This is a genomic window from Oceaniradius stylonematis (assembly GCF_965223445.1).
In the GTDB taxonomy this organism is placed as follows: Bacteria; Pseudomonadota; Alphaproteobacteria; order Rhizobiales; family Rhizobiaceae; genus Roseitalea; species Roseitalea stylonematis.
This window is the reverse complement of record NZ_OZ244994.1, coordinates 2,899,984-2,957,654: the sequence shown is the minus strand read 5'-3', so window position 1 is coordinate 2,957,654 and position 57,671 is coordinate 2,899,984. Positions and strand designations below refer to the sequence as shown.

The window sequence follows — 57,671 nt, the reverse complement described above, 5'->3', positions numbered from 1 at the left end:
GGATGGTGCCAACCAGGCTCCGCCATCCTGAACGTAAAAGCTGCGGACGGCGCAGGAGGAGCAAATGGCCGATCACGGCTCTCATGTCGAACGGGTGACGACGCAGGCGCTTTCGGCGTCGGCCGTGGCGCGCTCAAGCGTCGCCGCATCCTGGTTCCGGTCGATGGTGACGCATGGGCTCGATCCAGCCAACGACAAAAGGGTTCGCCGGCTCGACGGCGCTTCGCTCAAGCAAGTCCGGGCCGAGAACAGCACATTTCTTTCCATCGCCGAGTCCGAACTCGACCGGCTGTTTCGGCTGGTCGGCGCCGGAGGCTGTGGGCTCTATCTGACCGATCGGGCCGGCGTGGTGATCGACCATCGCTGCCAGGCGGGCGACGAGGTCGACTTTCGAACCGTGGGGCTGGTGCCAGGGGCGATCTGTTCGGAAGAGATCGAGGGAACCAACGGAATGGGGACCTGCCTTGCCGAGCTGCGCCCCGTAATCATTGACCGGGAGGAACACTTCTTCGCCCGCAGCACCGGCATAAGCTGCATTGGCGCGCCCATTTTCGGGGCGCTTGGAGAGGTTGTCGGCGCGCTCGATATCAGCACAGCGCGGGCCGATCATACCCGCGCAACCAATCTCCTGCTGGCCGATGTGCTCGTGCAGACCGCACGACGGATCGAGACAATGTACTTCCACGCCCGTTTTCCCGAAGCGCGCATCGTGGTCGCGGACATGGCTCAGGGCAATGGCGCGACGCTGCTTGCCGTCGACAATGACGATCTGGTCGTGGGAGCGACCCGGGCGGCGCGGCTTGCGTTCGGCCTTGACCTGGAAGGCCCGGTCGCGACGCATCCTGCGGCCGATCTTCTGGGCAGGCCGGGTGGCCGCGATATCGCGCAGGTCCAGCGCTCGGCCATTCTCCGGGCGCTGGCGCGATCGTCAGGCAATGTTTCGGCCGCCGCGCGACAACTCGGAATCGGGCGCGCCACGCTCTACAGGCGGATGAAAGAGCTGAACATCGACAGATAGCGCGCGCAATTGTCTCAATGCGAGACAGGTCCATGGCGTGATCTTCCTGGCGCGGTAGGCGCGGGCGCATCGGCCTGTCAGATTTCCCGAAAAAGTGGCCACGCCACGATACGGGAGGAACTGATGGACTATTCCATGCTCATTGGCGGGCGTCTTGTCTCCGGCGACAACATGCTCGATGTCATAAACCCCGCAACGGAGGAGCCGTTCGCGCGCGTACCCCGCGCGAGCCGCGCCCAGCTCGACGAAGCCGTGGCGGCCGCCACGCAGGCCCAGAAGGCCTGGGAGGCCACGCCGATGGCAGATCGCCGGGCCAGGGTCGAGGCGTTGTCGGCGGCAATCGCCGACAATGAATCGGCGCTTGCGCGCCTGATAACGCTGGAACAGGGCAAACCGCTACCCGAGGCGGTCGGCGAAGTGCAATGGAGCGTCGGTTACTTGGCTCATACCGCCACTCTGCAACTGCCCGATCGGGTTATTCAGGACGACGACGAGTTCTTCATCGAGACCCGGCACAAGCCCCTCGGCGTCGTCGGCGGCATCATCGCCTGGAACTTCCCGCTGCTTTTGTGCTGCTGGAAGATCGGCCCGGCACTCATGGCAGGAAACGCGATCGTGCTGAAGCCCGCCCCGACAACACCGGTTGCCGCGCTGAAGCTGGCGGAGATCTGCGCCGACATCTTCCCGCCGGGCCTGGTCAACATCATAACCGGCGACGACGATCTGGGTCCGCAAATGTCCAGTCATCCGGGCATTTCAAAGATCGGCTTCACCGGTTCGTCGGAGACGGGCAAGCGGATCATGGCGGCGGCAGCCAACTCGATGAAGCGCGTCACCCTGGAAATGGGCGGCAACGACCCGTCCATCATCATGCCCGATGTCGATGTTCGAGCCACCGCCGAGAAGGTGTTCGGCGGTGCGTTTCTGAATGCCGGTCAGGTCTGCCTGGCCGTCAAGCGCGCCTATGTGCACGAGGACATTTATGACGAATTCTGCGGCGCTCTGTCCGAGATCGCCGGGCAGGCCGTGGTGGGCGACGGTCTGCAGCAGGGCACGACCATCGGACCGATCCAGAACAAGAAGCAGTTCGAGAAGGTGAAGGACTATCTCGAAGACGCAAGGAGGAGCGGCACCGTCATCGCCGGCGGGCGCACCCGCGACGGCAAGGGTTACTTCGTCGAGCCGACGATCGTGCGCGATGTGACCGACGGCCAGAGGATCGTGGATGAGGAGCAGTTCGGCCCGATCCTGCCTGTCATATCCTTCAGCGACGTCGACGATGTCGTGACCCGCGCAAATGCGTCCGACTATGGCCTGGGCGGTGCCGTCCACTCCGCCGATGTCGAGGCCGCCACCGATATCGCCGGACGGATCGAAACCGGAACGGTCTGGGTCAACCAGCAGCTCAATATCGGACCCCATATTCCCATGGCCGGGTTCAAGGGCTCCGGCCTTGGTGTTGAGCAGTCTGTCGAAGGGCTGGCGGAATACACCCAAATGCAGGTGATCAACGTCGCCCGCGCACAAGCCTGAACGGCACCGCGACGGGCCGGGCGCGCAGCCGCCCGGTTCAGCCGGCATCTGGTGCGGGCATGGGAGGAAAGGACATCAAGGTGGCAGACCGCACGCCAATTGAGGGCATGGCCCACGTGCGCGGCCCGTCCGCGCCGCCGCTTCTCGAACTGACAATACCGGAACTTCTGGCCGGCACGGCTGCCGAACATGGCCACCGGGAGGCCGCCATTTTCCATGCCGAAGGCGTGCGCTGGACCTATGCCGAATTCGCGCGCCGGGTCGACAGGCTTGCCGGCGGACTGCTGCGGCTGGGTGTGCGAAAGGGCGACCGTGTCGGCATCTGGTCACCGAACAACAGCGCCTGGCTGCTGACCCAGTTCGCCACTGCGCGGATCGGCGCCATCCTGGTCTGCGTCAATCCGGCCTATCGCCCCTACGAGCTGGAATATGCGCTCAACAAGGTCGGGTGCAGCACGCTCATCACCGCACCTCGCTTCAAGACGTCCGACTACGTCGCGATGCTCAACGAACTCGCCCCCGAACTGGCTACCTCCGAGCCGGGCAAACTGTCGGCCGCCGGCCTGCCGGAACTCAAAAGGGTCGTCGCCATTGGCGGGACAACGCCGGCCGGCATGTTCGGCTTTGATGCCGTCTGCGGCATGGGTGACGACACCGCGCAAGCCGACCTTGACCAGATCGGCGCCGGCATCCGCAATACCGACCCGATCAACATCCAGTTCACGTCGGGAACCACGGGACGGCCCAAAGGCGCCTGCCTCAGCCATCGCAACATCGTCAACAACGCCGCCAACGTCACGTCCACGCTCGGCCTTGGCGCCGACGACCGGTTATGCATTCCGGTGCCGTTCTACCATTGCTTCGGCATGGTCATGGGCACGCTGGGATGCGTCACCAAGGGCGCGGCAATGGTTGTTCCGGGCGAAGGCTTCGACCCCGAGGAAACCCTGGCGACCATCTCGGCCGAGCGCTGCACGGCGCTTTACGGCGTGCCGACCATGTTCGTCGCCGAGCTCGGCGTGCCCGATCTCGACCGGTACGATCTGAGCCATCTGCGCACGGGCATCATGGCCGGCGCCTCGTGCCCGATCGAGGTGATGAAGCAGGTTCAGTCGAAGATGAACATGGAACAGGTGACGATCGCCTACGGCATGACGGAGACCTCGCCCGTCTCGTTCCAGTCCGACACCGACGATCCCATCGACAAGCGCGTCAGCACGGTCGGGCGAATCCACCCCCATGTGGAATGCAAGGTCATCGATGCCGACGGCCGCACGGTGCAGCCCGGCGTGCAGGGCGAGCTTCTCACGCGCGGATACTCGGTCATGCAGGGCTACTGGGATGATGACGATCGCACGGCCGAGGTCCTCATCGACGGGTGGATGCACACCGGCGATCTGGCGACGATCGATGCCGAGGGCTACTGCCGCATAACCGGTAGGGTCAAGGACATGATCCTGCGCGGCGGCGAAAACGTCTACCCGAGCGAGGTCGAGGCGTTTTTGTACACCCATCCGGACATTGCCCAGGCACAGGTCTTCGGCATTCCCGATCCGCACCTGGGAGAGCTGGTCTGCGCATGGGTCGTCCCGCGTGCGGGCGCGATGCTCTCCGAGGAGGATGTGGGCGCCTTTTGCCGCCAGTCCATCGCCCATTTCAAGGTGCCGGCCCATGTCCGGATCAAGGCCACGCTGCCCATGACCGTAACCGGAAAACCCCAGAAGTTCATCATGCGCCAGCAAATGGTGGAGGAACTGGAACCGGCCGACCCGGGATAGAGCTCCGGAACCCGGGCGAACCGGGGCCGGGGACAATAAGGAGGAGGAAGACATGCTGCGATATTCACTTGTAGGGGCGGTCCTGATGGCGGCCACCCCGGCTTTGGCGCAAACCATCACGGAGGATGAGGTGCGCGCCGCCGTGGGCGCGATCGATACCGAGGCGATCATCGCCAATGACGCCCACGACCGGAACTGGCTGAATTACGGACTGAACTACGCCGAAACCCGGTACTCCCAGCTCGACGCCATCGACACGGAAAATGTCGGCGAACTGGGCCTGCAATGGTCCTACAGCCTTAATTCGGACCGCGGCGTGCAATCCACGCCCATCGTCGTCGATGGCGTGATGTATGTGACGGCCTCATGGTCGATCGTCCATGCGCTCGATGCGGTGACCGGAGAGCCGCTCTGGGTCTATGATCCCGAGGTCCCGGGCGACTTCGGCAAGCGCGGCTGCTGCGATGTGGTGAACCGTGGTGTCGCCGTCTATGACGGCAAGGTCTATGTCGGCGCCTTCGACGGCTATCTGCACGCCATCGATGCGGCGACCGGTGAGCGGGTCTGGCGGGTCGACACGATCGAAAACCGCGACATGTCCTACACCATCACCGGCGCGCCAAGGGTGATCAACGGCAAGGTGATCATCGGCAATGGCGGCGCCGAATTCGGCGTGCGCGGCTATATCACCGCCTATGATGCGGAAACCGGCGAGGAAAACTGGCGGTGGTACACCGTGCCGGGCGATCCGTCCGAGCCGTTCGAGAACGAGGCCATGGAGATGGCCGCCGAAACCTGGGACCCGTCGGCCAATTATTGGGAAGCCGGCGGCGGCGGTACGGTCTGGGATGCCATGGCCTACGACCCCGACCTGAACCTGCTTTACATCGGCACCGGCAATGGCAGCCCCTGGAACCAGCATCTGAGGAGCCCGGCGGGCGGCGACAACCTGTTCCTGGCGTCGATCGTCGCACTGAACCCCGACACGGGCGAATATGTCTGGCATTACCAGAACACGCCCGGCGACACCTGGGACTACACCTCGACCCAGCACATCATCCTGGCCGATCTTGAGATCGGCGGCGAGATGCGCCAGGTCCTCATGCAGGCTCCCAAGAACGGCTTCTTCTACGTGATCGATCGGGTCACCGGCGAGTTCATTTCGGCCGAGCCGTTCGTGGAAACGACCTGGGCGACGGCCTATGGCGAAGATGGCCGGCCGATCGAAAACCCCGCCGCGCGGTCCAAGGACGAACCCTTCGAAACCGTGCCGTCGGCCTATGGCGCACATAACTGGCACCCGATGAGCTACAATCCGGACACCGGTCTGGTCTACATTCCGGCCCAGGGCGTACCGCTGGTGCAGGCCACCGATCCCAACTGGGAACTCAATAGCCACCGGCCGATGTCGACCATGTCGGGTGTCGGCTGGAACCTTGGCTATCTGTTCAACGTCGTGGCACCCGAAGCGACCCCGTTCGGTCATCTTCTGGCTTGGGACCCGGTCGAGCAGCGCGAGGTCTGGCGCGCCGAATATGTCAGCCCATGGAACGGCGGCACGCTGACCACGGCCGGAAACCTGGTGTTCCAGGGCACCGCCGATGGCCGCTTCATCGCCTACAATGCCACCGATGGCGCCCTCCTTTGGCAGGTCCCGGTGACCTCGGGCGTCGTGGCCGCCCCCAACACCTGGGAGCATGAAGGCGAGCAGTATGTCACGATTGCCGTCGGATGGGGCGGCGTCTACGGCCTGATGCAGCGGGCGACCGACCGCGTGGGCGCCGGCAGGGTCTTCACCTTCCGCGTCGGCGCCGATGCGCAGATGCCGGAGGCGGAGATGTCCATGCGCACCGAACTGGTCTCCGGCGTGCCCTATGACCCCGAGCACATTTCGGCGGGGCTTGCGACATATGTCTCCAACTGCCTGTTCTGTCACGGCGTGCCGGGCGTCAACAATGGCGGAGCGATTCCCAATCTGGGATATTCCGACGCCGGCACGCTGATGGATGCTGAAGCCTGGGTCCTGGAGGGCATAGGTGTCGACCGGGGAATGCCAAGCTTCGCGGACAAGCTGACGGCCGAAGACGTTGCCAACCTTGTGGCGTTCATCCAGGGAACGGCTGACTCGCTGCAGCCTCAGTAGGCCGGCGGCATCGCGACAGTGGCCGGGCGATCTCCCCTGCCCGGCCGCCCAGCGGCAGAGCGGCCTTTCAGAGCGAATGGATGGCGTCCAGAATGGCGGCCTCGCTCGCTTTCGTGTCCGCCGTTCCGCCCAGATCGCGGGTGCGGGACTGCGGCCTCTCCAGCGATATCTCGATCGCCTCCTCGAGTGCTCTTGCCGCCTGTACCTCGCCGAGATGGTCAAGCATCAGCGCGGCCGTCCATACGGCGGCGACGGGATTGGCAATGCCCTGTCCTGCGATATCGGGCGCCGAACCGTGGACAGGCTCGAACATCGATGGATAGGCGCCCTCGGGATTGATGTTGGCGGCGGGCGCGATGCCGATCGACCCGGCCACCGCCGGTCCCAGATCGGACAGGATGTCTCCGAACAGGTTGGAGCCGACGACGACATCGAACCAGTCGGGGTGCTGAACGAAGTGCGCGGTGAGAATGTCGATGTGATATTGCGCTGTTTCAACGTCGGGGAAGCGTTTCTTCGCCGCTTCGAAGCGCTCGTCCCAGAACGGCATGGTGTGTACGATGCCGTTTGACTTCGTGGCCGACGCGACGTGCTTGCGCTTGCGTCCGCGTGCGAGGGTGAACGCGTAGTCCATGATGCGGTCGACGCCGCGGCGGGTGAAGACCGCTTCCTGCACCGCAACCTCGTCCGCCGTGCCGCGATAGAGCCGGCCGCCGATCTCCGAATATTCGCCCTCGACATTCTCGCGCACCACGATGAAATCGATCTCCTCGGGCCTCCGGTTGGCGAGCGGTGACGAAACACCGCGCAACAGGCGCACGGGACGCACATTGGCATACTGGTCCAGTTCGCGGCGCAGCGGGATGAGAAGCCCCCACAGCGACACGTGGTCCGGCACCCCCCGCCAGCCTACCGCGCCCAGATAGATCGCGTCATGCGCCTTGACCTGCTCGATGCCGTCTTCGGGCATCATGCGGCCGGTCTTCTCATATCGCTCGCACGACCAGTCGAAACGGGTCCACTCAAGCGCAAAACCGTGCTTTGCGGCAACCGCCTCGGCGGCGCGCTGGCCGACCGGAATCACCTCCTTGCCGATCCCGTCTCCGGGGATCGTGGCAATGGAGTACCGCTTATGCTGCGCCATGGACGCTTTCCTCGCTCATGAAACTGATCAGGTGGTCGGCCACCATGTCGGGGCATTCCTCGGCCAGATAGTGACCGCCGGGGATCGCCTGGCCGCGTACGTCTTTCGCCCTTCTCCGCCACAGCGCCAGGCAATCGAAGTGCTGCTCTATCACGCCGTTGGTGCCCCACAGCGCGAGTAGCGGGCACTCAAGCTTGCGCCCGTCATCGGCATTGTCATGGTCGATGTCGATGGTTGCCGCGGCGCGATAATCCTCGCAGCTCGCGCGCACTGTCTCCGGATCGCCGAAACAGCTCAGATAATCGTCCAGCGCCGCCTGGGTGAACGGCGCCATGCCCGCGCTGCCGCTTCCGCACTTCTTTCGCCAATAGGCATCGGTGTCGGCAAGGATCATGCGTTCCGGAAACGGTGCGGGCTGGATCAGGAAGTACCAGTGCCAGTAGGCGCGGGCAAAGCCATCACTGGTGTTGGCATACATTTCCCGTGTCGGCGCGATGTCGAGCACCGCCAGGCGTTCCACCCGGTCCCCGTGATCCGCCGCCAACCGGTGGGCGACACGGCCGCCACGATCGTGCCCGGCGACGCAAAACCGACCGTGTCCCAGCCGGTCCATGAGCGACACCATGTCGTTTGCCATGGACCGTTTCGAATAGGTCGAATGATCCGCCACGCTGGGCGGCTTGGACGACTTGCCGTAGCCGCGAAGGTCGGCGGCAACCACGGTGAACCGGCGCGCAAGCACGGGCGCAACCTTGTGCCACATCACATGGGTCTGGGGATAACCGTGCAGCAGGAGCACGGCCGGACCCGAGCCGCCGGCGACACCGCGCAATACCACATCGCCGACCTGGGTTTGAAACTGCGTGAAACCGTCGAACATGGTGAGATAAGGCGGCCCCGGTTCGTTCAAGTCCAATCCGTATGATTATTAATTTTCGCCGATCAATCCGGCTCGAGCACGCAACGCACGAACTCGTGCACGACGTCCATGGGGTCGTTCTGCCGCCAGGCGATATGAACATCAACGCTCGGGCCGCCATCGGCCAAAGGCAGGTAGACGACATCGTCCCGCTTGAACTGGCTCACCCACTCCGGCACCAGTGAAATGCCAAGCCCCGCCGCTACCATCGAGATGATCATGTGGCGTTCATTGGCCTCCTGGCGAATGTTGGGCTCGACGCCGTGCCCGCGCAGATAGTCATGGATGACGTCGAACAGGATGGGCCGGTGCGAGCGCGAGGGGATAACCAGCGGTTCCCCGCCGAGTTCGCCCGCGGCGACCGCTTTTTCTCCAGCGAGCGCATGGTCGGAGGGCAGAACCGCGACCACCGGCTCGGTAAAAACGAATGCCGATGCGAGATGGTCCTGCTTTGGCCGGATGCGCACGAAGCCGATGTCCAGCGAGCGGTTGGCCAGATCATGCAGGGCGGGCGCCGACAGCAGCTCGAAGATCTTCAGCTCGACCGCGGAGTTTCGATTGCGAAAGCGCCGGACGATGCGCGGCAGCAATCCTGCTGTTGCCGAATCGACCCCGCCGATTTTCAGAAGATCATGCTCTCCGGCCATCGCCCGCGCCGCCGCGACCGCCGCCTCGGCCTGCGCGATGGCGGCCTTGGCCTCGGGCAGGAACGCCTCGCCGGCCCGCGTAAGCGAAACCCGCCGGGTCGTGCGCTCGAAGAGCTTCAGGCCCAGTTCGGCTTCCAGATGCTTGATCTGGGCGGACAGGGCGGGCTGAGCCATGTGCAGGCGCTCGGCGGCCCTGCCGAAATGCAGTTCCTCGGCGACGGCGACGAATATCCGCGCTTGCTTGAACTCCATGGGCCCTCCTCTCCCCGACGGCCATCAATAATATTTATAATTGATTTCTTCTCAATCGCCTTTCCGCCTTCGCGTAGCGTTTTGCCACGGCTTTCGCCGAAATCAGTGATGGGAGGAAATCATGATTGCACGAAGAAGCCTTATTGCGCTGACCGCGCTTGGCCTGGCCGCGGCGGTCGCGCCGGCCCAGGCCGACTATCCCGAACGCCCGGTCACCTACATCATTCCCTACAATCCGGGCGGCGAATCCGATGTGACCGCACGGTTTCAGGAGCAGCACTTCAAGGGCATCACCGGTCAGGATGTCGTGATCCAGTACAAGCCGGGCGCGGGCGGGGCGACGGCATGGGCGCAGCTGAACGGCTTCGAGCCCGACGGCTACACCATCATGAACGTCAACTTCCCGCACGCCATCCTGCAGCCGGCGATGAAGGATGTCGGCTACCAGACCGAGGATGTCGCGCCGGCCTACATCTTCCACTACACGCCCGACGCGATCGTCGTGCGGGCCGACAGCCCCTACCAGACGCTGCAGGATCTCATCGACGACGCGACCGCCAATCCCGGCACCGTGACGTTCGGCGGTTCTGGTACAAACTCCGCCAACCATCTGGCGGCCGTGCGCTTCGACCAGATGACCGGCGCCAAGACCACCTATATTCCCTTCAAGGGGTCGGCCCCGGCAATGGCGGCTGTTCTGGGCGGTCAGATCAAGGCGGCGATGACCTACACCACCCAGGGCATCAAGGCCGGCGACGAGGTGCGTGTCCTCGCCGTGGCGACACCCGAGCGGATCGAGGCCTATCCTGACGTGCCCACGTTCAACGAGCTGGGCTTCGATTTCGTTGGCGGGGCCTATCGCGGCGTCACCCTGCCCAAGGACGCGCCGCAGGAGGTGCGCCAGCGCCTTTCGGACATCATCGGCGAGATCAACGCCGTTCCGGAATTCCGGCAGCAGTTGATCGTAAACGGATACGTACCGGTCGATATCCCAACAGGGGAGATCGATCAGTGGCTGGCTGACCGCAAGGCCGACTATGCAGGCGGCATCGAGCAGCTTCGCGCATCGAACTGACCCCGCACTCCCCGGACCCGGAGCGTCTCCGTGATCGATGCCCTTCTGAATGCGATAACCCCGTTCAACCTGGCGCTTGCCCTGTTCGGCGTCATCGCCGGGACGTTCATCGGGGCGCTTCCGGGTCTGTCGGCCACCATGGCGGTGGCCGTTCTGGTCCCCTTCACCTTCACCATGGACCCGGCCTCGGGGCTGATTGCTCTGGGTGCGGTGTACACCGGCGCGATCTATGGCGGCGCCTATTCGGCGATCCTCGTCAACACGCCGGGAACACCCGCCGCCATCGCCACCTCAATGGACGGTTTTCCCATGGCCAAGCGCGGCGACGGCGACCTGGCGGTGACACTTTCGTGCCTGGGCTCGGTCGTCGGCGGCATGGTCGGTGCGCTCGCCCTGCTGCTGCTTGCCCCGCCCCTGTCGCAGGTCGCGCTCGCATTCGGTCCGGTCGAGTACTTCTGGCTCGCAATCTTCGGCCTTTCTCTGATCGCGACACTGTCGCGGGGGAACACCGTCAAGGGGCTCGTGGGCGGCGCCATCGGCCTGATCCTGTCTTGCGTCGGGTCCGCCGTCGTCGGCGGCGACGTCCGCTTCACTTTCGGCCAGACGCAGCTCCTTGGCGGGATTCCCGTCATTCCCGCCCTCATCGGCCTTTACTGCATTCCCGTGCTGATCGATCTGGTGATCAAGAAGGAGGCGCATCTCGAGCGCAGGGCCGAGGCGGTTTCGGGCTTCCGGTTCACCGAGGCCGTCGGCCTCATGCTGCGGTCGAAATTCAATCTCTTCCGCTCTGCCGTGCTCGGCACGGCCGTCGGCATCCTGCCGGCTGCCGGCGGCTCGGTCGCCGGTCTGATCGCCTACTCCGAAGCCAAGCGCACCTCGAAGAAGCCGGAAGATTTCGGGCACGGCGCCACCGATGGCGTCATCGCATCGGAAGCGGCGAACTCGGCGACCGTCGGCGGCGGCTTCATCCCAACCCTGGTTCTCGGCATTCCCGGAACGCCGCCGGACGCGATCATTCTGGGCGCTCTGCTGGTGCAGGGCATACGCACCGGGCCTCAACTCTTCACGCAACAGGCCGACATCGTCTACACATTCGTCTTCGGCCTGATCATCGGCACGCTGTTCATGCTGCCGACCGGCTTGATCATCGGCCGCTACGCGTTCCGGCTGATCGTCTCGGTCCCGAAGACGGTGCTGGCGCCCTCCATTGCCCTGCTCACGGTCATCGGCTCGTTCGCCATCGAGTCCAACACCGTCCATGTCGTCATCATGGTTGTGCTGGGCGTTTTCGGATGGCTGATAGCCCGCGTCGGCTTTGAGGCATCGCCCATCGTCCTGGGCCTCATCCTCGGCCCCATCGCCGAAGCCGGGTTCGTCCAGGCCTGGCTGATAGGCGGCGCGCAAGGCAGCATTCCGGCGATGTTCTTCGGGCGCCCCCTGTCTCTGGCGATCATCTTCATGATTGTCTTGACACTTGCCTCCCCGGCGCTCGTGAACTGGCGACGAGGGCGCATGCAAGAGAAAGGCGCAACGCCATGAGCGCCTCTCCCAATCGGCCGGTAGGCATCTCCGCACCCGACATCATCGCAGCAGCCATTGCCCTGACCTTCGGTGCCTACGCGCTCTACGAAGCGCGCACCATGTCGGACCTTGGTGCCGTGTTCCCGGTGACCGCGGCCATCGTGCTGATTGCCGGCGCCACGGCGATCCTCGCGCTCGGCTTCATGCGGCCCGCAAATCGGCAGACCGCGCCGCCAACCGAATGGAAGCGGTTTGCCTACGCCGTGATCACGCTGTTCGCATGGGCCGTCCTGCTGAAGCCATTGGGCTTCGTGATCACCTCGGCGCTGGGGATGCTCGCCATCACCCTCGCCGCACGCCGTGAACCGATGGCCGCAAAGGCGGCGGCGCTTCACGCGCTCAACGGCATCATCCTCATCGGCGCCTTCTATGCGGTCATGCGATATCTTTTGAAAATCGCCGTGCCCTGACCGTCTGCAGCCGGGCCGCCGCGTCGAACGCCATCGGCCATCGCCCACGATATTGATCGCCAGATCGGCGAGGCTCCGGGCCTCGCTTGCACATGGACCTGTCACGGGATTGTGCCGCTCTCTTGATCACGTAACGTGTCACAAAGGAGAACATAGATGGCACTTCGGCAACGTTTGCCCTGCCGCCACGTGCAGACCAAATGCGGTCGAGCGAGGCGGTCAACTCGACGCGCATATTCCCACGCGAACGCCACCATAAGCATGGCACAATCGTCTAACCTGCTACAGTGTATGAACTTTTTCTATGGAGACCAAGGCGTCCCGAACGAGGTGCGCTACCAGGCTGCGCTACACTCCGATATCGCGTCTCAGGCGGATTCCAACCGCGCCGGGCGCCGGTTCTATAGCCCCGGGCCGCCGCATTCGCACGGAACAAATCGGGTTGCGAGCGATCGAATCTCCCGTTGACTCAGGCGATGATCGCGCCTGTTTGCTCGGCCTCCTGCCGCCCCAGCGCGCCGAACACGGCCTTGACGATGCCATCGGCATCGAGGCCCGACTGGGCGTACATGCGGTCGGGTGAGGCCTGGTCGACGAAACGGTCCGGCAGGAACAGCGACCGGTACTTCAAGCCGTTGTCCAGAAGCCCCTGATCGAACAGGTGCTGGGCCACGAACGAACCAAACCCGCCCACCGAGCCTTCCTCGACCGTGATGAGAAGCTCGTGGTTGCGGGCAAGCTGGCCGATCAGTTCGGCATCGAGCGGCTTGGCAAAGCGCGCGTCGGCCACGGTTGCCGGCAGGCCGAAGGAACCAAGCTGCTCGGCGGCGAGCAACGCCTCCTTCAGGCGTCCGCCCAGCGACAGGATCGCCACCTTGCCGCCTTCGCGGACGATGCGGCCACGGCCGATCTCCAAAACCTCGCCGCGCTCGGGCATATCCACGCCGACGCCTTCGCCGCGCGGATAGCGGAAGGCCAGCGGCCCCTCGTCATAGGCCGTCGCAGTCCGGACCATGTGCTTGAGCTCGGCCTCGTCGCCGGCGGCCATGATCACCATGCCCGGCAGGCAGCCAAGGTAAGCGATATCGAACGAACCGGCATGGGTCTGACCGTCGGAGCCGACGAAGCCCGCCCTGTCGATCGGAAACCGCACCGGCAGCTTCTGGATCGCCACATCGTGCACGACCTGATCGTAGGCGCGCTGCAGGAAGGTCGAATAGATGGCGCAGAACGGCTTCATGCCGTCGGCGGCCAGACCGGCGGCGAAGGTCACGGCATGCTGTTCGGCAATGCCGACATCATATGTCCGCCCGGGGAAGGCGTCGCCGAAAATGTCGACGCCGGTGCCCGAAGGCATCGCCGCGGTGATCGCGACGACCTTGTCGTCCGTTTCCGCTTCCTGAATGAGCGACTGGCCGAACACCTTGGTGTAGCTGGGCGCGTTCGGCTTGGCCTTGGCCTGTGCGCCGGTAATCACGTCGAACTTTGCGACGCCGTGATACTTGTCGGCGGCGGCCTCGGCGGGGGCGTAGCCCTTGCCCTTTTGCGTGATGGCGTGGATCAGGATCGGGCCGACGCCGGCATCGCGCGCATTGCGCAGGACCGGAAGCAGATGGTCCAGATTGTGGCCGTCGATCGGCCCGACATAGAAGAAGCCCAGCTCCTCGAAGAGCGTGCCGCCGGAGAAGAAGGCGCGGGTGTACTCCTCGGTCTTGCGCGCCTTGTCCTGGATGAATTTGGGCATGCGCTTGGAAAGCTGCTTGGCCGCTTCGCGCAGGGAGATATAGGTGCGACCGGACACCAGCCGCGCCAGATAGGCGCTCATCGCGCCGGTCGGCGGGGCTATCGACATATCGTTGTCGTTGAGGATGACGATCTGCCGCGCATCCATGTGGCCGGCATTGTTCATCGCCTCATAGGCCATGCCCGCCGACATCGACCCGTCGCCGATGACCGAGACCACGTTGCGCTCGATTCCCTGCAGGCGCGCCGCTTCCACCATGCCGAGGCCGGCAGAAATCGAGGTCGAGGAATGGGCCGCGCCGAACGGGTCATACTCGCTCTCGGCGCGCTTGGTGAAACCGGACAGGCCGTTTTCCTTGCGCAGCGTGCGAATGCGGTCGCGGCGGCCGGTCAGGATCTTGTGCGGATAGCACTGGTGGCCGACATCCCAGATCAGCCGGTCATGCGGCGTGTTGAAGACGTGATGGATGGCGATTGTCAGTTCGACGACGCCCAGGCCAGCGCCCAGATGACCGCCGGTCTGGCTGACCGCATCGATCAACTCGGCGCGCAGTTCTTCTGCGAGCTGCGGCAGTTGGTCGTCGGAAAGGGTACGCAGGTCCGCCGGCGTGCGGACCGTATCCAGAAGCGGGGTATCGGGTCCCATACTCATGCAGTCTGCCTCCCGCAGGGTCTCGTATGCCGTTAAGGCAACGATGCAACAACATATGACACAAAAAAGTGTCAACTTGAATTGTCACTCGTGTCCGGCTCCGTGTCAATGAATACCGGCATAACCAGGCAGCGAGCCTGCTTTACAGCGCAATGTGGCCGACGCAAGCCATTGCCACCCCGGCACGCCGGAGTTCGCTTTCTGGAACGTCTAACGGCAGGCGCCATTCAGGCCAACCGGGCTGTGTCGATCGGCGATGCGCCCATTTGGCGCGCCTTATTCGGCGGGCACGGCCTGCGCCGGCGCCGCGCCCCAAATCATCGCATCCTGAAGGGCGCGCAGGTCGGCGATCATCGATCCGGATTTGGGCATGGCGTTGTCCCAGGTCAGAAGATCACCCTTGGCGATCGGCCTGAGCGCCCTGCCCTTTTCCAGAAGTCCGCACGGGATGGCGCGCGCCGATCGCGCGTCGGTAGCGTTCATCGTGAAGGACCGATAGCAGTACTGGCCAACCGCGCCGAGCGTCTCACCGGCCGCGATGTCCCGCTTGGCAACCGCGCAGACTTCGGCGACCGGCGTTTCCAGCGGCACCATGTCCGGCCTGCCGTGCAGCATGATGCGCGCGGCGGTCAGCGGCACTTCCAGCGAGGTCAGATGATAGGGCCGATGGAAGGTGAAGTAAGGCCCCTCGCCCATCTTCAGATCGGCCATGCGCTCGTGAATGCGCGGGTGTTCGGCCTTGATCACGACGAAGACGCCCGGCGACACGCCCTTGCCTATCGAGTAATCGACGCATCCGGGCTTCGACAGGACGCCGCCATCGGCTTGGGGGATCAGCACCGATGCCAACTGGTCGACCGTGGCGCGCGGACCGTGCATGCCGGGCACGTCAGGCACGAGACCGGTCGCGTTGGCGATGGCCGCCATCTCCACCATCGTCTTTGAGCCGTCGACGAACTCGACCAGCATCCGGACATTCATGTTCCGTCGATCGGCTTCTTCCTGAAGATCGTCCGGCACCGCATCGACATTGAGCGGGTTGTTCTTGCCCTTTCCAGCCGAGACCACCGAATGGCCCATGGCGGTGACGAACTCGATGATCTCCATGCAGGAGGAGGGTTCGTCGCCGGCGCCCAGCGTGTAGACGACGCCCGCCTTGTCAGCCTCATGCTTGAGGTAAGGCCCTATGCAGACGTCGCATTCGACATTCATCATGATCAGGTGCTTGCCGAAGCCGATCGTGCGCATGCCGATATCGGCGCCGGCTTCGGGCACGCCCGTCGCGTCGATCACCACATCGACCAGATCATGCGACAGGGCCAGATCGAGATCGTCGGTGACGGCGATCCTGCCAGCCTCGATGGCAGCCGATGCCGCATCGTGGCTGGAGACCGCCTGCGTGCGGCCCGCCTCGCCATAGGCGAGCGTCGCGCCCTGCTCGGCCCTGCCGGGCGTGCGCTCCATGACGGTGGCGATCTCGATGCCGTCCATCATCGCAACCTGCGTGAAGATGTCGGTGCCCATCTCGCCGGTGCCGACCATGCCGATACGGATCGGATTGCCATCCTCGGCGCGCCGGCGCAGCTCGGCGGCAAGGCCGGTCAAGGCGACATTGGGCGGTTTGAACTGCATTACAACTCCCGTTTGGCGCATTGTTCGCCAAGCGGGCGCGATAAAGCAAGTTCGCCGAAACGCCTAGGACCGGCTTTTCACCCCGGAACAATTCCCCGCGCCACCAGTTCGCCGATCACCCGGTTGGCCGCCTCGTCGGCGCTCAGCGCGGACGTATCGATGCGCAGATCCGGCTTTTCGGGCCGCTCATAGGCAGAGCCGATGCCGGTGAAGTTCGGAATCCGGCCGGCACGGGCCTTCTTGTAGAGCCCCTTGGGGTCGCGCTGTTCGGCGACCTCCAACGGCGTGTCGATATGAACGAGGAAGAATTCGCCATCGGGCACCAGGTCGCGCGCCAGCCGCCGCTCGGCGCGGAACGGCGAAATGAAGGAGACGAGCGTGATGAGGCCCGCTTCGGTCATCAGCCGCGCGACCTCGGCGACCCGGCGGATGTTCTCGACGCGGTCGGCATCGGAAAAGCCCAGATCCTTGTTCAGCCCGTGCCGCACATTGTCGCCGTCGAGCAGCATGGTGTGCGCCTGGTTGGCGGCGAGTTTCTTCTCGACAAGATTGGCGATCGTCGACTTGCCCGATCCCGAAAGGCCGGTGAACCAGACGACGCAAGGGCGCTGGCCCTTCATCTGTGCCCGTTCGATTTTGCCGATGTCGGTGGCCTGCCAGTGGATGTTGTCGGACCGGTTGAGCGCATGATGGATCATGCCCATGCCGACGGTCGCATTGGTCAGCTTGTCGATCAGGATGAAACCGCCGGTCTCGCGATTGTCGTCATAGGGGTCGAACGCGATCGTCCGGTCGAGCGTGACCGGGCATACGCCGATTTCATTCAGAGCCAGGTCCCGCGCGGGTTCCTCAGCGAGCGTGTTGATGTCCACGCGGTGTTTGGGCGGGCCGAGCGTTGCCTGCGCGGTGCCGCTGCCGGTCTTGATCTGGTAGGCGCGGCCCGGGAACATCTTCTCGTCCGCCATCCAGATGATCGTCGCCTCGAACCGGTCGCCGGTCTGCGCCGGCGCGCCCGTGCCGACGATCATGTCGCCGCGCGAGACGTCGATCTCGTCGGCCAGCGTCAGCGTCACCGACTGGCCCGCGACGGCGCCCTGCGCATCGTCATTGGCGCCAATGACACCGGTCACCGTGCTCTGCCGACCGGAGGGCAGGACCGTGACCGGATCGCCCACACCGACGAAGCCGCCGGCAATCTGGCCGGCAAAGCCGCGGAAATCGAGGTTCGGACGGTTGACCCACTGGACAGGCAGCCGGAACGGCTTGTCGGACCGGTCGCCGCCGATCTCAACCTGTTCGAGATGGTCCATCAGCGTTGGACCGTCATACCAGGGCATGGAAGCGCCGGGTTCGATGACATTGTCGCCTTCAAGCGCCGAGATGGGGATCGCCGTGATATCGGGCTCGGTGCCCAGCGCACGCGCGAGCAGGCGGTATTCGCGCTCGATCCGGCGGAAGACGGCCGCGTCATAATCGACGAGATCCATCTTGTTGACGGCGACGACGATGTTGCGGATGCCCAGACGCGAAACGATGAAGGAGTGGCGGCGCGTCTGGGTCAGGATGCCCTTGCGCGCATCGACCAGAATGATCGCCAGATCGGCGGTGGAAGCGCCGGTCGCCATGTTGCGCGTATATTGCTCATGGCCCGGCGTATCGGCGACGATGAATTTGCGCTTTTCGGTCGAAAAGAAGCGGTAGGCGACATCGATCGTGATGCCCTGTTCGCGTTCGGAGGCCAGCCCGTCGACCAGGAGCGCCAGATCGAGCCGGTTGCCCTGCGTGCCCGACTTGCGCGAATCCGCATAGAGCGCGTCGAGCTGGTCCTCGAAAACGAGCTTGGATTCATAGAGCAGCCGGCCGATCAGCGTCGACTTGCCGTCATCCACGCTGCCGCAGGTCAGGAAGCGCAGGAGCGATTTCTGTTCGTGCGATTTCAGGTAGGCCGCAATGTCATCGGCCGCCAGATCGGATGCATAGTGGGCCATCAGAAATAGCCTTCCTGCTTCTTCTTCTCCATGGATGCCGATTGGTCATGATCGATGGCCCGGCCCTGCCGTTCGGATGTCGTCGCCAGCAGCATTTCCTGGATGATGTCGAGCAGGCTCGTCGCCTCGCTCTCGACGGCGCCGGTCAAGGGGTAGCAGCCGAGCGTGCGGAAGCGGACATGTCTGGTCTGCGGCACTTCGTTGGGATGCAGCGGGATACGCTCGTCATCGACCATGATCAGCATACCATCGCGCTGGACCACGGGCCGGGGCGCGGCGAAGTAAAGCGGCACCAGTTCGATCCCCTCGCGGTGGATGTATTGCCAAATGTCGAGCTCGGTCCAGTTGGACAACGGAAAGACGCGGATCGATTCGCCCGGTCGCTTTCGGGGATTGTAGAGCTTCCACGGCTCGGGCCGCTGGTTCTTGGGGTCCCAGCGATGGTCGGCGGTGCGGAACGAGAAGACGCGCTCCTTGGCGCGGGATTTTTCCTCGTCGCGCCGCGCGCCGCCGAAGGCCACGTCGAACCTGTGCAGATCGAGCGCCTGGCGCAGGGCCTGCGTCTTCATCACATCGGTGTGTACCGACGAGCCGTGGGTGAACGGATTGATGCCCTGCGCCAACCCTTCCTGATTGGTGTGGACGATCAGCTCCATGCCGGTCTCGTCCGGAATCCGGTCGCGGAACGCGATCATCTCGCGAAATTTCCAGGTCGTATCGATGTGCATCAGGGGAAAGGGCGGCGGCGCCGGATAGAACGCTTTTTGCGCCAGATGCAGCATCACCGCCGAATCCTTGCCGATCGAATAGAGCATGACCGGGTTTTCCGCCTCGGCCACCACTTCACGCATGATGTGGATGGCTTCGGCTTCCAGACGGTCAAGATGCGTCAGGGTCGACATGGCGGTTTCCTTCGGTGTCAGGTGCCGGTGCCGGCGGATTTACCCATGCAGCGTGCGCGCGCTCCGGGCGACGAGGCGATGAAATCGGGGTTGCGGTATCCGGGTTTGCCGTAGGCGAGCGGCTGGCCGTCGGCGGTCACCACTTCGCCGCCTGCGGCAGCGAGTACCGCATGGCCGGCAGCGGTGTCCCACTCCATGGTCGGGCCGAAGCGCGGATAGATGTCAGCCTTGCCCGCGGCCAGCACACAGAATTTGAGCGACGAGCCGGCGGTGATGCAGCTTTCGATCGCATGGTCTCGCAGGAAGGCGCGCGTCGCGGCGGAATCGTGAAACCGGCTCGCAAGCGCCACCAGGTCGCTGTCGTCGCCGCACGGGCGCACCTTGAGCGCGGTGCGTATGTCGCGCTCGCACAGTTCCTCGGCATTCGCGCCCGGTTCGGCGATGAACAGGCGCCCAAGCGCCGGCGCATGGACGATGCCGGCCACCGGAACGCCGCCTTCGACCAAGGCGATGTTGATCGTGAATTCGCCGGTCCTGCGGATGAACTCCTTGGTGCCGTCGATCGGGTCGACCAGAAAGAAACGATGGGCGCCGCGCGCCGCTTCGAGACTGGCCACGCGCTCCTCGCTGACGACCGGGATCGCCGGATAGGCCTTTTGCAAGGCCGAGACGACGATCTCGTCGACGGCGATGTCGGCTTCGGTCACAGGTGTGCAATCGGCCTTGCGGCGCACCTCGATGTCGCCCGAATAGACCTCAAGCGCCGCGCGGCCGGCGCGGCGGACGGTGGGTATCAGCGATGTCAGCATGATCGTGCTCATGGTGGTTGATTGGCAAATGCCCATCGCGTTCCGTCAGGTGACGCAATGGGTAGACGCTTGTCGGCGCCGTGGCGAAGTCTGAACGTCTAACCGGCCGGCCTTCGGAGAAATATTCTTCCGGACCGGTCATCGGATGCGTTACGCCGACCGCGCCCGGATATCGTCGATGGCGTCGAGCACCGCCTCCGGCGTTGCCGGCGTCCGCAGGTTGGGCGACAGTCCCGGCTCGCCGCAGGAGGCGACCGCGTCTCTCAGCGCCAGCCAGACCGAGACGGCCAGCATCAGCGGCGGTTCGCCGACGGCTTTGGAGCGGAAGACGGTTTCCTCTGCGTTCGGCGCGCTTTCGAGGATCGCGACGTTGAAATCCGGCGGCACATCGCGCGAGCCGGGGATCTTGTAGGTCGATGGGCCGACCGTGCGAAGCCGGCCCTTGTCGTCCCACCACAACTCCTCGCAGGTCAGCCAGCCCATGCCCTGGACGAAAGCGCCCTCGATCTGGCCGAGATCGATGGCGGTGTTCAGCGAGGCGCCGCAATCCTGCAATATGTCGGCGCGCAGGCAACGGTTCTCGCCGGTCAGCGTGTCGATGGCGACTTCGGCGACCGCCGCGCCATAGGTGAAATAGAAGAACGGCCGGCCCTTCATCGCCTTGCCGTCCCAGTGGATTTTCGGCGTCGCATAATGGCCGGCCTCGGACAGCGAGACGCGCTCGGCCCAGCTCATCCGCGCCAGTTCGGCAAAGGAAATCGACCTGTTTCCGGCATGCACCCGGCCTTCGCGGAAGACGATCTCGTCTTGGGGCACATCGAAGTGCCTGGCCGCGACCGGCGTCATGCGATCGCGGATGGCGGTCGCGGCCTTGAAGGCGGCCATGCCGTTCAAATCCGAGCCGGTCGATGCGGCGGTCGGCGACGTGTTGGGCACCTTGCCGGTGTGCGTCGCGGTGATCTTGACCGCCTCGATGTCGAGCTGGAAAACCTCGGCGACGACCTGGGCGACCTTGACGAACAGGCCCTGCCCCATCTCGGTGCCGCCATGGTTCAGATGCACCGAACCGTCCTGATAGACATGGACCAGCGCGCCCGCCTGGTTGAGCGAGGGCAGGTTGAAGGAAATGCCGAACTTGACCGGCATCATCGCCAGGCCGCGCCGGATCACCGGATCGGTGGCGTTGTGCGCATCGATCTCGGCGCGGCGGTGCTGCCATTGCGCCGATTGCAGCACCAGATCGGTGACTTCGACGAGCCGGTTCTGCTCGACAGGCTGGCCGTATGGCGTCGTCTCGCCGGTATCCGGCCCGTAATAGTTGATGGCGCGGACGCGGTTTGGGTCCATCTCCAGTTCACGCGCGATCTGGTCGATCATCGCCTCTGAGGTGATCACCCCTTGCGGCCCGCCAAAGCCGCGAAAGGCGGTGTTGGAGACCGTGTTTGTCTTGCAGGCATGGCCGACAAAGCGCGCGGCAGGGAAATGATAGGCATTGTCGGTGTGGGTCAGCGACCGCGTGATCACGGGTCCGGTCAGATCCGCGGTGTTGCCGGCGCGCGCGAGATATTCGACATCGGCGCCGACGATGCGGCCCTCATCGGTCACGCCGATCCGCCATTTCGACACCATGTCGTGGCGTTTTCCCGTCGCCGACATGTCGGCGGACCGCTTCAGCCGCATCCTGACCGGCCTGCCGGTCTTGCGCGCCAACAGCGCGGCCGCGCAGGCGATGATCGTCGCCTGGCTTTCCTTGCCGCCAAAGCCGCCGCCCATGCGCCGCACCTGCACGTCGACGGCGTTCGCAAAGCCGCCCAGAACATGCGCCACATGGTGCTGCACCTCGGTGGGGTGCTGGGTCGAGGAATGGACGGTCATGTCGCCATCCTCGCCCGGAATGGCATAGGCGATCTGGGTTTCGAGATAGAAGTGATCCTGCCCGCCGATCTCCAGCCGGCCTTCGACGATGCGGTCGGCCTTTTCGAGCGCAGCATCGACATCGCCGGAGGCCAGCCGCTGCGGCGCGATGACGTGATCGCCGCGCGCATGGGCCTCTTCGATGTCAAGTACGGGCGTCTCTTCCGTCAGATCGAATTGCACGGCATGCGCGGCGCGCACCGCCTGCTCGAAGGTTTCGGCGGCCACGGCGCCAACGGGCATGCCGATGTAATCGAGCGCGCCGTCCGCGAACATCGGCTCACCCGAAAGGATCGGCGCGATGTCATTGTGGCCGGGTATGTCGCCAGCGGTGACGATCGCGACAACACCGTCCATCGCGGCCGCCTCGGATGCATCGACGCCGTTGAGCGTGCCCTTCGCCACCGGCGACAGGATCAGCGCGGCATGGAGCGTGCCGGGCATGTCGGCCATGTCATCGATATAGACGGCCTGGCCGCTGACGTGTTTCTTCGCGCTGTCATGGGCGATGCCCTTGCCGACGACGGCTCGGTGGACCGGCTGGACGTGCTCGTTCACAGCGCCATCACCTCCACGGTTTCGCCGGCCACATCGCGGGCCAGCCGTTCGATCAGGTTCGCGGCGACGCGCTGCCGGTAGACGGCCGAGCCGCGCCAGTCGGTCAAGGGTTTGAAGTCCGCAGCCAGCGCTTTTCCGGCCTCGCGCGCGGTTTCAGGCGTCAAGACCTTGCCGCGCAAGGCGGCTTCGGCGTTCGGCGCGCGTGTGGGGATTGCCGCCATGCCGCCATAGGCGATGCGGATATCGGCAACTGTTCCGTTGTCCATCGCAAGCCAATAGGCGCCGCACACCGTCGAGATGTCCTGGTCATAGCGCTTGGAGATCTTGTAGGTCCGCATGGTTTCACCGACCTTCGCGCGCGGCACGGTGACGCTTGCGATCACTTCATCGGCACGCAGCTGGGTCTTGCGGTAATCGAGAAAGAAGTTCTCGAGCGGCATCGTCCGCTCTCCGTCTTCAAGCGAAACGAGCGTGATGGTCGCGCCGAGCGCGATCAGTGCGGGCGGGCCGTCACCGATCGGGCTGGCGGTGCCGATATTGCCGCCAATCGTGCCCATGGACCGGATCTGCGTCGAGCCGAAACGGCGGATGAGCGTGGCGAAGGAGGGATAGTCCTGGCCGACTGCATCGAGCACCTCTTCCCACGTGATCGCCGCGCCGAACGTCCAGTGATCGTCATCGGTTTCGATGCGGCGCAGCTCGGCGACATGGCCGGTGGTGATCGTTTCCGGCCAACGGGTTTCGTAACCGGCCAGCGGTACGCCCAGATCTGTTCCGCCGGCGAGCAGTACCGCATCGGGGTGGTCACGCCGCAGCATCAGCAGGCCCCGCAGATCGCGCGGCCTGTGAGCCGTCGCGCCGCCCGCATCGGTGTGCGACGTCACAAGGTTCTCATCGACCGCCGGCGCCGGTTCGATGCGAACGCGCGCGGCAGCGGCCTTCGCCGCATCGACGATTGGCCGGTACCCCGTGCAGCGGCAAAGATTGCCCGCCAGAGCGTCGTGGATCGCGCCCTCGTCGGGGTCGGGATTGCGCGCCAGAAGGCCCGTCAACGCCACGGCGATGCCAGGCGTGCAGAAGCCGCACTGAGAAGACCCGTTCTTGGCCATCTCGTCCTGCACGGCGTTGAGCACGGCACCCTCGCCGGCCAGCCCCTCGACGGTGACGATCTCGCCGCCATCGATCTGCGCCACCGACATGATGCAGGAATTGGCGGCCAGCATCGGCGCTTCTGCATCACCGCCACGCCTGAACAGAATCGTGCACGCACCGCAATCGCCCTCGGCGCAGCCTTCCTTTGTGCCCTTGCGGCCCAGATGATCGCGCAGCAGGTCGAGCACGGTCGTATCGGGCCGGACCTCGGTGGCCACAGGCTGCCCGTTGAGAACAAAGGCGGTGTGGGTCGTCATATGTGCTCCTCGCGCCGGCACCGGGTTGGTTCGGTTGCCGGATCGTCTGACGGACAATGTGTACTTTGGTTGAAGGCGAGCGCAAGGCGGCACCCGAAAAAGCGTCGCCGGTTTCCGCCCGGCTTTTGCACCGCACTTTCGCGCCGCGCCGATCGGTCGTATAGGACGACCCGCACGACCTGCCGAAAGGCGACAACAGCAAAGCGCCGCGCGTGAGCCAATCCCCTTCCTTTTCGCTGGGTTTCGAACCGCACTATGGCGAGGCGGTTCCGGTGACCGCCGGCGTGGCGCGCATCACCGCCAACAATCCCTCCGCCTTCACCTTTCGCGGCACCAACAGCTATCTGATCGGCGCCGAGACGCTTGCGGTCATCGATCCCGGTCCGGACGATCCGGAACATCTGCAAGCGCTTCTCCGGGCCATCGATGGCCGCCCTGTCAGCCATATCGTCATCACCCATACGCATGCCGACCATTCGCCCCTTTCACGCAAGCTGCGCGATCTGACCGGCGCGGCGATCGTCGGTGCGGCCGTCCATCACGCCGCCCGCGACCTGCATATCGGCGAGATCAATCCGCTCGATGCGGCGGCCGACCGCGAGCATGTGCCGGACCGGACACTGAAGCATGGCGAAACCGTCGAAGGCGACGGCTGGCGGCTGGAAACGATTGCGACACCGGGCCATGCGGCGAACCATCTGGCATTTGCGCTTTCGGGCACCGGCACGGTTTTTACGGGCGACCACATCATGGGCTGGGCGACGTCGATCGTCGCGCCCCCGGACGGAGCGATGAGCGACTATATGGCGTCGCTTGACGCAATGGCCCGGCGCGGGGACACGGACCGTCTCTATCTGCCCGGTCATGGCGGGGCGATCGACAACCCGGCCCCCTTCGTGCGCGGGCTCAAGACGCACCGCAAGATGCGCGAACGGGCGATCCTTGAACGTCTGCGCGCCGGCGACCGGACGATCCCGGCCATGGTGGCCAACATCTACCGGGACACCGACCCGCGCCTGCACGGCGCTGCCGGCCTGTCCGTTCTTGCCCATCTGGAAGACATGGTGGCGCGGGAGCTCGTGCGCACCGACGGACCGCCGGCCATCGGCGGAGACTTTGAGCCGGCGTGAGCGGGCCGGTCAGGGCTCGGCAATCCCGATCATCTCATAGTCGACATCGGCGAGAAAGCGACGGACGATGCCCGCACTGATGCCGAGATCGTGCCGCAGATGCGGCATGCGCGCGCGTACGTCGACGAAGGTCGTCTCGCCCTCGTCCGTCGTCCGGACCACGATCTGCACCGGCATGTTCAGCACAGGCGTCTTGTAGGCATATTCGACGAACAGTTCGTCATCGGCGCCGATCCGGCCGCGGCCGCGAACCCGCTGCCAGCCAAGGGTTTCGGCGACTTCGGTGACGACGCCGTCGGTGGCGTCGAGCGGTGCCTTGAACCTTGTTCCGAGCAGTTCGGGATAGCCATCGTGCAGGCGGCCGGCGACCACGGCCGGCGCCCCGGTGCCATGGGCACGCCGCTCGGAGGCAAAGACCGGCGGATCGATCAGGTCCGTCGAGACGTCCGATAAGGCGGGCCGCAGAGCCCATGCGAGTGCGGCAATCGCATAAAGGACGACGAACGGCATCAAGAGAAAAAGAGCCCATGACAGACGGCGGCCGCCGCGGGTTCCATGCACCCACAGGCTGCGCAGGCCAAAGGCGAACAGCAACAGCCCCAAAAGGCACAGCAAGCCGCACAGCGCCACAAGGACAAGCAGAGTGGGCGTGTCGATCAGCGTGCCGCGATGGGCCAGAATGGAAAGCCCGGCCAGGACCGGCAGGAACACCGCCAGGTTGAGAGCCCATCGCGCGGAGCGCGATGGCCTGCGGCTCGGCAATGTCGCTGTCAGCAGCATGGCTGGCTCTCAATCCGTGCGCCGATGCCCGACCGGCTTTCACGCAGCGTTACCGCCTTGTCGCGCAAAGTTAAAGGCGGGCGTGCCGTTTGCCGCACAATGGCCGCGCAGCGCGGCAAGTCTGATCCCGGCTGCGGGGCGTGCGGCAGGAGGTACCCGATGACTGCAACCCTATCGGCACGCGCCGAAACCGGCGACGCGGTCGCGCGCGCCATCTCGCTCAAGCAGATCGAGTTCGAACTAGCGATGGCATCGGCGGACATCGTGTCCGAGGGATTCGAGTCCAGCGTGCGCGCCGCCTGCGCCGCATGCGGGCTGACCTTCCTGTTCAACCTGCCGGTGTTCGACGATCCCGACGCCCAGCGCGTGGCGGCCGCCGCCTGGCAGGAGGCCGACGACGCCTCGCCCCAATTTGCCTTCGTCACGCTCGATCGTGACGGCGCGGCTGTTGCCGTCAGCGCACAATGCACCTGCCTTGACCATGGCGCCGCCGTCGCGCTGGCCTGGTACGATCTGATCGAGACGGCTCGGTGACGCCCTGAAGATCAAAGCGTTCCGCGGTTGGCGCGGATCGCCGCCTGCGCCGCCGCAAGACGCGCGACGGGGACGCGATAGGGCGAGCAAGAGACATAGTCGAGCCCGATTTCCTCGCAAAACGCGATGGATTCGGGGTCGCCGCCATGTTCGCCCGTGATCGCCATGACGATGCCGGGATGGGCAGCGCGCCCCTTGTCGACCGCCATGCGGATGATCTCGCCGACGCCTTCGCGGTCCAGATTGATGAACGGATCGCGTTCGATGATCCCTTCCTCGAGGTATCGCGTCAGGAAATGCGAGGCATCGTCGCGCGAGATGCCCAGCGTCGTCTGGGTCAGATCGTTGGTGCCGAAGGAGAAGAAATCGGCGGCGCCGGCGATCAGATCGGCGCGGATCGCCGCGCGCGGCAATTCGATGATACACCCCACAAGATGGCGGATGTCGCTGTCATGCCGGCTCTTGGCATCGGCGGCGATCGCGTCGATGCGCTCGCGCAGGTGGCGCAACTCGGCATAATAGGCGACCAGAGGGACGACGATTTCGGGGACGACCGGCGCGCCGCTCCGTTCGCCGGCGATGATAGCCGCTTCGATGATGGCGCGGGTCTGCATTTCGGCAATCTCCGGATAGCAGATCGCCAGGCGGGCGCCGCGATTGCCGAGCATCGGGTTGATCTCGTGCAACTCGTCGGCGCGGCGGCGCAAATCATCGACGGCCATGCCCATCTCTTCGGCCACCCGGCCAAGTTCTTCATCGTCGTTGGGCAGGAACTCCTGCAGCGGCGGATCGAGCAGACGGATGGAAACCGGAAGACCGGCCATCTTCTCAAACAGCGCCACGAACGTGTCGCGATGGATCGGCAGCAGACGGTCCAGAACGAGCCGGCGGCTGCGCTCGTCGGGTGCCATGATGGTCTCGCGCATCACCTGAAGGCCGTCGCCTTCGAGGAACACGTTCTCGGTCCGCACGAGCCCGATGCCCTCGGCGCCGAAGCCGCGCGCAACCTCGGCATCGTTCAGGGCGTCGGCATTGGCGCGCACGCGCATGCGGCGGATCGAATCGGCCCATTCCATGAGCGTGGCGAAATCGCCGGACAGCGGACGCTGGACCATGGGCAGTTCGCCGAGCAGCACCTCGCCGGCGGCACCGTCGAGTGTCAGAAAATCGCCTTCGCGGACGGTGATGGCGCCTGCGCGCATCGTCCGTCGCGCCGGGTCGATGCGCACCATGGATGCGGCGGTGATGCAGGGTTTGCCCATGCCGCGCGCAACCACGGCGGCGTGCGAGGTCATGCCGCCGCGCGTCGTAACGATGCCCTCGGCGGCCACCATGCCGTGAATGTCGTCGGGGCTGGTCTCGGGCCGGACGAGGATCACCGGCTTGCCGTCGGCCTTTGCCGCCTCGGCCGCCGTCGACGAAAACACGACCATGCCCGCCGCCGCGCCCGGCGAAGCCGGCAGACCGCGCGCAAAGACCTGCCGCTTGGCGTCGGGATCGACGCTGGGGTGAAGCAGCATGTCCAGAAGGGCGGGATCGACATGCAGGATCGCGTCCTCGCGGCTGATCGTCCCTTCGCCGGCCAGTTCGACGGCGATCCGGATGGCGGCATCGGCGGTGCGCTTGCCCTTGCGCGTCTGCAACAGCCACAGCGTGCCGTCATCGACGGTGAACTCGATGTCCTGCATGTCGCCGAAATGGGCTTCGAGCCGTTCGCCGAGCGCGTTGAGTCGCTCGAACGCCTCGGGCATGCGTTCGCTCATGGCGTGACCGTCATGATGACCGGTGGGCAGCAGCGGGTCGGGCGTGCGGATGCCGGCGACGACGTCTTCTCCCTGCGCATTGACCAGATATTCGCCGAACACACGCTTTTCGCCCGTCGAGGGGTGGCGCGTGAAGGCGACCCCTGTCGCCGAGTTTGTGCCCGAGTTTCCGAACACCATCGCCTGCACCGTGACGGCGGTGCCCCAGTCGTCGGGAATGGCGTGCAGCGCGCGGAACGTCACGGCGCGCGGATTTTTCCAGCTTTCGAAGACAGCGCCGATCGCGCCCCAGAGCTGGGCGTGCACATCCTGCGGGAACGGTTCGTCCATGTCGCCGATGATCGCCGCCTTGTAGGCATCGACAAGCGCGCGCAGCGCATCGGCGTCAAGTTCATTGTCGCGCCCGACACCGGCCTTGTCGCGCGCCGCGTCCAGAAGCTCCTCGAACACGCCGTCCTCGACGCCGATGACGACGGTCGCATACATCTGGATGAAGCGGCGATAGCAGTCATAGGCGAAGCGCGCGTCGCCGGTGCGCCCGGCCAGCGCCTCGACGGTATCGTCGTTGAGGCCGAGATTGAGGATCGTGTCCATCATGCCCGGCATGGAGACACGCGCGCCCGAGCGGACCGAAACGAGGAACGGGTCCGGACCGGAGCCGAACGTCTTGCCGAGCAGCGCGGCGGTTTCGGCCAGTGCGTTTTCGACCTGCGTTTTCAGGCCGTCGGGAAAGCGGCGACCTGCCGCGAGATAGTCCCGGCAGACTTCGGTGGTGATGGTGAACCCGGGCGGGACCGGAAGGCCGACGCGGCTCATTTCGGCAAGGTTGGCGCCCTTGCCGCCGAGCACATCCTCGCCGATCCCCTCCGGCGGAACGCGGCCGGGAGCAAAGCTGTAAACCAGATCGTGTGCCACGCGCGTGTCCAAGCGGCTCCCCCTTTCGGAGCGCCTTGTTACCGCATCGCACCATCGAGCGCCATGTGTCTTTTGGGTGCGCACGAAGGCCGACCCAACCGGCCGGTCAACTGGCCTCGCGCAGTTCCTCGGCGGCGGTCAGATCGACCGAGACGAGCTGGCTGACGCCCTGCTCGGCCATGGTCACGCCGAACAGACGATTCATCCGCGCCATGGTGATCGGATTGTGGGTGATCAGGACAAAGCGCGTGTCGGTCTGCGCGGCCATCTCGTCCATCAGGTCGCAGAAGCGCTCGACATTGTGGTCGTCGAGCGGCGCATCGACCTCGTCGAGCACGCAGATCGGCGCGGGATTGGTCAGGAAGACAGCGAAGATCAGCGCCATGGCGGTCAGCGCCTGCTCGCCGCCCGACAGGAGCGTCATCGTCTGCGGCTTCTTGCCCGGCGGACGGGCCATGATCTCGAGACCGGCTTCCAGCGGATCGTCGCTCTCGACCAGTTGCAGTTCTGCCGTGCCGCCGCCGAACAGATGCGTGAACAGGCGCGTGAAATGGTCCTGGACCACATCGAAGGCGGCGATCAGCCGTTCGCGGCCCTCCTTGTTGAGCGAAGAAATGGCCGACCGCAGCTCGGCAATTGCCGCAATCACGTCGTCGCGCTCGCCGGTCAGCGCCTGGTGCCGCTCGGACAGTTCGGTCTGCTCCTCCTCGGCACGCAGATTGACCGCACCCAGACGCTCGCGCTCCACCTTCAGCCGCTCAAGCCGGCGTTCGAGCGGCTCCATCTCGGGCAAGGGTTCGTCCGCGGAAAGGCCGGCGGCGGCAAACGCCTCGTGCGGGGCGCAATCGAGCGCCTCGGTGATGCGCGTTTCGGCATCCTTCCGGCGTTCGGCAGCGGCGGCCAGCCGTTCCTCGGCGCGGGCACGGCGTTCGCGCCCTTCCGAAAGCGTGGCAATAGCCTCGGCCGCCGCCTTGTCGGCGGTCGCGGCATCGCCTTCCGCCTTCGCCAAGGCGTCGCCGGCGCGGGCGCGTTGCTGTTCGGCCTGCTCGATCCGCCGCACAAGCTCGCGCCGCTTGGCCGCCTGCTCGTCGGGCGTCTCGGCGATATCGTTCAGCGCCTTCCGGGTGTCGGCGTCGCGCTGGGCCAGCGCTGCGATCTGGGTCTCGGCACTTTTTGCCCGGGCAATCCAGCTCGCACGCTCACGCTCGATCGCGGTGAGCCGCTGGTGCCGCGCCTGCCGGTCGCGTGCGACGCCGCCATGTTCGGTACGCGCCTCGGCCAACGCCGCGCGTCCCTCCGCAACGGTCGCCTGGATGCGGCCGATCTCGGCGTCGAGGCCCGAGACATCGGGCTCGGCGGCCAGGGCGCGCTCAGCTTCGCCCAGCGTTCCGACGGCTTCGTCGCGGTCCGATGCCAGATGCTGCAGGCTCTCTTCCACCACCGCGCGGCGGCGCGTCAGGTCTCCGGCGGCGCGTTCGGCGGCTGCCAGCGCCTCGCGCGCCGAACGCGCCTCGTCCTGCGCGGCGCGAACCGCATTGCGCGCCGCGCGCTCGGCATCGACGGCGGTGGCGGTGGCTGTTTCCGCGTCGGCGATCCGGCCTTTGACCGCATCATGGTGGGTCCGGGCGGCTGCGATCTCCCGTTCGAGTTCGGCCAACCTATTCTTCTGCGACAGGCGCTGTGCGGCGGCGGTGGGTGCATCGGCAGCGGCGCGATAGCCGTCCCAGCGCCACAGCGCGCCATCGCGCGTCACAAGCCGCTGGCCCGGCGCCAGGCGCGCGGCGAGCGCTTCACCCTCGGCATCCCCGGTAACGACACCGATCTGCGCCAGCCGTCGTGCCAGCGCGGGGGCGCCGCGCACATGGCTGCCAAGCGGCGTGCAGCCGGCGGGCAGCGCCGGATCGTCAGGACCGAGCTCGGCACCCGCCCAATGGGCGGGCGCACCGGGATCGAGCGGGGCATCCAGTTCATCGCCGAGCGCGGCGCCCAACGCGGTCTCGAACCCCTTGTCCACGTCCAGCGCCTCGATGACGCCCCGGAACAGGCCGGCATCGCCGGCATTGAGCAGTTTGGCGATGGTCCGCGCCTCGGCCTCGAGCGCGCCAAGCGCATCACGTGCGGAGGCCAGATCCGGCCGGAGCGCGGTCTCGGCAGCCCGCGCGGCCTGCACGATCTTTTCCGCCTCCGACGCCCGCTGCTCGGCATCTGCGACTGCCGCGTCGGCGGCTTCAACGCCCGCCTGCTTCTCCGCCGGATCGGCCAATGCCGCAATCCGGTCGGACAGCGAGGACAATTCGGTCTCGGCAGCGGCGCGATCCCGGTCGAGCCGGTCGCGGCGTTCGGCGCTTTCGCGGATGCGGCGTTCAAGTTGCACACGAAGGGCTGCCGTTTCCGCCCGCGACTCGGTGGCCCGCGCCAGCGCGCCTTCGCTTTGCTCCAGCGCCAGACGGGCCGTTTCGACCTTTTCGGCAAGCGAGGCTTCGCGCGCTTCCTCGCCGGCTTCGGCCTCGTTCAGCCTGTCACTTTCGGCATCGAGCGCGGCGAGCATGCCGGCATTTTCCTCGGTCAGCCGCGTCTCGCGCGCCATGTCGGCAGCGAGCTGATCGAGCCGCTGTTCGTATTCGCGCTTGCGCGCGGCGAGCCGCTCGGCCTCCGCGTCGAGCTGGTCGCGGGCGATCGTCAGACGCTGGAAAGCGGCGGCTGCGGCGGCCTCGGCTTCACGCAGTCCGGGCAACGCCTTTTGCGCGACCGCCTGCAGCCGCGCCGCTTCCATCTGGGCCTGTGCCCGTTCGGCGACTTCCGCCGTCGCTTCGGACAATGCCGACTGCGCCTCTGCCTCGGCGGACTTGGCCTGCACCCATTTGAGATGCAGCAGCGTCGCCTCGGCGGCGCGAATGTCGCGCGATAACGTGCGGAACCGGTTGGCCTGCCGTGCCTGCCGCTTGAGGCTGTCGATCTGCGTTTCCAGTTCGGCAACGACATCGTCGAGCCGTTCGAGATTGGTTTCGGCGGCGCGCAGGCGCAGTTCCGCCTCGTGGCGGCGTGAGTGCAGGCCGGAGATGCCGGCCGCCTCCTCCAGAAGCGCGCGGCGGGCCTGCGGCTTGGCCTGGATCAGTTCACCGATCCGGCCCTGGCCGACCATGGACGGCGAGCGCGCGCCGGTGGACTGGTCGGCGAACAGAAGCTGCACGTCGCGGGCGCGGGCGTCGCGGCCATTGATCTTGTAGGCCGAACCGGCTTCGCGCTCGATCCGTCGGGTCACCTGAAGGCTGTCATCGCCATTGAAGGCTGCCGGCGCGGTGCGGCCCGAATTGTCGAGGAACAGCGACACTTCAGCCATGTTGCGCGACGGGCGCGTGGCCGAACCCGAGAAGATGACATCGTCCATCCCCGAGGCGCGCATGTTCTTGTATGAGCTTTCGCCCATGACCCAGCGCAGCGCCTCGACAAGGTTGGACTTGCCGCAACCGTTGGGGCCGACAACGCCTGTCAGCCCGCCTTCAATGATGAATTCGGTCGGTTCGACGAAGGATTTGAAGCCGGTCAGGCGGAGCTTGTCAAAGCGCAAGGCGGGCCCTCCCGCGATGCGCGCGCCTTCGCGCCGACCGAAGCCGGCGTTCAGAGAAGCTGATCGATGATGGCCGACATCTCTTCAACCGAGAGCGCTCCGGTATATTTGCTACCGTTGATGAAGAAGGTCGGGGTCGCGTTGACGCCGAATTCTTCGGCCCCGCGCGTGCGGATCGCATTCACATCATTCAGAAGCTGCTGATCGGTCAAGCAGGCTTCGAAGGTCTCTTGTGTAAAACCGGCCAGTTTGGCGATGTTTTCCAGCGGTGCACGCGCATTTTCCGCACGCGCCCAGATGCCCTGCTGCTCAAACAGCACGTCGATCATCGGAAAGTAGCCGTCGTTGGGCGCACAGCGCGCCAGCATGAAGGCTGCCGCGGCGCGCGGGTCGAACGGAAATTCGCGCAGCACCAGACGGGCCTGACCCGTGTCGACGTATCTTTCCTTGATAACCGGCCAGGTGTCATTGTGGAAATTGGCGCAATGGCCGCAGGTCATCGACGCATATTCGACGATCGTGACCGGCGCATCGGGATCGCCCTTGGTCATCTCCGGAAGCGGGCCGGGCTCGAGCAGCTTGTCCATGTCGACCTCGCCTTGCGCGGCCGGCGCCTCCTGGGCCCAGGCAAGCGATGGCAATGCGACAAGAGCTACGGGAACTCCGGCCAGCACGCGCAGGGTCGAGCGGCGGGTCGGAAGGAACGGGTCGGCCATCGAGAGCTCTCCTTTGAACATGGTACGCAACGCTATAGCCCGACGAATCGGGTGCCAACATGGCACATCTCGCCGCGTTTTCGCAGCGCCGATAACATATGCGTTACCGATGGCACCCTGCCGCATCGTCACCGGTCGCGCTATCGTGATGTTCGTTCAAGACCGGAGACACGCGCATGCCGAACTGGCCCGCACTCGACTATCCTGCCTTTGCCGCAACCGGGCAAAGCCTGCACATGTGGACACAGATCGTCGGCAAGTTCCGCCTGGCCAACACGCCCTGGGTGAACCATTCCTGGCAGGTGCCGCTCTACGTGGATGCGCGCGGGCTGACGACGTCGCTGGTCCCGACCGCGGACGCCGGGTTCGAGGTGCGGTTCGACTTCCTCGATCATCGGCTCGATGTGCTGAGCACGTCCGGCGCACGCGAAACGGTTGAACTCGTGCCGATGTCGGTGGCCGAATTCCACGAGGCCTTCATCGCGGCGCTGGAGCGGGCCGGGGCGCCGACGCGGTTCCATGGCAGTCCGAACGAGGTGCCCGATCCGATCCCGTTCGCCGCGCAGACCGAAGCCGGCGACTACGCGCCGGAGCATGCGACCGCGTTCTGGCAGGCCATGGTCGACATAGATCGCGTCTTCACGCGGTTCCGCTCCGGTTTTCTGGGCAAGGTGTCGCCGGTGCATTTCTTCTGGGGCAGTTTCGATCTTGCCGTGACGCGGTTTTCGGGGCGCACGGCGCCGGCTCACCCGGGCGGATTCCCTGCCCTGCCGGACACGGTCACGCGCGAAGCCTATTCGCATGAAGTCTCTTCGGCCGGGTTCTGGCCCGGCGGCAACGGCATCGATGAGGCCATGTTCTTTTCTTACGCCTATCCAACCCCGGACGGCTTTTCCGATGCGTCGGTCGAACCGGATGCGGCGTACTGGCACGACCAATTGTCCGAGTTCGTTTTGGCCTATGCTGCCGTGCGCGCGGCGCCCGACCCGGATGCGGCGCTGATGGCCTTTCTCGATTCGACTTATCGCGCGGCAGCCGATCTGGCCGGCTGGGACCGGTCGGCGCTCGAATGCGCCTATGGCGAGCCGGGCGTGCCGCGCATTGCGTGAAAGTCTTATGCCGTCAGGTGGATTACGATCTGCCGGCTGTGCGGCTGGGTGCGGTGTTCGAACAAATAGAGCCCCTGCCAGGTGCCCAGGAGAAGCCGGCCCTTATCAACCGGGATAGACAGCGAGGTCGGCATCATCGCCGCCTTGATGTGGGCCGGCATGTCGTCCGGCCCTTCGGCGGTGTGCACGATATAGTTCATCGACGCGTCGTCGGATGGCGGCACGAGCCTTGCGAAGAACGCGTTCAGATCGCGCTGCACGTCCGGATCGGCGTTTTCCTGGATCAGCAATGAACACGAGGTGTGCCGCACGAAGATGGTCAGCACCGCGTCGGCTGCGGCATGGGCACGGACGAAGCGCAAGGTATCCTGGGTGAACTCGTAAAGGCCCTGACCGTTCGTGCGGATCGTCAGTGTTTCCAGCGGCATGGTTCGGCCCTCCCCTTTGCGTTCCTGTGGATGACCATCGCGCGCGCGTCGCACTGCTTGGCGGTCAGGCGCTTGTCGCGGCACTATGGCGATCTCAACCGGTGTCCGACAATGGTCAAACTGCATGAAAGCTGGCTGGCGCCGCTGCAGGCGGAGTTCGACAGCTCCTACATGGCCGATCTGCGGCAGTTTCTTGTCGCCGAAAAGGCCGCGGGCAAGCGCATCTTTCCGCCCGGCGGCGAGTGGTTTCATGCGCTCGACGCAACGCCGCTCGATCGCGTCAAGATCGTCATTCTGGGCCAGGACCCCTATCATGGGCCCGGCCAGGCGCACGGGCTTTGCTTTTCGGTACGGCCTGGCGTGCGCATCCCGCCCTCGCTGGTCAACATCTACAAGGAGATGGAGACGGATCTGGGCATTGCGCCCGCCAGCCACGGCCATCTCGAGCATTGGGCGAAACAGGGCGTGCTGCTGCTCAATGCCGTGCTGACGGTGGAAGCGCACCAGGCCGCCTCGCATCGCGGGCGCGGCTGGGAGCGGTTCACCGATGCGGTGATCCGGCTTGTGGACGCGCGCGACCAGGCGGCCGTCTTCATCCTCTGGGGCTCCTATGCGCAGAAGAAGGCGGCGTTCGTCGACCGCTCCAAGCATCTTGTGCTGAAAGCGCCGCACCCTTCGCCGCTTTCGGCCCATAACGGCTTCTTCGGCTCGAAACCGTTCTCGCAGGCCAATGCGTTCCTGGAAGCGAACGGACTGGAGCCGATCGACTGGCGGTTGCCTGAAGCCTTCTAGGGCCAGGACCCTAGGCTTGCCGGTATCCCGACAGATCGAGCTCGTAGCCGTCGATGCGTTCGGCCACCAGCACCGTGTCGAAGCCGTATCCTTCAACCGAGCGATACTGGCCATCGCCCGGTTGGCGATGCACCGTGACCTTCATGGCGTTGACATCGAAGACCCACAGTTCGGAGATCGCGAACTCGGCATAGAGCCGCGCCTTGCGGCCAAGGTCGTAGACAAGCGAGGAATCGGCCAACTCGATGGCCAGAAGGCAGGTCTCGGGCGAGAGCTTCTCCAAGCCACTCTCGGCCGGATAGACCACGAAATCGGGCTCGATGAAGGTGTCTTCGGAGAAGTAGAGCGTCGTTTCGGGAATGGTCTGCAAATGGTCCGGCAAGCCCTTGATGAGCCGCTCGTTCAGCCATTGCTTGAGATGCTCGTGGCGGATTCCCTTGGGCGACATGGGCACGATCTCCCCGCCGATCAGCTCGAACCGCTCGTCCCGGCCAAGAACACCGGCCTCGACCATGCGAACGACCTCGCTCACCGTGAACGCACGGCGCGCAAGTCCCTCGGCAGCATGGGTGACGCGGATGTTCATGCGCAGAAGATAGCGGAACGGCGGGAAACTGTCACTTCGGGCCTCGGCGCTTGCCTTGTCACACCCGCTTCACCGGCTGGCGGATGATCGTCTTGAGCTTTTCGGGGGCGACGCGGCGGGGGTCGGACAGGTAAATCTCGTGGTGATGGCCGTTCTCGGTCAGCCCGTTCTGCGGGATGAACTGCTGATGCAGCCTCGCGATGGTCGGTCCTTCGGCATCATAGGGGCCGATGTGCATGATCTGGACGCTCAATCCCTCGTCAAAGATCTCGAGCCGAAGGCTTTCGGGCGGATCGCCCAGCTTGCCGCGCGCCTTGTCGACGGCGGCGGCGAACATGGCGTCGGTAATCCAGTCCGGCTGCATGATCATCGCCGTCCATGACCATTTGTCCTTGTCGCCAGCGGTGAACGCATCCATGTCCTCGGCCCACCACAGCCCCTCGAGCGGCAGCACGCCATAGTCGCGTTCAAGCTGTTTCTTGGAGGCGAATTTCAGCGTGACTGACCGAATAGAGCCATTCGACCGCGCGTTTGTAGGCCGGCGCGGTGTTCGGGTTGCCGAACCCGTCGACCATGACAAAGCGCATCGCCGGCACTTCCACGAGCGCGAAATCCTTCGCCGAGGGCCGGTAGAGATGTTTCAGCGTCTTCTTGAAGTCGGTCTTTTCCATCGCATCATCCTCCCGGACAGGGAGACTGGCACACTGGGGCGCCGGACGCCTTGACGCCCGTCAAACCGGGACGGGCAAACAAAAAGCCCGGCGCTGGGGCCGGGCTTTGATCGCTACTGATCCAGGAAGCTGCGCAGCTTGCGTGAGCGGCTGGGGTGCTTGAGCTTTCGAAGCGCCTTGGCCTCGATCTGGCGGATGCGTTCGCGCGTGACCGAGAATTGCTGGCCGACTTCCTCCAGCGTGTGGTCGGTGTTCATGCCGATGCCGAAGCGCATGCGAAGAACGCGTTCCTCGCGCGGGGTCAGCGAGGCAAGCACGCGGGTCGTCGTCTCGCGCAGATTGGCCTGGATCGCCGCGTCGATCGGCAGCACGGCGCCCTTGTCCTCGATGAAATCGCCCAGATGCGAATCCTCCTCGTCGCCGACCGGCGTTTCGAGGCTGATCGGCTCCTTGGCGATCTTGAGGACCTTGCGCACCTTTTCGAGCGGCATGGCGAGCTTTTCGGACAATTCCTCGGGGGTCGGCTCGCGGCCGATCTCATGCAGCATCTGGCGGCTGGTGCGCACGATCTTGTTGATCGTCTCGATCATGTGCACGGGGATGCGGATGGTGCGCGCCTGGTCGGCGATCGAGCGGGTGATCGCCTGCCGGATCCACCAGGTCGCATAGGTCGAGAACTTGTAGCCGCGGCGGTACTCGAACTTGTCGACCGCCTTCATCAGGCCGATATTGCCTTCCTGGATCAGGTCGAGGAATTGCAGCCCGCGGTTGGTGTATTTCTTGGCGATCGAGATGACGAGCCGGAGGTTCGCCTCGACCATTTCCTTCTTGGCGATACGGGCCTCGCGCTCGCCCTTCTGGACCTGATTGACGATGCGGCGGAATTCGGGGATCGAAATGCCGGTCTCGGTCGCCAGTTCCTGGATCTCGGCGCGCAGTTCCTCGATCTTGCGGCGGTCCTTGCCCGCGAATTCGGACCAGGCGGGCGAGCCAAGGGACGCGACATTGGACAGCCAGTTGGGGTCGAGCTCGGTGCCCTGATACTGCTTGAGGAACTCCTCGCGGCCGACGCCATAGCTTTCGGCCAGCCGCAGCAGCTTGCCCTCGTTCTGCATCAGCCGCTTGTTGATCGCATAAAGCTGTTCGACCAGCGCGTCGATACGCTGATTGTTGAGCGACAGCAGCTTGACCTGCTCGATCAGTTCGTCCTGGAGCTGCTTGTAGCGGCGCTTCTGCGACGTGGTCAGCGTCTCGCCGTCGGCGAGCGCGTTCTCGACCTGCTGGTCCTGCAGCTTGCGCAGCTTGGCGTAGATCGAGGCGATCTTGTCGAACGAGGCCATGACGTCCTCGCGCAGTTCGGCCTCCATGGCCGCCAGCGACAGGTTGACCTCGTCCTCTTCGTCGTCCTCTTCTTCCTGGCCCTCGCCGCCGACATCGGTGATGTCGTCATGGCGGCGCGGCTGGCGCAGGGCGCGTTCCTTTTCCTCGCGCTCTTTCCGGGCCTGCTCGATCTCCTCGGGCGTGGGAACCTTCGGCGCCTGCTTGGCCTCCGGGCCCGCATAGGTCGCTTCCAGATCGATAATGTCGCGCAGGAGGATATTCTCCTCCAGCAACTCGTCGCGCCAGATGATGATCGCCTGGAAGGTGAGCGGGCTTTCGCACAGGCCGGCGATCATCGTCTCGCGGCCGGCCTCGATGCGTTTGGCGATGGCGATCTCGCCTTCGCGCGACAGAAGTTCGACGGCACCCATCTCGCGCAGATACATGCGGACCGGATCGTCGGTCCGGTCGGTGGGTTCCTTCTTCTTGGTCGTGGTCGAAACCGCCGTGCCCGATGACGTGGCCACTTCGGTCGATGTGGAGGCCTCGTCGTCGTCGTTCTGCTCGGCCTCGTCATCCTCGACGACATTGATGCCCATGTCGGACAGCATAGCCATTGTGTCCTCGATCTGCTCGGAGGTGACCTCCTGCGACGGCAGCACGGCGTTCAACTCGTCCATCGTCACATAGCCGCGCTTCTTGGCGGTTCGGATCAGCTTCTTGACGCTGTCCGCGCTGAGGTCCAGCAGCGGTCCATCGGGTCCGCCTTCGGCCGGCGCTTCAGCTTCGGTGTTTTCTTTTTCTTTTGTCGCCATTGATGTCACTGCTCCAAGATGGCGGCCCGCCGGCGCCATCGCCGTGTCAATCGCCGTCGCACTTCACCGGGGTCGCGGGGTACCCATGCGGTCTCACCAGCTAGATGATCGTGCTTAATCGTCGATTAACCGTAAACGTTCAGCCGTCCCCGAAACCCGCTGAATTCCATGTCAGACCGATGAGATAGTCATCGTCGGCGCGATTCCAATCCCGCGTGCATGCCCAATCGGCGCCAAAAGATGTGATTCCCGGGTTTTTTTCGTCCGTCAACCTGCGGGCCGGGAAAAAATCGTCGTTTCGGCGGTCAGAAACTCTTGACCGGGCGGCCGGACGACAGGCCGAACCCCTCGATCAGCGCATCGAGCCCATGCTCGCGGCGTACCTGCCCCTGGACCGAGACAAGACGGTTGTAATTGGTCTCGGTCGGGTCCTCGGCAAGCGCGGCCTCGGCGGCGCGCAGTTCGCGGGAAAGGCCGCGTGCACGGGCATGCAGGCGCAGCGCCTGATCGAAGGCATGGCGCGCGTCGTCGAAGGCGGCCTCGCCGGTAAACACCCACAGGCGGGCGCGCCTTATGGCATTGTCGACGGCTTCAATGGCGCCGGCGTGCGAGGTGCAGGCGGCGTGCGCCAGCAACGTCTCGCGGTCGCGTGCACCGGTCTCGGCATGGGCTTCGAGGATGGCGCCACGCAGGGCGGCCAGTTCAGCGCTCTCCAGTTCCAGCGCCGTGAAGGCATCAAAATGCTCGCCGATCAGGTCGGGATGGCACATCACCGCGCTCAAGAGCGCCGCTTCGCGCAGCGGCACCACGCCTTTCAGCGTTCTTGGCGCAACAATGCGCGAGCGTGACAACCGTTCTGAAACGGCGATCCGTCCACGCGGCAGCTTGCCGGACGTCCGGCCCTTGCCGCCGAACGCGCCGTCATTGCCCCTTGCAGACGGCACGCCGAAGAACGCGTTCGCGCGCTCGCGCATGTCCTGGGAGTAATGTCGGCGCACGCTTTCATCGCCTATGCGGCCGGCAGCCTCGCGCAGCGCCGATTCCAACTGCGCACGCCGTTCAGGCGTATCGAACGACTTGCCTCCGGTCTCGCGCAGCCAGAGCAGGTCGGCCGCGCTTCTGGCCTGCGCCAGAACGGCGTCGAAGGCGGCGGCGCCATCGGCCTTGATCAGATCGTCGGGGTCCTTGCCGTCGGGCAGCAGCGCAAAGCGCACCGATTTGCCGGGCTTGAGTTCCGGCAGCGCCAGATCGAGCGACCGGTATGCGGCGCGCAGGCCCGCCTGATCGCCGTCAAAGCACAGGACAGGCTCGTTGGCGACGCGCCAGATCTTGGCAAGCTGGCTCTCGGTCAGCGCCGTGCCAAGCGGCGCGACCGCGTTGGAAAAGCCGGCCTGATCGAGGGCGATCACGTCCATATAGCCCTCGACCGCAACCAGCGTGCCGCCCCTTGCGGTCGTCTGCCGGGCACGGCGGAAATTGTAGAGCACGTCGGACTTGTGAAAGAGCGGCCCCTCGGGCGAGTTGAGATATTTCGCCGGGACGTCCGCCGACATGGCGCGACCGCCAAAGGCGATCACGCGGCCCTGCGCGTCCTCGATCGGGAAGATGATGCGGTCGCGGAACCGGTCGTAGGAGACGGCGATGTCGTCGCCATGAACGACAAGACCACAAGCTTCGATCTGCTCCGTGGTGGCGCCGCCCTGCGCCAGATGTTCCTTGAGCGCGTTGCGGCTGCCCGGCGCATAGCCGAGGCGGAACTTGCCGATCGTCTGCGGTGTCAGGCCCCGGTCGCGCAAATAGGCGCGCGCTGCCGCGCCGGGCTGCAACTGAAGCTGTGTCTCGAAGAATTTGGCGGCGGCCTCGGCCACATCATAAAGCGTCGCGCGCTGGCGCTCGCGCTTTTCGGCCTCCGGATCGGGCGCCGGCAGGGCGATGCCGGCCATCGAGGCGACCCGCTCGACCGCTTCGGGAAAGCTCATCCCGTCCAGTTCGGTCAGAAAGCGGAAATGGTCGCCCGAAACGCCGCAGCCGAAGCAGTGATAGCGGCCCTTCTTGTCTTCGCAATGGAAGCTCGGCGTCTTTTCGCCATGGAACGGGCAGCACGCCCACCAGTCGCCGCGCGAGGTATTGGTCTTGCGCTTGTCCCATGTCACGCGCGTGCCGACCACCTCGGAGATCGGCAATCGGTCGCGGACTTCATCGAGAAAGGATTGCGAGAATCGCATCGTTCTGCCGGCTTTCGGTCAACGCACCAAGACGGGACCAGCGTTAGCACGCACCGCGCCATCCGTCATCGCGGATCAGGCCGTGTGGAAAGATGCGGGCGGTGTGTGGATAACCCGTTCGGGTCTCAGCGCAGCATGCCGCGGACGATGCCGGAGGCCTTGGAGAAATCCATCTGACCGGGAAACTTCTGCTTGAGCGTGTTCATGCACTTGCCCATGTCGCGCAGGCCGGCGGCGCCGGTATCCTCGACGACGGCGGCACAGGCCTGCTTGACTTCGTCCTCGCACATCTGTGCCGGCAGGAACTCGGCGATGACCTTCGATTCGTAGCGCTCCTGATCGGCCAGTTCGAGACGTCCGCCCTGCTCGTAGTCAGCCGCCGACGCCTTGCGCTGGCTGATCATCTTCGAAAGGATGCCGACAATCTCCTTGTCTGAGACCGGATCCTTGCCCGCATTCCGATTGGCGATGTCGCGATCCTTGACCGCCGCCAAAACCAGACGAAGCACCGATATCCGGCATTTGTCCTGTGAATTCTGAGCTTCTTTCAGCGCCGCATGAATGGCTTCACGCATGTCGAACTCCTGGTAAAGCTTCGTGAAGGATAGCCGCGCGGCATGCCCCATGCAAGTCCGCAACATCAACTTCAAAGCTTTGATTAAAAACGGTTTTCCCGACAGTCCACATTTTAGGCAACTGCCTTCCTGCTCCACCGGCAGCTGACATTCCAATGCCAGGTGCCCAAAGGTCACCCTTGGTGTCGAAGCGCCGGCGGTTGCGTTCGGAACCAATATGGTGTTTGCCTCCGCCGGCGACAAGCGGTCGCCGCCCGCGCCCCCAAACAAGAGTGTCACGATCATGTCAACCATTGCCGAAGCGCAAAGCACGCCCGCGCCCTGGTCGAAGCCGCGCGCCACCGCCGTCCTGGTCCTGGCCGACGGGACAGTGCTCGAGGGACAGGGTTTCGGCGCCACGGGCGAAACCGAGGCGGAACTGTGCTTCAACACCGCGCTGACCGGCTATCAGGAAATATTGACCGATCCGTCCTATGCCGGCCAGATCGTCACGTTCACGTTTCCGCACATCGGCAATATCGGCGCGAACGGCGAGGACATCGAGGACCTGACGCCGGCGCGGCGGGCCGGTGCCGTGGGTGCGGTCTTCAAGGCGCCGATCACCGATCCCTCGAACTATCGGGCGGCCGAGCATCTGGACGCCTGGCTGAAGGCGCGCGGCATCATCGCTCTCGCCGGCATCGACACGCGCGCGCTCACCGCGCACATTCGCGAGCATGGCGTGCCCAACGCGGTGATCGCCCATTCGCCTTCCGGCGACTTCGATCTGGACGCGCTGAAGGCGCGCGCGGCCGGCTGGGGCGGCCTGGTCGGCCTGGACCTTGCCAAGGAGGTCACATCGGGCCAGACATCGAGCTGGTCCGAAACGCCCTGGGTCTGGGACGAAGGCCATGGCGAGGCCGGCGAAACCGACATGCACATCGTCGCCATCGATTATGGCGTCAAGCGCAACATATTGCGGCTCATGGCCGGGCTCGGGGCAAAGGTGACGGTACTGCCGGCAACCGCAACGGCCGAAGAGGTGCTGGCACACGCGCCCGACGGCATATTCCTGTCCAACGGTCCGGGCGATCCGGCAGCTACCGGCGCCTATGCGGTTCCGGTGATCCGGGAACTGGCCGAAAGCGGCATTCCGCTTTTCGGTATCTGCCTGGGGCATCAGATGCTGGCGCTGGCGCTGGGCGCCAAGACCGTCAAGATGCACCAGGGCCATCACGGCGCGAACCATCCGGTCAAGGACCATACCACCGGCAAGGTGGAGATCGTCTCGATGAACCATGGTTTTGCCGTGGACGGCGCGTCGCTGCCCGACGGCGTCACCGGGACCCATGTGTCGCTGTTTGACGGCTCCAACTGTGGCCTCTCGGTCGATGGCAAGCCGGTCTTTTCGGTGCAGCATCATCCCGAGGCCTCGCCGGGTCCGCAGGACAGCCACTATCTTTTCCAGCGCTTTGCCAATCTGGTTCGAGAACGACAGGGCAAGCCGGCGCTCGCCGAACGCTGAGGCCGGACCACCTGCGACCAACGCCGCCGCAAACGCCCGCTTAACGAACCGGCGCAACCGCGGCTTTCCTCCGCTCCGCTTTGCGCTAATCTGGGGTGATGGGATCGTTCGATATCAACGCCCTGGCCACAGAGGCCGGTGAGACCGTGATCTGGCTGTCGCGCTATGTCGCGCAGCCATGGACAGTATACCAGTTGCTGATCGTCGCCGGCTGCTTCGCCCTGGCCTATCTGCTCTCGCTGCGGATCGAGCCGGTGCTCGAAGAACGTGCCCGGAAAATCAAGGGCAACCCGCGCCTGCTGCGCGTCATTTCCGCCTTCATGCGCAGGACCGAGTGGGTGCTGTTCCTTGTTTTCGTCGCGGTCGCGCGGGAAATCCTGCTGGCGACCACGTGGCCGAGCCGCGGCTACATCCTCTCGCTGGCGCTGGTGCTCGGCTTCACCTGGCTGGCGGCGTCGGTTCTGACGCGGATCATCCGCAACCGGGTGCTGGCCCGTTTCGTGGCGTTGTGCGTCTTCCTCTATGTCGCCACCGGCGTGCTGGGCATGCGCGGTCCGGTCACCGAGGCGCTCGACAATCTGGCGATCAATCTGGGAGACTTCCGGCTTTCAGCTCTGCTCGTCATCCGCACGATCGCTGTCACGGCGGTCCTGTTGTGGGCCGCGCATCTGGCGGGACGCTTCTTCGAGAACCGGATTTCGGCGTCCGCCGATCTGTCGCCCTCCTTCAAGGTCCTGGCCGGCAAAACGGTGCATATCGCGCTGACGGTGCTTGCCGGCGTCATCGCGCTCAACGCCGTCGGCATCGACCTGACGGCGCTGACGATCTTTTCAGGCGCCGTCGGCGTCGGCATCGGATTCGGCCTGCAGAAGGTTGTGTCCAACTTCATTTCGGGCGTCATCATCCTGGTCGACAAGTCGATCAAGCCGGGCGACACGATCGAGCTCGGCGACACGTTCGGCTGGATCAGGGAATTGCGCGGACGTTTCGTTTCGGTGATCACCCGTGACGGACGGGAATATCTGATCCCGAACGAGGATTTCATCACGCAGCAGGTCGTCAACTGGTCGTACTCGGACAATTTCATCCGGCTCGATGTCGATTTCGGCGTCTCCTACGACAGCGATCCGCATGAGGTCATCCGGATCGCTGTCGATGCGGCAAGCGCGGTCGACCGGGTCGTCGAGGAGAAAAAGCCGGTCTGCTGGATGACCGCTTTCGGCGCTTCATCGCTCGACTTCAAGCTGCGGTTCTGGATCACCGATCCGCAGGGCGGGCTGACCAACATTCGCGGCGCGGTCCTGATCGCATTGTGGGATGCGTTCAAGGAAGCCGGCATCGCAATCCCGTTCCCGCACCGCGAAATCATCATGCGCACACCTGTCGAACTGGTGCGAAGCGGCGGCCCGAAGGATTGAACCCCACGGGACGCCAGCGCTTTGCGGGCCTTGATCAGTTGGCCGGCTGACGTTGAGCGCCGCGGATGCGAAACGCCGCCATGAACAGCACCAGGAACGTGACGTTGAACACCGCGTTGACCGGCACGCCAGCGGCAATCGAGCCAAGCGAGTCGAGCACGAACCAGACGACCACCGGGAGCAGGACAAGCGTCCGCACCAGACCGGGTTCCCGCTCGGCCAGCCGCGTGGCAACCAGCCAGATCGTCATGCCCCAGCCGGCCATCACTCCGCCGCCGATGGCCAGTGCGAGCCGGGTTTCGCTGGCGGCAAGCGTCTGGGCGCCGTCGAGCGGCCAGGCGAACAAATCGACCAGAAATCGGATCAGACCGGCCAGTGGCGGCCAGGCGGCCATGGTGAAAAGGACGCCGAACGCCATGAGAATGACGGCTCCGGCCTTCAGGATACCCGTATGAACAGTCATGTACGCCTCCTTTGCTGCGATGGGCCAGCAATAGGAGCGTGGTCAGCCGTTCCGCAATTACCTGCCGGGTAAGTGACCAGCGGCCCGCATCTGGCTAGGCTGGACACGGTTGCGGCGATGGCGGGGCATATCATGGGACAGATGGCGGGCGATCAGACCGGTGAGCGGCAATTCGGATCGATGCTGCGCGTGTGGCGCAACACACGCCGGCTCAGCCAGCTTGACCTGGCGCTCGCATCAGACGTTTCAGCACGCCACATCTGCTTTCTGGAGACCGGGCGGGCGCGACCGAGCCGGTCGATGGTCATCCACCTGGCCGAGTTCCTGCACGTGCCGCACACGGACCGCAACGCGCTCTTGAACGCAGCCGGGTTCGCACCGGCCTATCGGGCGCGAACGCTGGACGAAGAGGCGATGCAGCCCGTCGAGCAGGCCGTGACATGGATGCTCGAGCGCCACGCGCCCTTCCCCGCGATCGTGCTCGACCGACACTGGAACATCGTCCGCGCCAATGCGCCCGCCGCAATGATGCTCTCCGCCGCGGGCATTGATGCCGGCGCCGACATGCTGTCGCTGTTCGGCGACCCGGCGCGCCTGGAGGCACTGATCGAGAACTGGCAGGACGTGGCGCGGCACATGGTGCTTCGCCTGCGCACCGAGGCGTTGCATTTCGGAGGTGACGCGGTGCTGTCGGAGGCTGCCGACCGGCTGGAGACAATCATTGCCGGACGGGACATGCCCGTCGATGGCACCATGCCGCCGTTCGTGCCGATCCGTTTCCGGCTGGGCGACGGCACGCTGTCGCTGTTTTCGGCCATCAGCCAGTTCGGGTCCGCCGAGGACATCGCGCTGGCCGACTGGAAGCTGGAGCTGTTCTTTCCGGCGAACGAAGACTCGCGTCAGATGCTCACGGCCATGGCGGGCGCCTGATCGCCCTCCGTTCAAACCCGTGCGTTGAACGTATCGCACGCGTCGAGCCGGCCCGTCTCGAAGCCGCGCGCAAACCAGGTCCGGCGCTGTTCGGCGGTGCCGTGAGAGAAGCTTTCGGGAACGATGAAGCCCTGCGTGCGCCGCTGGATCGTGTCGTCGCCGATCTGGGTGGCCGCGTTCAGCGCCTCCCGAAGATCGCCGCGCTCCAGAAGTCCGCGCTGAGCGGTGTGGTAGCCCCAGACACCGGCGAAGCAATCGGCCTGCAACTCGACGCGCACGGACATGGCGTTGGCCTCCGTACGGCTCATTTGCCGGCGCATTCGGTTGAACTCCGGCAGAACACCGATGACGTTCTGCACGTGATGTCCCACTTCATGGGCGATCACATAGGCCTGCGCGAAATCGCCGGAGGCATTGAACCGCCGCGCCAGTTCGTCGAAGAATTGCAGGTCGATGTAGAGCCGGGAGTCCGCCGGACAGTAGAACGGGCCTGATGCCGCGCCGGCAAAACCGCATGCCGAACGCACCTGTCCCTCGAACAGGACCAGCGTCGGTTCCGGATAATCGCCGCCCGCCTCGGCAAAGATCGCGTTCCATACATCTTCGGTCTCGGCGAGCACCGTTGCGACGAACTGCGTTGTGGCATCATCGCGGGCCGGTGATTGCGTCGGCGGCGCGCTGACGGTGGCCGGCCCGCCGCCGAGAAGACGCACCGGATCGATGCCCAGCGCACCGGCGACGACAACGATGACGACGATGAGGACGAGACCGCCCAACCCGCCGCGGCGGCCCGAAACGGGGATGCGAATTCCGCCTCCGCCCGCAGGCGATCGTCGCCTGCCGCGCCCGCGGCGGTCGTCGATGTTGCTGCTTTGGCGGCGCCCTCGCCAACGCATCGTCTTCTCCCTTTGACTGTACGGTCTTGTTGCGCAATTGTTCTGCGCGAGCAAGTTGAATTCGGATCAAACCCGGTCAAACGCCATGTCCGCCGCCATTCCGACAGGCGCTTCGCCCTTGCGCTTCACGGCGCCGCTCTACACGGCCGATGTCGGCCGGCTGGAGCGGATGCGCCCCATACGCGTGGTCATCCGCAGCTTTGCCTTCGGCCTGACCGGTCCCCACGATCCCGAACACATCATCGTGCCGGCCGGGTTCTGCTCGGACGGCGCCAGCGTGCCGCGGCTGTTCTGGGGCGTGATCGGCAATTGGGGCCAGTATGCCCAGGCCGCCATCGTCCACGATCTGATCTACGCCACGGGTCTTTTGGACCGTGCCGCCGCCGATCGCATCTTCCGCGAGGCAATCCAGGTGCTCGGCCGAGACACGGAGACCGATCTGCCGACCGCAAGGGGCCAGGTGTCCTCGTTCATCGGCTACTGGGCGGTTCAGCTGGGCGGCGCCGGCGGTTATCGCAACGGTCAGGCCAACTACACGGCGATGGCCCGGCGCGCCCTGACGCGAGCCGAAAAGCGCGATCCGGGCCTGGCGCGGCTGATTGTCACCGACTGGAACGATCTGATCGCAGCGCAGTCGCTTCCCGCGAGCGCGATCGAACGTCTGAATTCGCGCCAATAGCCCTTTCGCCACCGCGCGTAATCCCCTATAGCCCCGGTTCAGCCACAAACGAACAGCCCAACTGCGCGCCGGCCGGCCTTTCCGACCGGCGTTTGCGTGCAAAAAGAGACCGAAGACCCCATGCCCAAACGCACCGATATCGACACCGTACTGATCATCGGCGCGGGGCCGATCATCATCGGCCAGGCGTGCGAGTTCGACTATTCGGGAACCCAGGCCTGCAAGGCGCTCAAGCAGGAGGGCTACCGGATCGTCCTGGTCAACTCGAACCCGGCAACGATCATGACCGACCCGGATCTGGCGGACGCGACCTATATCGAGCCGATCACGCCCGAGGTCGTCGCCAAGATCATCGAAAAGGAGCGCACCGAACGCCCCGACGAGACAATGGTGCTGCTGCCGACCATGGGCGGGCAGACCGCTCTCAACACCGCGCTTTCGCTGAAGGCCATGGGCGTTCTGGACAAGCACGATGTCGAGATGATCGGCGCCAAGCCCGAAGCCATCGACAAGGCCGAGGACCGCAAGCTGTTCCGCGAAGCGATGGACCGGATCGGCCTTGAAAGCCCACGCTCGGTGCTGGTCAACGCCTCGGCGATCAAGGAAGAAGACCGCAAGGCGCACGAGGCGCGCCGGCAGAAGCTTCGTGATACGCTGTCCGGCAAGGAACTGGATGCGGCGCTCGACGCGCTGGAACTTGAATGGCGCGACGGTACCTCGGACCGCAAACAGCGATACATGACACACGCCATGGGCCTCGCCGCCCAGGCGCTGGACGAGGTCGGCCTGCCGGCGATCATACGCCCATCCTTCACGCTGGGCGGAACCGGCGGCGGCATCGCCTACAACCGGTCCGAGTTTTTCGAGATCGTCGAACGCGGTCTCGATGCATCGCCGACCACCGAGGTGCTGATCGATGAGAGCGTGCTTGGCTGGAAGGAATATGAGATGGAGGTCGTCCGCGACCGGGACGACAACTGCATCATCGTCTGTTCCATCGAAAATGTCGATCCGATGGGCGTGCACACGGGCGACTCGATCACGGTCGCGCCGGCGCTGACGCTGACCGACAAGGAATACCAGATCATGCGCAACGCCTCGATCGCGGTGTTGCGCGAGATCGGGGTCGAGACCGGCGGCTCGAACGTCCAGTTCGCCGTCAATCCGGACACTGGGCGCCTGGTCGTCATCGAGATGAACCCGCGCGTGTCGCGCTCCTCGGCGCTGGCGTCCAAAGCCACCGGCTTTCCGATCGCCAAGGTCGCCGCGAAACTGGCCGTCGGCTACACGCTGGACGAACTGGAAAACGACATTACGGGCGGCGCGACGCCGGCCTCGTTCGAACCGTCGATCGATTATGTGGTCACCAAGATCCCGCGCTTTGCCTTCGAGAAGTTTCCCGGCGCCGAACCGCTTCTGACGACCGCCATGAAATCGGTGGGAGAAGTGATGGCGATCGGGCGCACATTCGCCGAATCGCTGCAGAAAGCGCTACGCGGCCTTGAAACAGGGCTGACAGGGCTCGACGAGATCGAGATTCCGGGCATTGGCGAGGGCGACGACAAGAATGCGATCCGCGCCGCGCTGGGCACGCCGACGCCGGACAGGTTGCGCATGGTGGCGCAGGCGATGCGCCTTGGCTTCTCGCTCGAAGAGATTCACGCGGCCTGCAAGATCGACATGTGGTTCCTGCGTCAGCTCGAGGCGATCGTCGGCACCGAGGCGCGCGTGCGGGCCCATGGCCTTCCGGACGATGCGGCCAACATGCGCATGCTCAAGGCGATGGGCTTTTCCGACCAGCGCCTTGCAACCCTGACGGCAGCGGACGAGATGACCGTGCGCGCCCATCGCCAGGCGCTCGACGTGCATCCCGTCTACAAGCGCATCGACACCTGCGCGGCGGAGTTCGCCTCGCCGACCGCCTACATGTACTCGACCTATGAGACGCCGTTTGCCGGCGCACCGCGCTCCGAAGCCGGTGTGTCCGACCGCAAGAAGGTGGTGATCCTGGGCGGCGGTCCGAACCGGATCGGCCAGGGTATCGAGTTCGACTATTGCTGCTGTCACGCCGCCTTCGCGCTGGCCGAGGCCGGCTATGAAGCGATCATGGTCAACTGCAACCCCGAGACGGTGTCGACCGACTACGACACGTCGGACCGGCTCTATTTCGAGCCGCTGACGGTCGAGGACGTGCTCGAAATCCTGTCGGTCGAAAAAAGCGCCGGCACGCTGCACGGCGTGATCGTGCAGTTCGGCGGCCAGACGCCGCTGAAGCTTGCCAACGCGCTCGAAGCCGAGGGCATTCCGATCCTCGGCACCTCGCCGGACGCGATCGATCTGGCCGAGGACCGCGACCGGTTCCAGAAACTCCTGATCAAGCACGATCTGACCCAGCCCGAGAACGGCATCGCCTATTCGGTCGAACAAGCGCGGCTGGTGGCGACAAAGCTCGGATTCCCGCTGGTGGTGCGGCCATCCTATGTGCTCGGCGGGCGGGCGATGCAGATCGTCCGCGACGATCAGGCGCTCGATTCCTACCTGCTCGGCACGGTGCCCGAACTGATCCCCGAGGACATCAAGGCGCGCTATCCCAACGACAAGACGGGGCAGATCAACACGCTTCTGGGCACCAATCCGCTGCTGTTCGACACCTATCTGGCCGGCGCGATCGAGGTCGATGTGGATTGCCTGTGCGACGGCGACAATGTCCATGTGGCAGGCGTGATGGAGCATATCGAGGAGGCCGGCATCCATTCGGGCGACAGCGCCTGTTCGCTGCCGGTCCACTCGCTGTCTGCAGAAACCGTTGCCGAACTGGAGCGGCAATCTGAGGTGCTGGCACGCGCGCTCAATGTCGGCGGACTGATGAATGTGCAGTTCGCCATTCTCGACGGCACGGTCTATGTTCTCGAAGTCAATCCGCGCGCCTCGCGCACCGTGCCGTTCGTTGCAAAAGCGGTCGGCCGGCCGATCGCCAAGATCGCCGCGCGCATCATGGCCGGCGAGACACTGACCGACGCATCCGGCCATTACGGCACGCTTGTCGACAGCGGCGCGATCTCGCACATCGCGGTCAAGGAAGCGGTGTTCCCTTTCTCCAAATTCCCCGGCGTCGACACGCTGCTCGGCCCGGAAATGCGCTCGACCGGCGAAGTGATGGGGCTCGACGACGATTTCGCCGTGGCGTTCGCCAAGGCGCAACTGGGCGTGGGAACAGAGCTTCCGAAGACAGGCGCGGTCTTCATCTCGGTGCGCGATGGCGACAAGGCGCGCATTCTGGACACTGCGAAACTGTTCGAAAAACTCGGCTTCTCGGTGCTTGCGACGGGCGGCACGCAACGTTTTCTCGCCGACAGCGGCGTCAAAGCAACCAAGATCAACAAGGTGCTCGAAGGCCGGCCGCATATCGAGGACGCCATCCGCAACCGGCAGGTCCAGCTTGTGATCAACACGACCGAGGGCAAGAAGGCGCTGTCGGATTCAAAGTCGCTGCGCCGGGCGGCGCTCGAAAACAAGCTGCCCTATTTCACCACGATCGCCGGCGCGGTCGCCGCGGGCGAAGCCATCGCGGCGCTCGCACGTGGCGAGTTGGGCGTTAAACCGCTGCAGGCCTATCACGGCTGAGCCGGCTCGTCCTTCCGTGGTTCGATCGTCACGATGACCGGCGCATGATCCGACGTCAGGCGGCGCGGCTGGTCCAGATCGAAATGCGCATCGAAGACCTCATGGCGCACGACCGCACCGCGGTGGCGCGGATTGGCGGGGTTCAACCCGTTTGAGACGATGGCGTAGTCGAGAATGCTGGCGCGCTTGTTGGCATGGTAGGTGACGGGCCGCTCAAGCTCGGCGTGCGGCGGCAAGGCATAGGCGTCATAAAGCCGATGCGTGTACCGGCGAAACCGGTGCGCATCGGGCACGTCAGTCCACAACGTGCTGCCGACCGCAAAGATCGGATCGGCCTGCGTCAGGATCGACAGCGTGTGCGATCGCGGTCCTTCGTTCAGATCGCCGAGAATCACCACCGGCGCTTCGGTGTCTGCCTTCAGATCCTCGCGCACCTGCAGATAAAGGGCACCCGCTTCGGCCGCCCGTTTCGACACCTGATCGATGCCGGCAAACATGCGTTCGACGAAGAAGGTGTCGATGCGGGTGTCCCAGTCCTCGATCACATCGACGATCTCATCGTTGAACAGGGCGCCTTGCGACTTGAAGTGCGCGGAATAGACGACGGTCGGGCCAAGGTCCGGGCAATCGATCACGCAACGCAGCGGCCGCCGCGAATAGGTCGCCGCCCGGTCAAGGAGCGTCTGGTCGATGATCCGGTCGAACGTCTTGATCTCCTGGGCCGACGCAATCCGATGGCGCGAGGCGATCGCGACCGTCGAATTGACGAACACATCCGCATCGTTCTTCAGGAAGCGCGGCTCGGTGACACTGGCGAAATGCGGGTAGCCGGCCTGCACCACAAGCGACCGCAAATCCTCGACGGAAACGACCTCCTGGAAAGCGACAATGTCGGCGTCGATGACCGCGAGTGTCTCGGCGATCCAGCGCCGCTTGCTGTCCCATTGGTCCTCTTCATAGGTCAGGCCGCCCTCGCGCTCATGCCAGAAGATGCCGGGAACGGCGTAATTGAAAAGATTGAAGCTTGCCATTCGAAGGGTGGTCATGGCGCCGAACCGGAATTGCGTCACAGGGTGCGGGCCAGCATGCAACGGCAACGGCATCCAACGCCACTTACAATCGGGCATCTTTTGCCCTATTGAGAACGCCGAGAATTTCGGCGGTTCGCCAGCTTTGTGCTTGGCGGGCCGCTTTTATTTGATAACGTTCCGCTTTTGGCGGTGCGCTGCAAGCATGGGGAACGCGCGATGAACAAGGTGCCGATGACACGTGAGGGCTATGCGCAGTTGCAGGAGGAATTCCGCTGGCGCACCCAAGAGGAACGTCCGCGCATCATCGAGGCGATTGCCGAAGCCCGTGCCCACGGCGATTTGTCGGAGAACGCCGAGTATCACGCCGCCAAGGAGGCCCAGGGCCATAATGAAGGCCGGGTCTCCGAACTCGAGGGCCTGATCTCGCGTGCCGAGGTGATCGATGTCAGCGCAATGACCGGCGACACGGTGCGTTTCGGCGCCACGGTCACGCTGATCGACGAAGACACCGAGGAAGAGAAGATCTACCAGATCGTCGGCGACCAGGAGGCGGACGTCAAAGCGGGCAAGATCTCGATCTCCTCGCCGATCGCCCGCGCGCTGATCGGCAAGACGGTGGGCGATTCCGTTGAGGTGCAGGCGCCCGGCGGCGCGCGCGGCTACGAGATCGACGCGGTCAAGTTCGTCTGACCAGGTTCGTTCGCGAGGCCGGCCAGCCATGACAGAGACCGTCTCCGGCTACGTCTTCGGCCCGGCCGATCTGAAGATCGGACAAAGAGAGCCCGGCATCAGCGCCTTCATGCGCATCCGCAATGGCGAGGACTTCACGGAAGCTGCGATCGAAAGCCATATCGGCCATTTCGACGAGATCGTCGCGGTCTACAATCAGTGCAGCGATGCAACGCCGCAGATATTGGCCCGGCTCGCGCAGCGCCACGGGCCGAAACTGCGTGTCTTCCATTATGCCGACCGCGTCTTTCCGCCCGGGACCGATGGACATGTGCAGACGCCACCGGATTCGCCGGCCAGTGTGGTGAACTATTCCAATTTCGCGCTGGCGCGCACCACGCGGCAGATCGTCACCAAGCTCGACGACGACCATGTCGCGATGCGCGACCAGATGGGCGCGCTTGCGAAAGAAGCCCGTTCCGCGCCGTCGCTCAGCCGCGAAACCTTCTGCTACTCGGGGCTCAATCTGGCGCGCAATGCCGACGGCGGGCTCGCCCTGCCCGCCGAGGAGACCATGTGCGGCAATGGCGATCACTGGTTCGTCCGGCTGACGCCGGAAAATTTCTTCGTCAAGGACGAGCGGTTCGAGACCTTCCGCCACGGTTCCCAGCGACGCCGGTTCCGCGGTTTCACCTACTGGCACCTGAAATACCTCAAGCGCGGCGGCGGGTTTGCCAATTACGAACTCGGCGACAATCCGCAGAGCCGGTTCGCGCGCAAGCAGAAGAAGCGCCAGGCATCGGACGCGGTCGATCTTGCCACTGCGGCAGCAAACACGCGTCCCGCCTTTGTCGACAGCCTGCTGGCGCCGTTCGACGACAAGCGCCGTCTGCTGCGCGACCGCGCGCGCCGGATGCGCAAAGAGTTTGCCGGCCAGACGATCGAGGATGTGCTCACCGCCCGGACGCCAGGCTGGAGGCAGTGGTTCGGTGACGGCTGAGGCCTGTTTCGACGCTCATGCGGTGGGCGGGCGACGGAACCAGCGGCGGCCGATGCGGCGGTTTTCGCCCGCGCGGGCCGGATCCATGACGCTGCGTCCCGACCCGATATGGATGGCGACGCCGGGCAACTGAAAGACGACGCCAAAGCCACGGTCCTTCATTGCGCGCGAAATCGTCCGCTCGTTGCGATGATCCGCATAGGGCCCGGCCTCGATCCAGAACTCACGGCGCACAATGCCCGGATTGAACGAAAAGCCGTACCAGTCGCGGTGGGCGCGCTCCATGCGGGCATAGGTGTGTGGGCCGTGCGTGAAGCGTTTGGCGAACATGCGGTGACGCAGCTTGAGCGTGTCGAAGCGGCGAAAGCAGACGCTGGAGATCTTCGGATCGGAAGCGGCCAACGCGACCGCATCGGCGGCATCGACCGGCCCGTCGAAGCGGAAATCGTCTTCCATGTGGAAGATGAAGGGCGTTGCCACATCGCCATAGGCGCTGTCGATCGACCGGTGCTGACCGAGCCGGGGTTCATTGAGCCGGACCTCAACCTGCGGATAGCGCTCGCGGACGCGGTCGGCGAACGCGGCGTCAGCCGAATCCTCGGCGATGATGAAGCGCGCGGGCCGATGGTAGGCAAGGAAACTGTCGAGCGTCACGCTCAGAAGGTCGAACCGCCCGCAACTCGTCAAAACGCAGGTCACCGAATCGGGAATTTGTGAGATCGGCATTTTTGTCGTTCGTTCGATGTGCCAACTGCGCTAAGAATGGTCGCCGAACCGTCGCGCGGGTCGGCGGCCGATCAGCGGGTCTTGAACAGCGGGACCGTCCGATCCTAGCTATGGACGAGACACTAGGTCGGTGCGCTGCATTGTTCAACCGACCGCGTTGGGGCCGCCACAGGGGACACGACGCCGGGGCCTGATGCCGAACCGACAGGAAAGATCGAGACTGCCATGACCGAGACCATCCATTCACCCGTCCTGATCATCGGTTCGGGACCGGCCGGCTACACTGCGGCCATCTATGCGGCGCGCGCCATGCTCAAGCCGGTCATGGTTGCAGGCCTGCAGCAGGGCGGCCAGCTGATGATCACCAGCGAGGTGGAAAACTATCCGGGCTATGCCGAGGCCGTCGAAGGGCCGTGGATGATGGAGCAGATGCGCCTTCAGGCCGAGCATGTGGGCGCCGACATCCGCCATGACGTGATCACCGAGGTCGATCTCGACGTGCGCCCGTTCCGCGCCGTCGGCGACAGCGGCACCGTCTATACCGGCGATGCGCTGATCATCGCGACCGGCGCCCAGGCCAAATGGCTCGGCATCGAGAGCGAGCAGACCTATATGGGCTATGGCGTTTCGGCCTGCGCGACCTGCGACGGCTTCTTTTTCCGCGGCAAGGATGTGGTGGTGGTCGGCGGCGGCAACACCGCGGTCGAGGAAGCGCTGTATCTGTCGAACCTCGCCAAGTCCGTGACGCTGGTGCACCGGCGCGACGAATTGCGCGCCGAAAAGATCATGCAGGACCGGCTGTTCAGGAAAGACAATATCGAAGTCGTCTGGGACAGCACACTCGAGGAGATCGTCGGCGCAAAGTTCAACCCGGCGCTGCCCGCCGCGGTGACCGGCGTGCGGCTGAAGAATGTGCACACCGGAGCGGTCACCGAACTAGCGGCCGAAGGCGTCTTCATCGCCATCGGCCATGCGCCGGCGGTCGAACTGTTTGCAGGCAAGCTCAGGCAGAAGCCGAACGGCTATCTTTGGACGGCGCCCGATTCGACGGCCACATCGATGCCGGGCGTTTATGCGGCGGGCGACGTCACCGACGACATCTATCGCCAGGCCGTGACAGCCGCAGGGCTCGGCTGCATGGCGGCTCTGGAGGCCGAAAAATACCTCGCCGCGCAGGAAGCGCAGATGGAAGCGGCCGAATAGGCCCTTGTGGTAGGATAGCCGGGCCGGTGCGCCGGCAAGTTCGCAAGAAGGTCCGGCAATGCCGCTCGACTGGGACAAATTGCGGGTCTTTCACGCCGCGGCGCAGGCCGGCTCGTTCACGCAGGCCGGCGAAAAGCTGCACATTTCGCAATCGGCTGTCAGCCGGCAGGTCTCGGCCCTTGAAAGCGATATCGGCGCACCGCTCTTCAACCGGCATGCGCGCGGCCTGGTGCTGACCGAGCAGGGCGAACTTCTGTTCCGCACCGCGCACGACGTCTATCTGCAGCTCGAAAACGTCAAGGCGCGGCTCGTCGACACGACCGACAAACCGTCGGGCACCTTGCGCATAACAACCACCGTCGGACTGGGCTCGGGCTGGCTGACCTACCGGGTGCAGGAATTCCTCGAGCTTTATCCCGACATCAAGGTTCAGCTGGTCCTGTCGAACGAGGAACTGGATCTCAATCTGCGCCAGGCCGACTGCGCCATCCGCCTTCGCCAGCCGCAACAGCCGGACCTGATCCAGCGCCGGCTGTTCATCGTCCATTTCCACATCTATGCCTCGCCCGGCTATCTCGCCCGGTTCGGCACGCCGGCCACCGTTGACGATCTCGACGATCACCGGATCATCACCTTTGGCGAGCCGGCGCCGGACTATCTGCAGGAGCTCAATTCGCTGCTGACGCTGGGCCGCGAGGATGGCGAGCCGCGCCCGGCCGTGCTGGAGATCAACTCGATCATGTCGATCAAGCGGGCGGTGCAGCGCGGGGTCGGCATCGCCATGCTGCCCGACTATGCGGTCGAGCGTGACACGGGACTGGTGCGTGTGGTCGAAGGCGTCGCCCTGCCCTCGTTCGACACCTATTTCGCCTATGCCGAATCGATGCGCTCATCGGCCAAGCTGCAGGCGTTTCGCGATTTCCTGTTCGCCAAGGCGCGCGGCTGGGAGTTTTAGGCGCTCCACGATCGTACCGGTGGCGGGTGCACTGCACATAGACCGAGAGCCCAAATGGGCCGGCTGCCCGTTTTTGGGGCGCATTCCTCGCGCTATTGGTGAAAAAGGCGGCTTGAGGCGCCTGTTTGCTACCGATTGCCGCATCAGCCATGCAGTTTTGCATATGTGCAATGCACAAAATGCAATTGAATGCATCGGGGGCGGGGGCCATATTCCTCTCATCAGGAACGCGGTCACCTCCTCCCGACCGTTACCTGAATGTGTTTTGCAGGAGCACCTCCTCCCGCTTCTGCAACTCTCATTGAGCCGGACCGCTACCTCCTCCCAGCGGTCCGGCTTTTTTGTCTCCATTCTCCAACTGACATTGCAGTCGTCTGCGCTAAGCTGGGCACAATGGCCGCCGCTTACAGACTCGCGCAACCGAATCGGCCTAGCTTGACTTGCACGCTTGGTTCTGCTTTTGTTCTTTTGGGGAGTTCAGCAATGAATGTCGAAACGAGAAGCGCCGGGCAGGACCTTTTGATGCGTACGGGTGGCGA

At 64.8% G+C, this 57,671-nt stretch carries 46 protein-coding genes (1 of these 46 running past the window's edge); 21 read left to right on the top strand and 25 right to left on the bottom strand.

The features are described 5' to 3' along the window. The first annotated feature begins 64 nt into the window (after positions 1–64). The 4 genes from ACOQOU_RS14560 (at position 65) to ACOQOU_RS14545 (ending at position 6,472) form a co-directional block, all read left to right on the top strand. Positions 65–1,018 (top strand): helix-turn-helix domain-containing protein, encoded by a 954-nt coding sequence (locus ACOQOU_RS14560; RefSeq protein ID WP_109767343.1) that lies wholly within the window; start codon positions 65–67, stop codon positions 1,016–1,018. A gap of 123 nt (positions 1,019–1,141) precedes the next feature. Continuing rightward, positions 1,142–2,551: an aldehyde dehydrogenase family protein gene (locus tag ACOQOU_RS14555; protein ID WP_109767344.1), complete on the top strand. Its 1,410-nt coding sequence runs from the start codon at positions 1,142–1,144 to the stop codon at positions 2,549–2,551. 59 nt (positions 2,552–2,610) lie between these two features. Beyond that, positions 2,611–4,329, top strand: a complete 1,719-nt coding sequence (locus ACOQOU_RS14550; protein WP_306024523.1) for an AMP-binding protein — start codon at positions 2,611–2,613, stop codon at positions 4,327–4,329. A gap of 52 nt (positions 4,330–4,381) precedes the next feature. After that, positions 4,382–6,472, top strand: coding sequence for a PQQ-dependent dehydrogenase, methanol/ethanol family (locus tag ACOQOU_RS14545; protein WP_306024522.1), 2,091 nt, complete (start codon positions 4,382–4,384; stop codon positions 6,470–6,472). 67 nt (positions 6,473–6,539) lie between these two features. Here the strand turns inward: ACOQOU_RS14545 and ACOQOU_RS14540 are convergent, their stop codons facing one another. Genes ACOQOU_RS14540 through ACOQOU_RS14530 form a run of 3 tightly spaced genes read right to left on the bottom strand, consistent with a single transcriptional unit; the run spans position 6,540 to position 9,434 of the window. Further along, positions 6,540–7,616, bottom strand: coding sequence for a tartrate dehydrogenase (locus ACOQOU_RS14540; protein ID WP_306024521.1), 1,077 nt, complete (start codon positions 7,614–7,616; stop codon positions 6,540–6,542). Continuing rightward, positions 7,603–8,526, bottom strand: a complete 924-nt coding sequence (locus tag ACOQOU_RS14535; RefSeq protein WP_306024520.1) for an alpha/beta fold hydrolase — start codon at positions 8,524–8,526, stop codon at positions 7,603–7,605. The genes ACOQOU_RS14540 and ACOQOU_RS14535 overlap by 14 nt, the downstream gene beginning before the upstream one ends. Before the next feature lie 32 nt (positions 8,527–8,558). Next, positions 8,559–9,434, bottom strand: a complete 876-nt coding sequence (locus ACOQOU_RS14530) for a LysR family transcriptional regulator (protein ID WP_306024519.1) — start codon at positions 9,432–9,434, stop codon at positions 8,559–8,561. Positions 9,435–9,555: 121 nt separating this feature from the next. On the opposite strand from ACOQOU_RS14530, the gene ACOQOU_RS14525 reads away from it, so the two are divergent. Genes ACOQOU_RS14525 through ACOQOU_RS14515 form a run of 3 tightly spaced genes read left to right on the top strand, consistent with a single transcriptional unit; the run spans position 9,556 to position 12,500 of the window. Beyond that, a complete protein-coding gene (locus ACOQOU_RS14525; RefSeq protein WP_306024518.1) occupies positions 9,556–10,509 on the top strand; it encodes a tripartite tricarboxylate transporter substrate binding protein in 954 nt (317 codons plus the stop codon). Positions 10,510–10,539: 30 nt separating this feature from the next. Then, the gene (locus ACOQOU_RS14520; RefSeq protein WP_306024517.1) at positions 10,540–12,048 is read left to right on the top strand and encodes a tripartite tricarboxylate transporter permease; all 1,509 of its coding nucleotides are present in this window, start codon (positions 10,540–10,542) and stop codon (positions 12,046–12,048) included. Further along, positions 12,045–12,500, top strand: coding sequence for a tripartite tricarboxylate transporter TctB family protein (locus tag ACOQOU_RS14515; RefSeq protein WP_109767351.1), 456 nt, complete (start codon positions 12,045–12,047; stop codon positions 12,498–12,500). The genes ACOQOU_RS14520 and ACOQOU_RS14515 overlap by 4 nt, the downstream gene beginning before the upstream one ends. Before the next feature lie 469 nt (positions 12,501–12,969). Here the strand turns inward: ACOQOU_RS14515 and dxs are convergent, their stop codons facing one another. From dxs to xdhA, 7 genes are all read right to left on the bottom strand, one after another. Next, a complete protein-coding gene (gene dxs, locus ACOQOU_RS14510) occupies positions 12,970–14,889 on the bottom strand; it encodes a 1-deoxy-D-xylulose-5-phosphate synthase (RefSeq protein ID WP_420578889.1) in 1,920 nt (639 codons plus the stop codon). A 282-nt stretch (positions 14,890–15,171) separates the two neighbouring features. Further along, positions 15,172–16,527 (bottom strand): NAD(P)H-dependent oxidoreductase, encoded by a 1,356-nt coding sequence (locus tag ACOQOU_RS14505; protein ID WP_306024515.1) that lies wholly within the window; start codon positions 16,525–16,527, stop codon positions 15,172–15,174. A gap of 77 nt (positions 16,528–16,604) precedes the next feature. After that, positions 16,605–18,515 (bottom strand): sulfate adenylyltransferase subunit CysN, encoded by a 1,911-nt coding sequence (gene cysN / locus ACOQOU_RS14500; protein WP_109767354.1) that lies wholly within the window; start codon positions 18,513–18,515, stop codon positions 16,605–16,607. Next, positions 18,515–19,417, bottom strand: a complete 903-nt coding sequence (gene cysD / locus ACOQOU_RS14495; RefSeq protein ID WP_109767355.1) for a sulfate adenylyltransferase subunit CysD — start codon at positions 19,415–19,417, stop codon at positions 18,515–18,517. The genes cysN and cysD overlap by 1 nt, the downstream gene beginning before the upstream one ends. 17 nt (positions 19,418–19,434) lie before the next feature. Then, a complete protein-coding gene (gene cysQ, locus ACOQOU_RS14490) occupies positions 19,435–20,226 on the bottom strand; it encodes a 3'(2'),5'-bisphosphate nucleotidase CysQ (protein WP_196780357.1) in 792 nt (263 codons plus the stop codon). 150 nt (positions 20,227–20,376) lie between these two features. After that, on the bottom strand, positions 20,377–22,698 hold the full coding sequence (xdhB, locus tag ACOQOU_RS14485; RefSeq protein ID WP_306024514.1) for a xanthine dehydrogenase molybdopterin binding subunit: 2,322 nt from the start codon (positions 22,696–22,698) through the stop codon (positions 20,377–20,379). Next, positions 22,695–24,107, bottom strand: a complete 1,413-nt coding sequence (gene xdhA / locus ACOQOU_RS14480; RefSeq protein ID WP_306024513.1) for a xanthine dehydrogenase small subunit — start codon at positions 24,105–24,107, stop codon at positions 22,695–22,697. Before xdhA ends, xdhB begins: the two co-directional genes overlap by 4 nt. 212 nt (positions 24,108–24,319) lie before the next feature. Between xdhA and ACOQOU_RS14475 the strand changes: the two genes are divergently transcribed. Then, the gene (locus ACOQOU_RS14475; RefSeq protein WP_306024512.1) at positions 24,320–25,237 is read left to right on the top strand and encodes an MBL fold metallo-hydrolase; all 918 of its coding nucleotides are present in this window, start codon (positions 24,320–24,322) and stop codon (positions 25,235–25,237) included. Between the two features lie 9 nt (positions 25,238–25,246). Here ACOQOU_RS14475 and ACOQOU_RS14470 read toward each other — a convergent pair whose 3' ends face one another. Then, a complete protein-coding gene (locus ACOQOU_RS14470; RefSeq protein ID WP_109767361.1) occupies positions 25,247–26,017 on the bottom strand; it encodes a DUF1499 domain-containing protein in 771 nt (256 codons plus the stop codon). Positions 26,018–26,176: 159 nt separating this feature from the next. On the opposite strand from ACOQOU_RS14470, the gene ACOQOU_RS14465 reads away from it, so the two are divergent. Then, positions 26,177–26,551, top strand: a complete 375-nt coding sequence (locus tag ACOQOU_RS14465) for a hypothetical protein (RefSeq protein WP_120222715.1) — start codon at positions 26,177–26,179, stop codon at positions 26,549–26,551. Between the two features lie 11 nt (positions 26,552–26,562). Here ACOQOU_RS14465 and ppdK read toward each other — a convergent pair whose 3' ends face one another. The 3 genes from ppdK to ACOQOU_RS14450 form a co-directional block, all read right to left on the bottom strand. Continuing rightward, positions 26,563–29,229, bottom strand: coding sequence for a pyruvate, phosphate dikinase (ppdK, locus tag ACOQOU_RS14460; protein ID WP_420578738.1), 2,667 nt, complete (start codon positions 29,227–29,229; stop codon positions 26,563–26,565). 106 nt (positions 29,230–29,335) lie between these two features. After that, complete coding sequence (locus ACOQOU_RS14455) at positions 29,336–32,797, bottom strand: chromosome segregation SMC family protein (protein WP_306024511.1); 3,462 nt, start codon at positions 32,795–32,797, stop codon at positions 29,336–29,338. A 50-nt stretch (positions 32,798–32,847) separates the two neighbouring features. Continuing rightward, a complete protein-coding gene (locus ACOQOU_RS14450) occupies positions 32,848–33,513 on the bottom strand; it encodes a DsbA family protein (protein WP_109767364.1) in 666 nt (221 codons plus the stop codon). Between the two features lie 176 nt (positions 33,514–33,689). Between ACOQOU_RS14450 and ACOQOU_RS14445 the strand changes: the two genes are divergently transcribed. Continuing rightward, the gene (locus ACOQOU_RS14445) at positions 33,690–34,622 is read left to right on the top strand and encodes a DUF5996 family protein (protein WP_306024510.1); all 933 of its coding nucleotides are present in this window, start codon (positions 33,690–33,692) and stop codon (positions 34,620–34,622) included. 5 nt (positions 34,623–34,627) lie between these two features. Here the strand turns inward: ACOQOU_RS14445 and ACOQOU_RS14440 are convergent, their stop codons facing one another. Beyond that, the gene (locus tag ACOQOU_RS14440) at positions 34,628–35,050 is read right to left on the bottom strand and encodes a secondary thiamine-phosphate synthase enzyme YjbQ (RefSeq protein ID WP_306024509.1); all 423 of its coding nucleotides are present in this window, start codon (positions 35,048–35,050) and stop codon (positions 34,628–34,630) included. Between the two features lie 111 nt (positions 35,051–35,161). Here ACOQOU_RS14440 and ung point away from each other — a divergent pair, with 111 nt between their 5' ends. Then, on the top strand, positions 35,162–35,842 hold the full coding sequence (gene ung / locus ACOQOU_RS14435; protein WP_306024508.1) for a uracil-DNA glycosylase: 681 nt from the start codon (positions 35,162–35,164) through the stop codon (positions 35,840–35,842). Between the two features lie 10 nt (positions 35,843–35,852). Here the strand turns inward: ung and ACOQOU_RS14430 are convergent, their stop codons facing one another. From ACOQOU_RS14430 to ACOQOU_RS14405, 6 genes are all read right to left on the bottom strand, one after another. Next, positions 35,853–36,428: a Uma2 family endonuclease gene (locus ACOQOU_RS14430; RefSeq protein WP_306024507.1), complete on the bottom strand. Its 576-nt coding sequence runs from the start codon at positions 36,426–36,428 to the stop codon at positions 35,853–35,855. Positions 36,429–36,486: 58 nt separating this feature from the next. Continuing rightward, the gene (locus tag ACOQOU_RS14425) at positions 36,487–36,882 is read right to left on the bottom strand and encodes a GyrI-like domain-containing protein (RefSeq protein ID WP_306024506.1); all 396 of its coding nucleotides are present in this window, start codon (positions 36,880–36,882) and stop codon (positions 36,487–36,489) included. Positions 36,883–36,895: 13 nt separating this feature from the next. Further along, positions 36,896–37,099, bottom strand: a complete 204-nt coding sequence (locus ACOQOU_RS14420) for a hypothetical protein (protein WP_306024505.1) — start codon at positions 37,097–37,099, stop codon at positions 36,896–36,898. Between the two features lie 113 nt (positions 37,100–37,212). Then, entirely contained in the window at positions 37,213–39,234 is a 2,022-nt protein-coding gene (rpoD, locus tag ACOQOU_RS14415; RefSeq protein ID WP_109769157.1) for an RNA polymerase sigma factor RpoD, read from the bottom strand. A 305-nt stretch (positions 39,235–39,539) separates the two neighbouring features. Then, positions 39,540–41,459 carry a DNA primase gene (gene dnaG / locus ACOQOU_RS14410; RefSeq protein ID WP_306024503.1) on the bottom strand — a complete coding sequence of 640 codons (1,920 nt, stop codon included), beginning with the start codon at positions 41,457–41,459 and terminating at the stop codon, positions 39,540–39,542. 125 nt (positions 41,460–41,584) lie between these two features. Further along, entirely contained in the window at positions 41,585–42,319 is a 735-nt protein-coding gene (locus ACOQOU_RS14405) for a GatB/YqeY domain-containing protein (RefSeq protein WP_342633475.1), read from the bottom strand. On the opposite strand from ACOQOU_RS14405, the gene carA reads away from it, so the two are divergent. Continuing rightward, on the top strand, positions 42,318–43,538 hold the full coding sequence (gene carA, locus ACOQOU_RS14400) for a glutamine-hydrolyzing carbamoyl-phosphate synthase small subunit (protein WP_306024502.1): 1,221 nt from the start codon (positions 42,318–42,320) through the stop codon (positions 43,536–43,538). The two genes, ACOQOU_RS14405 and carA, sit on opposite strands and share 2 nt — an antisense overlap. 98 nt (positions 43,539–43,636) lie before the next feature. Then, complete coding sequence (locus ACOQOU_RS14395; protein WP_109769155.1) at positions 43,637–44,956, top strand: mechanosensitive ion channel family protein; 1,320 nt, start codon at positions 43,637–43,639, stop codon at positions 44,954–44,956. Between the two features lie 34 nt (positions 44,957–44,990). Here ACOQOU_RS14395 and ACOQOU_RS14390 read toward each other — a convergent pair whose 3' ends face one another. Beyond that, positions 44,991–45,419 carry a hypothetical protein gene (locus ACOQOU_RS14390; RefSeq protein WP_109769154.1) on the bottom strand — a complete coding sequence of 143 codons (429 nt, stop codon included), beginning with the start codon at positions 45,417–45,419 and terminating at the stop codon, positions 44,991–44,993. Positions 45,420–45,551: 132 nt separating this feature from the next. Between ACOQOU_RS14390 and ACOQOU_RS14385 the strand changes: the two genes are divergently transcribed. Continuing rightward, complete coding sequence (locus ACOQOU_RS14385) at positions 45,552–46,349, top strand: helix-turn-helix domain-containing protein (RefSeq protein WP_306024501.1); 798 nt, start codon at positions 45,552–45,554, stop codon at positions 46,347–46,349. An 11-nt stretch (positions 46,350–46,360) separates the two neighbouring features. On the opposite strand, the gene ACOQOU_RS14380 is transcribed toward ACOQOU_RS14385, so the two are convergent. Further along, positions 46,361–47,245 carry a neutral zinc metallopeptidase gene (locus ACOQOU_RS14380; protein WP_306024500.1) on the bottom strand — a complete coding sequence of 295 codons (885 nt, stop codon included), beginning with the start codon at positions 47,243–47,245 and terminating at the stop codon, positions 46,361–46,363. Positions 47,246–47,330: 85 nt separating this feature from the next. Between ACOQOU_RS14380 and ACOQOU_RS14375 the strand changes: the two genes are divergently transcribed. Together ACOQOU_RS14375 and carB are read left to right on the top strand one after the other, a co-directional pair. Beyond that, on the top strand, positions 47,331–47,924 hold the full coding sequence (locus ACOQOU_RS14375; RefSeq protein WP_120222714.1) for a DUF1353 domain-containing protein: 594 nt from the start codon (positions 47,331–47,333) through the stop codon (positions 47,922–47,924). Positions 47,925–48,044: 120 nt separating this feature from the next. Then, on the top strand, positions 48,045–51,548 hold the full coding sequence (gene carB / locus ACOQOU_RS14370; RefSeq protein ID WP_306024499.1) for a carbamoyl-phosphate synthase large subunit: 3,504 nt from the start codon (positions 48,045–48,047) through the stop codon (positions 51,546–51,548). Here carB and ACOQOU_RS14365 read toward each other — a convergent pair. After that, entirely contained in the window at positions 51,539–52,594 is a 1,056-nt protein-coding gene (locus ACOQOU_RS14365; protein WP_158585240.1) for an endonuclease/exonuclease/phosphatase family protein, read from the bottom strand. The genes carB and ACOQOU_RS14365 overlap by 10 nt on opposite strands. A 201-nt stretch (positions 52,595–52,795) precedes the next feature. On the opposite strand from ACOQOU_RS14365, the gene greA reads away from it, so the two are divergent. Together greA and ACOQOU_RS14355 are read left to right on the top strand one after the other, a co-directional pair. Beyond that, on the top strand, positions 52,796–53,269 hold the full coding sequence (greA, locus tag ACOQOU_RS14360; RefSeq protein WP_109769160.1) for a transcription elongation factor GreA: 474 nt from the start codon (positions 52,796–52,798) through the stop codon (positions 53,267–53,269). A 28-nt stretch (positions 53,270–53,297) separates the two neighbouring features. After that, on the top strand, positions 53,298–54,248 hold the full coding sequence (locus ACOQOU_RS14355) for a glycosyl transferase (protein ID WP_109769150.1): 951 nt from the start codon (positions 53,298–53,300) through the stop codon (positions 54,246–54,248). A 15-nt stretch (positions 54,249–54,263) separates the two neighbouring features. Here the strand turns inward: ACOQOU_RS14355 and ACOQOU_RS14350 are convergent, their stop codons facing one another. Further along, positions 54,264–54,974, bottom strand: a complete 711-nt coding sequence (locus tag ACOQOU_RS14350) for a hypothetical protein (protein WP_109769149.1) — start codon at positions 54,972–54,974, stop codon at positions 54,264–54,266. Positions 54,975–55,199: 225 nt separating this feature from the next. On the opposite strand from ACOQOU_RS14350, the gene trxB reads away from it, so the two are divergent. The 3 genes from trxB to ACOQOU_RS14335 all read left to right on the top strand — a co-directional run. After that, positions 55,200–56,177, top strand: coding sequence for a thioredoxin-disulfide reductase (gene trxB, locus ACOQOU_RS14345; RefSeq protein WP_306024498.1), 978 nt, complete (start codon positions 55,200–55,202; stop codon positions 56,175–56,177). Positions 56,178–56,235: 58 nt separating this feature from the next. Then, positions 56,236–57,132 carry a LysR family transcriptional regulator gene (locus ACOQOU_RS14340; protein WP_109769147.1) on the top strand — a complete coding sequence of 299 codons (897 nt, stop codon included), beginning with the start codon at positions 56,236–56,238 and terminating at the stop codon, positions 57,130–57,132. 483 nt (positions 57,133–57,615) lie between these two features. Next, on the top strand, positions 57,616–57,671 hold the beginning of the coding sequence (locus tag ACOQOU_RS14335) for an MT-A70 family methyltransferase (RefSeq protein WP_306024497.1). Its footprint extends 589 nt past the window's final position; the window shows 56 of its 645 coding nt (coding positions 1–56); its start codon is at positions 57,616–57,618; its stop codon lies beyond the right edge, outside the window.

What these genes read in the sequence shown, in the direction of transcription:
- ACOQOU_RS14560 (WP_109767343.1), top strand. Translation starts at nt 65, where the DNA reads ATGGCCGATCACGGCTCTCATGTCGAACGGGTGACGACGCAGGCGCTT.
- ACOQOU_RS14555 (WP_109767344.1), top strand. Translation starts at nt 1,142, where the DNA reads ATGGACTATTCCATGCTCATTGGCGGGCGTCTTGTCTCCGGCGACAAC.
- ACOQOU_RS14550 (WP_306024523.1), top strand. Translation starts at nt 2,611, where the DNA reads ATGGGAGGAAAGGACATCAAGGTGGCAGACCGCACGCCAATTGAGGGC.
- ACOQOU_RS14545 (WP_306024522.1), top strand. Translation starts at nt 4,382, where the DNA reads ATGCTGCGATATTCACTTGTAGGGGCGGTCCTGATGGCGGCCACCCCG.
- ACOQOU_RS14540 (WP_306024521.1), bottom strand. Translation starts at nt 7,616, where the DNA reads ATGGCGCAGCATAAGCGGTACTCCATTGCCACGATCCCCGGAGACGGG.
- ACOQOU_RS14530 (WP_306024519.1), bottom strand. Translation starts at nt 9,434, where the DNA reads ATGGAGTTCAAGCAAGCGCGGATATTCGTCGCCGTCGCCGAGGAACTG.
- ACOQOU_RS14525 (WP_306024518.1), top strand. Translation starts at nt 9,556, where the DNA reads ATGATTGCACGAAGAAGCCTTATTGCGCTGACCGCGCTTGGCCTGGCC.
- ACOQOU_RS14515 (WP_109767351.1), top strand. Translation starts at nt 12,045, where the DNA reads ATGAGCGCCTCTCCCAATCGGCCGGTAGGCATCTCCGCACCCGACATC.
- dxs (WP_420578889.1), bottom strand. Translation starts at nt 14,889, where the DNA reads ATGGGACCCGATACCCCGCTTCTGGATACGGTCCGCACGCCGGCGGAC.
- ACOQOU_RS14505 (WP_306024515.1), bottom strand. Translation starts at nt 16,527, where the DNA reads ATGCAGTTCAAACCGCCCAATGTCGCCTTGACCGGCCTTGCCGCCGAG.
- cysN (WP_109767354.1), bottom strand. Translation starts at nt 18,515, where the DNA reads ATGGCCCACTATGCATCCGATCTGGCGGCCGATGACATTGCGGCCTAC.
- cysD (WP_109767355.1), bottom strand. Translation starts at nt 19,417, where the DNA reads ATGTCGACCCTGACGCATCTTGACCGTCTGGAAGCCGAAGCCATCCAC.
- cysQ (WP_196780357.1), bottom strand. Translation starts at nt 20,226, where the DNA reads ATGCTGACATCGCTGATACCCACCGTCCGCCGCGCCGGCCGCGCGGCG.
- xdhA (WP_306024513.1), bottom strand. Translation starts at nt 24,107, where the DNA reads ATGACGACCCACACCGCCTTTGTTCTCAACGGGCAGCCTGTGGCCACC.
- ACOQOU_RS14470 (WP_109767361.1), bottom strand. Translation starts at nt 26,017, where the DNA reads ATGCTGCTGACAGCGACATTGCCGAGCCGCAGGCCATCGCGCTCCGCG.
- ACOQOU_RS14465 (WP_120222715.1), top strand. Translation starts at nt 26,177, where the DNA reads ATGACTGCAACCCTATCGGCACGCGCCGAAACCGGCGACGCGGTCGCG.
- ACOQOU_RS14450 (WP_109767364.1), bottom strand. Translation starts at nt 33,513, where the DNA reads ATGGCCGACCCGTTCCTTCCGACCCGCCGCTCGACCCTGCGCGTGCTG.
- ACOQOU_RS14445 (WP_306024510.1), top strand. Translation starts at nt 33,690, where the DNA reads ATGCCGAACTGGCCCGCACTCGACTATCCTGCCTTTGCCGCAACCGGG.
- ACOQOU_RS14440 (WP_306024509.1), bottom strand. Translation starts at nt 35,050, where the DNA reads ATGCCGCTGGAAACACTGACGATCCGCACGAACGGTCAGGGCCTTTAC.
- ung (WP_306024508.1), top strand. Translation starts at nt 35,162, where the DNA reads ATGGTCAAACTGCATGAAAGCTGGCTGGCGCCGCTGCAGGCGGAGTTC.
- ACOQOU_RS14430 (WP_306024507.1), bottom strand. Translation starts at nt 36,428, where the DNA reads ATGAACATCCGCGTCACCCATGCTGCCGAGGGACTTGCGCGCCGTGCG.
- ACOQOU_RS14420 (WP_306024505.1), bottom strand. Translation starts at nt 37,099, where the DNA reads ATGGAAAAGACCGACTTCAAGAAGACGCTGAAACATCTCTACCGGCCC.
- rpoD (WP_109769157.1), bottom strand. Translation starts at nt 39,234, where the DNA reads ATGGCGACAAAAGAAAAAGAAAACACCGAAGCTGAAGCGCCGGCCGAA.
- dnaG (WP_306024503.1), bottom strand. Translation starts at nt 41,459, where the DNA reads ATGCGATTCTCGCAATCCTTTCTCGATGAAGTCCGCGACCGATTGCCG.
- carA (WP_306024502.1), top strand. Translation starts at nt 42,318, where the DNA reads ATGTCAACCATTGCCGAAGCGCAAAGCACGCCCGCGCCCTGGTCGAAG.
- ACOQOU_RS14405 (WP_342633475.1), bottom strand. Translation starts at nt 42,319, where the DNA reads ATGATCGTGACACTCTTGTTTGGGGGCGCGGGCGGCGACCGCTTGTCG.
- ACOQOU_RS14395 (WP_109769155.1), top strand. Translation starts at nt 43,637, where the DNA reads ATGGGATCGTTCGATATCAACGCCCTGGCCACAGAGGCCGGTGAGACC.
- ACOQOU_RS14390 (WP_109769154.1), bottom strand. Translation starts at nt 45,419, where the DNA reads ATGACTGTTCATACGGGTATCCTGAAGGCCGGAGCCGTCATTCTCATG.
- ACOQOU_RS14385 (WP_306024501.1), top strand. Translation starts at nt 45,552, where the DNA reads ATGGGACAGATGGCGGGCGATCAGACCGGTGAGCGGCAATTCGGATCG.
- ACOQOU_RS14380 (WP_306024500.1), bottom strand. Translation starts at nt 47,245, where the DNA reads ATGCGTTGGCGAGGGCGCCGCCAAAGCAGCAACATCGACGACCGCCGC.
- ACOQOU_RS14375 (WP_120222714.1), top strand. Translation starts at nt 47,331, where the DNA reads ATGTCCGCCGCCATTCCGACAGGCGCTTCGCCCTTGCGCTTCACGGCG.
- carB (WP_306024499.1), top strand. Translation starts at nt 48,045, where the DNA reads ATGCCCAAACGCACCGATATCGACACCGTACTGATCATCGGCGCGGGG.
- ACOQOU_RS14365 (WP_158585240.1), bottom strand. Translation starts at nt 52,594, where the DNA reads ATGACCACCCTTCGAATGGCAAGCTTCAATCTTTTCAATTACGCCGTT.
- greA (WP_109769160.1), top strand. Translation starts at nt 52,796, where the DNA reads ATGAACAAGGTGCCGATGACACGTGAGGGCTATGCGCAGTTGCAGGAG.
- ACOQOU_RS14355 (WP_109769150.1), top strand. Translation starts at nt 53,298, where the DNA reads ATGACAGAGACCGTCTCCGGCTACGTCTTCGGCCCGGCCGATCTGAAG.
- ACOQOU_RS14350 (WP_109769149.1), bottom strand. Translation starts at nt 54,974, where the DNA reads ATGCCGATCTCACAAATTCCCGATTCGGTGACCTGCGTTTTGACGAGT.
- trxB (WP_306024498.1), top strand. Translation starts at nt 55,200, where the DNA reads ATGACCGAGACCATCCATTCACCCGTCCTGATCATCGGTTCGGGACCG.
- ACOQOU_RS14340 (WP_109769147.1), top strand. Translation starts at nt 56,236, where the DNA reads ATGCCGCTCGACTGGGACAAATTGCGGGTCTTTCACGCCGCGGCGCAG.